The sequence below is a fragment of the Mesorhizobium sp. Pch-S genome (assembly GCF_004136315.1).
Classification (GTDB): domain Bacteria; phylum Pseudomonadota; class Alphaproteobacteria; order Rhizobiales; family Rhizobiaceae; genus Mesorhizobium.
In genome coordinates, this window is the sequence record NZ_CP029562.1 from 287,274 (window position 1) to 343,435 (window position 56,162).

53 protein-coding genes, 1 tRNA gene, 2 pseudogenes and 1 riboswitch (2 of these 57 cut by a window edge) are annotated in these 56,162 nt (G+C 61.9%); of the genes and pseudogenes, 23 read left to right on the forward strand and 33 right to left on the reverse strand.

What is annotated here, in order from left to right; all coding sequences use genetic code 11:
• On the reverse strand, positions 1–2,110 hold the 5' portion of the coding sequence (gene ppdK / locus C1M53_RS01300; protein ID WP_129410583.1) for a pyruvate, phosphate dikinase. It extends 551 nt beyond the left edge of the window; the window shows 2,110 of its 2,661 coding nt (coding positions 1–2,110); its start codon is at positions 2,108–2,110; the stop codon falls past the left edge of the window.
• 350 nt (positions 2,111–2,460) lie between these two features.
• Here ppdK and C1M53_RS01305 point away from each other — a divergent pair, with 350 nt between their 5' ends.
• Both C1M53_RS01305 and C1M53_RS01310 read left to right on the forward strand, forming a co-directional pair.
• Complete coding sequence (locus C1M53_RS01305; protein ID WP_129410584.1) at positions 2,461–2,805, forward strand: VOC family protein; 345 nt, start codon at positions 2,461–2,463, stop codon at positions 2,803–2,805.
• Positions 2,806–2,924: 119 nt separating this feature from the next.
• A tRNA-Gln gene (locus tag C1M53_RS01310) sits at positions 2,925–2,999 on the forward strand.
• Between the two features lie 84 nt (positions 3,000–3,083).
• Here C1M53_RS01310 and C1M53_RS01315 read toward each other — a convergent pair.
• The 5 genes and pseudogenes from C1M53_RS01315 to C1M53_RS01335 all read right to left on the reverse strand — a co-directional run bounded on the left by C1M53_RS01315 (position 3,084) and on the right by C1M53_RS01335 (position 9,873).
• Positions 3,084–3,740 (reverse strand): class I SAM-dependent methyltransferase, encoded by a 657-nt coding sequence (locus tag C1M53_RS01315; protein ID WP_129410585.1) that lies wholly within the window; start codon positions 3,738–3,740, stop codon positions 3,084–3,086.
• Between the two features lie 152 nt (positions 3,741–3,892).
• The gene (locus tag C1M53_RS01320; protein WP_207213064.1) at positions 3,893–4,867 is read right to left on the reverse strand and encodes an NAD-dependent epimerase; all 975 of its coding nucleotides are present in this window, start codon (positions 4,865–4,867) and stop codon (positions 3,893–3,895) included.
• Positions 4,868–4,976: 109 nt separating this feature from the next.
• A pseudogene (gene smc, locus C1M53_RS01325) lies at positions 4,977–8,437 on the reverse strand (chromosome segregation protein SMC).
• Between the two features lie 60 nt (positions 8,438–8,497).
• Positions 8,498–9,232, reverse strand: a complete 735-nt coding sequence (locus C1M53_RS01330) for a DsbA family protein (protein WP_129410586.1) — start codon at positions 9,230–9,232, stop codon at positions 8,498–8,500.
• Between the two features lie 143 nt (positions 9,233–9,375).
• A complete protein-coding gene (locus C1M53_RS01335) occupies positions 9,376–9,873 on the reverse strand; it encodes a DUF721 domain-containing protein (RefSeq protein WP_129410587.1) in 498 nt (165 codons plus the stop codon).
• A 50-nt stretch (positions 9,874–9,923) separates the two neighbouring features.
• Between C1M53_RS01335 and mutY the strand changes: the two genes are divergently transcribed.
• From mutY to C1M53_RS01350, 3 genes are read left to right on the forward strand one after another with little or no spacing between them, the layout of a single operon-like run.
• A complete protein-coding gene (gene mutY, locus C1M53_RS01340; protein WP_129410588.1) occupies positions 9,924–11,048 on the forward strand; it encodes an A/G-specific adenine glycosylase in 1,125 nt (374 codons plus the stop codon).
• The gene (locus tag C1M53_RS01345) at positions 11,045–11,656 is read left to right on the forward strand and encodes an HAD family phosphatase (protein WP_129410589.1); all 612 of its coding nucleotides are present in this window, start codon (positions 11,045–11,047) and stop codon (positions 11,654–11,656) included. The genes mutY and C1M53_RS01345 overlap by 4 nt, the downstream gene beginning before the upstream one ends.
• Positions 11,653–12,015 carry a nuclear transport factor 2 family protein gene (locus tag C1M53_RS01350; RefSeq protein ID WP_129410590.1) on the forward strand — a complete coding sequence of 121 codons (363 nt, stop codon included), beginning with the start codon at positions 11,653–11,655 and terminating at the stop codon, positions 12,013–12,015. The genes C1M53_RS01345 and C1M53_RS01350 overlap by 4 nt, the downstream gene beginning before the upstream one ends.
• A 69-nt stretch (positions 12,016–12,084) precedes the next feature.
• Here the strand turns inward: C1M53_RS01350 and C1M53_RS01355 are convergent, their stop codons facing one another.
• Complete coding sequence (locus tag C1M53_RS01355; RefSeq protein WP_129410591.1) at positions 12,085–13,218, reverse strand: site-specific DNA-methyltransferase; 1,134 nt, start codon at positions 13,216–13,218, stop codon at positions 12,085–12,087.
• 248 nt (positions 13,219–13,466) lie between these two features.
• On the opposite strand from C1M53_RS01355, the gene C1M53_RS01360 reads away from it, so the two are divergent.
• The gene (locus C1M53_RS01360) at positions 13,467–14,153 is read left to right on the forward strand and encodes an HAD family hydrolase (RefSeq protein WP_129410592.1); all 687 of its coding nucleotides are present in this window, start codon (positions 13,467–13,469) and stop codon (positions 14,151–14,153) included.
• 80 nt (positions 14,154–14,233) lie between these two features.
• Here C1M53_RS01360 and C1M53_RS01365 read toward each other — a convergent pair whose 3' ends face one another.
• Entirely contained in the window at positions 14,234–15,013 is a 780-nt protein-coding gene (locus C1M53_RS01365; RefSeq protein ID WP_129410593.1) for a hypothetical protein, read from the reverse strand.
• A 141-nt stretch (positions 15,014–15,154) separates the two neighbouring features.
• On the opposite strand from C1M53_RS01365, the gene thrC reads away from it, so the two are divergent.
• The 4 genes from thrC (at position 15,155) to C1M53_RS01385 (ending at position 21,465) form a co-directional block, all read left to right on the forward strand.
• Positions 15,155–16,552 carry a threonine synthase gene (gene thrC, locus C1M53_RS01370; protein ID WP_129410594.1) on the forward strand — a complete coding sequence of 466 codons (1,398 nt, stop codon included), beginning with the start codon at positions 15,155–15,157 and terminating at the stop codon, positions 16,550–16,552.
• A gap of 14 nt (positions 16,553–16,566) precedes the next feature.
• On the forward strand, positions 16,567–17,859 hold the full coding sequence (locus C1M53_RS01375; RefSeq protein WP_129410595.1) for a pitrilysin family protein: 1,293 nt from the start codon (positions 16,567–16,569) through the stop codon (positions 17,857–17,859).
• A 15-nt stretch (positions 17,860–17,874) separates the two neighbouring features.
• Positions 17,875–18,471: a GNAT family protein gene (locus C1M53_RS01380; protein WP_129410596.1), complete on the forward strand. Its 597-nt coding sequence runs from the start codon at positions 17,875–17,877 to the stop codon at positions 18,469–18,471.
• Between the two features lie 156 nt (positions 18,472–18,627).
• Positions 18,628–21,465, forward strand: a complete 2,838-nt coding sequence (locus C1M53_RS01385) for an EAL domain-containing protein (protein WP_129410597.1) — start codon at positions 18,628–18,630, stop codon at positions 21,463–21,465.
• Positions 21,466–21,627: 162 nt separating this feature from the next.
• Here the strand turns inward: C1M53_RS01385 and C1M53_RS01390 are convergent, their stop codons facing one another.
• Entirely contained in the window at positions 21,628–22,236 is a 609-nt protein-coding gene (locus tag C1M53_RS01390; RefSeq protein WP_129410598.1) for a YqgE/AlgH family protein, read from the reverse strand.
• Between the two features lie 291 nt (positions 22,237–22,527).
• Here C1M53_RS01390 and C1M53_RS01395 point away from each other — a divergent pair, with 291 nt between their 5' ends.
• From C1M53_RS01395 to C1M53_RS01405, 3 genes are all read left to right on the forward strand, one after another.
• The gene (locus C1M53_RS01395; RefSeq protein ID WP_129410599.1) at positions 22,528–23,292 is read left to right on the forward strand and encodes a protein-disulfide reductase DsbD domain-containing protein; all 765 of its coding nucleotides are present in this window, start codon (positions 22,528–22,530) and stop codon (positions 23,290–23,292) included.
• 85 nt (positions 23,293–23,377) lie between these two features.
• Positions 23,378–23,863: a peroxiredoxin gene (locus tag C1M53_RS01400; protein ID WP_129410600.1), complete on the forward strand. Its 486-nt coding sequence runs from the start codon at positions 23,378–23,380 to the stop codon at positions 23,861–23,863.
• Between the two features lie 133 nt (positions 23,864–23,996).
• The gene (locus C1M53_RS01405; RefSeq protein ID WP_129410601.1) at positions 23,997–24,575 is read left to right on the forward strand and encodes a TetR/AcrR family transcriptional regulator; all 579 of its coding nucleotides are present in this window, start codon (positions 23,997–23,999) and stop codon (positions 24,573–24,575) included.
• Here the strand turns inward: C1M53_RS01405 and C1M53_RS01410 are convergent.
• On the reverse strand, positions 24,560–25,864 hold the full coding sequence (locus C1M53_RS01410) for an MFS transporter (protein WP_129410602.1): 1,305 nt from the start codon (positions 25,862–25,864) through the stop codon (positions 24,560–24,562). The genes C1M53_RS01405 and C1M53_RS01410 overlap by 16 nt on opposite strands.
• A 173-nt stretch (positions 25,865–26,037) precedes the next feature.
• Here C1M53_RS01410 and C1M53_RS01415 point away from each other — a divergent pair, with 173 nt between their 5' ends.
• Together C1M53_RS01415 and C1M53_RS01420 are read left to right on the forward strand one after the other, a co-directional pair.
• The gene (locus C1M53_RS01415) at positions 26,038–27,636 is read left to right on the forward strand and encodes an amidohydrolase (RefSeq protein WP_165358014.1); all 1,599 of its coding nucleotides are present in this window, start codon (positions 26,038–26,040) and stop codon (positions 27,634–27,636) included.
• Between the two features lie 65 nt (positions 27,637–27,701).
• On the forward strand, positions 27,702–28,874 hold the full coding sequence (locus C1M53_RS01420; protein ID WP_129410604.1) for an enolase C-terminal domain-like protein: 1,173 nt from the start codon (positions 27,702–27,704) through the stop codon (positions 28,872–28,874).
• Between the two features lie 62 nt (positions 28,875–28,936).
• Here C1M53_RS01420 and rnhA read toward each other — a convergent pair whose 3' ends face one another.
• The 11 genes from rnhA to coxB all read right to left on the reverse strand — a co-directional run bounded on the left by rnhA (position 28,937) and on the right by coxB (position 38,031).
• Positions 28,937–29,470, reverse strand: a complete 534-nt coding sequence (rnhA, locus tag C1M53_RS01425; RefSeq protein ID WP_129410605.1) for a ribonuclease HI — start codon at positions 29,468–29,470, stop codon at positions 28,937–28,939.
• Positions 29,467–30,429, reverse strand: coding sequence for a homoserine kinase (locus C1M53_RS01430; RefSeq protein ID WP_129410606.1), 963 nt, complete (start codon positions 30,427–30,429; stop codon positions 29,467–29,469). Before C1M53_RS01430 ends, rnhA begins: the two co-directional genes overlap by 4 nt.
• Positions 30,429–31,439, reverse strand: coding sequence for a 4-hydroxy-3-methylbut-2-enyl diphosphate reductase (gene ispH, locus C1M53_RS01435; RefSeq protein WP_129410607.1), 1,011 nt, complete (start codon positions 31,437–31,439; stop codon positions 30,429–30,431). The genes C1M53_RS01430 and ispH overlap by 1 nt, the downstream gene beginning before the upstream one ends.
• Positions 31,440–31,522: 83 nt before the next feature.
• On the reverse strand, positions 31,523–32,275 hold the full coding sequence (locus tag C1M53_RS01440; protein ID WP_129410608.1) for an SURF1 family protein: 753 nt from the start codon (positions 32,273–32,275) through the stop codon (positions 31,523–31,525).
• Complete coding sequence (locus C1M53_RS01445) at positions 32,272–32,658, reverse strand: DUF983 domain-containing protein (protein ID WP_129410609.1); 387 nt, start codon at positions 32,656–32,658, stop codon at positions 32,272–32,274. Before C1M53_RS01445 ends, C1M53_RS01440 begins: the two co-directional genes overlap by 4 nt.
• 106 nt (positions 32,659–32,764) lie before the next feature.
• Positions 32,765–33,652: a cytochrome c oxidase subunit 3 gene (locus C1M53_RS01450; protein WP_129410610.1), complete on the reverse strand. Its 888-nt coding sequence runs from the start codon at positions 33,650–33,652 to the stop codon at positions 32,765–32,767.
• Position 33,653: 1 nt separating this feature from the next.
• Positions 33,654–34,283 (reverse strand): cytochrome c oxidase assembly protein, encoded by a 630-nt coding sequence (locus C1M53_RS01455; protein ID WP_129415971.1) that lies wholly within the window; start codon positions 34,281–34,283, stop codon positions 33,654–33,656.
• Positions 34,284–34,291: 8 nt separating this feature from the next.
• Positions 34,292–34,462: a hypothetical protein gene (locus C1M53_RS01460; protein WP_129410611.1), complete on the reverse strand. Its 171-nt coding sequence runs from the start codon at positions 34,460–34,462 to the stop codon at positions 34,292–34,294.
• A complete protein-coding gene (locus tag C1M53_RS01465) occupies positions 34,459–35,403 on the reverse strand; it encodes a heme o synthase (protein WP_129410612.1) in 945 nt (314 codons plus the stop codon). The genes C1M53_RS01460 and C1M53_RS01465 overlap by 4 nt, the downstream gene beginning before the upstream one ends.
• A gap of 73 nt (positions 35,404–35,476) precedes the next feature.
• Entirely contained in the window at positions 35,477–37,126 is a 1,650-nt protein-coding gene (ctaD, locus tag C1M53_RS01470) for a cytochrome c oxidase subunit I (RefSeq protein WP_129410613.1), read from the reverse strand.
• 38 nt (positions 37,127–37,164) lie between these two features.
• Positions 37,165–38,031, reverse strand: a complete 867-nt coding sequence (coxB, locus tag C1M53_RS01475) for a cytochrome c oxidase subunit II (RefSeq protein ID WP_245488396.1) — start codon at positions 38,029–38,031, stop codon at positions 37,165–37,167.
• A gap of 365 nt (positions 38,032–38,396) precedes the next feature.
• On the opposite strand from coxB, the gene C1M53_RS01480 reads away from it, so the two are divergent.
• From C1M53_RS01480 to C1M53_RS01490, 3 genes and pseudogenes are all read left to right on the forward strand, one after another.
• A complete protein-coding gene (locus C1M53_RS01480; RefSeq protein WP_129410615.1) occupies positions 38,397–38,918 on the forward strand; it encodes an invasion associated locus B family protein in 522 nt (173 codons plus the stop codon).
• A 79-nt stretch (positions 38,919–38,997) separates the two neighbouring features.
• A pseudogene (gene tldD / locus C1M53_RS01485) lies at positions 38,998–40,409 on the forward strand (metalloprotease TldD).
• A gap of 21 nt (positions 40,410–40,430) precedes the next feature.
• Positions 40,431–41,138, forward strand: a complete 708-nt coding sequence (locus tag C1M53_RS01490; RefSeq protein ID WP_129410616.1) for an NAD-dependent deacylase — start codon at positions 40,431–40,433, stop codon at positions 41,136–41,138.
• A 9-nt stretch (positions 41,139–41,147) separates the two neighbouring features.
• Here C1M53_RS01490 and C1M53_RS01495 read toward each other — a convergent pair whose 3' ends face one another.
• From C1M53_RS01495 to C1M53_RS01520, 6 genes are all read right to left on the reverse strand, one after another.
• The gene (locus C1M53_RS01495; RefSeq protein WP_129410617.1) at positions 41,148–42,389 is read right to left on the reverse strand and encodes a class I SAM-dependent RNA methyltransferase; all 1,242 of its coding nucleotides are present in this window, start codon (positions 42,387–42,389) and stop codon (positions 41,148–41,150) included.
• Positions 42,386–43,150 carry a TlyA family RNA methyltransferase gene (locus C1M53_RS01500; protein ID WP_129410618.1) on the reverse strand — a complete coding sequence of 255 codons (765 nt, stop codon included), beginning with the start codon at positions 43,148–43,150 and terminating at the stop codon, positions 42,386–42,388. Before C1M53_RS01500 ends, C1M53_RS01495 begins: the two co-directional genes overlap by 4 nt.
• Before the next feature lie 47 nt (positions 43,151–43,197).
• A complete protein-coding gene (locus tag C1M53_RS01505; protein WP_129410619.1) occupies positions 43,198–43,455 on the reverse strand; it encodes a hypothetical protein in 258 nt (85 codons plus the stop codon).
• A gap of 185 nt (positions 43,456–43,640) precedes the next feature.
• Positions 43,641–45,554, reverse strand: coding sequence for a 1-deoxy-D-xylulose-5-phosphate synthase (dxs, locus tag C1M53_RS01510; protein WP_129410620.1), 1,914 nt, complete (start codon positions 45,552–45,554; stop codon positions 43,641–43,643).
• A gap of 90 nt (positions 45,555–45,644) precedes the next feature.
• Complete coding sequence (locus tag C1M53_RS01515; protein ID WP_129410621.1) at positions 45,645–46,565, reverse strand: pirin family protein; 921 nt, start codon at positions 46,563–46,565, stop codon at positions 45,645–45,647.
• 125 nt (positions 46,566–46,690) lie between these two features.
• On the reverse strand, positions 46,691–47,062 hold the full coding sequence (locus C1M53_RS01520; protein WP_165358015.1) for an MAPEG family protein: 372 nt from the start codon (positions 47,060–47,062) through the stop codon (positions 46,691–46,693).
• A 77-nt stretch (positions 47,063–47,139) separates the two neighbouring features.
• Here C1M53_RS01520 and C1M53_RS01525 point away from each other — a divergent pair, with 77 nt between their 5' ends.
• Positions 47,140–47,514, forward strand: coding sequence for a helix-turn-helix domain-containing protein (locus C1M53_RS01525; RefSeq protein ID WP_129410623.1), 375 nt, complete (start codon positions 47,140–47,142; stop codon positions 47,512–47,514).
• Positions 47,515–47,573: 59 nt separating this feature from the next.
• On the opposite strand, the gene C1M53_RS01530 is transcribed toward C1M53_RS01525, so the two are convergent.
• The 3 genes from C1M53_RS01530 to C1M53_RS01540 form a co-directional block, all read right to left on the reverse strand.
• On the reverse strand, positions 47,574–47,861 hold the full coding sequence (locus C1M53_RS01530; RefSeq protein ID WP_129410624.1) for a DUF2277 domain-containing protein: 288 nt from the start codon (positions 47,859–47,861) through the stop codon (positions 47,574–47,576).
• Positions 47,862–47,935: 74 nt separating this feature from the next.
• A complete protein-coding gene (locus C1M53_RS01535) occupies positions 47,936–48,190 on the reverse strand; it encodes an exodeoxyribonuclease VII small subunit (RefSeq protein WP_129410625.1) in 255 nt (84 codons plus the stop codon).
• 3 nt (positions 48,191–48,193) lie between these two features.
• Positions 48,194–49,120 carry a histone deacetylase family protein gene (locus tag C1M53_RS01540; protein WP_129410626.1) on the reverse strand — a complete coding sequence of 309 codons (927 nt, stop codon included), beginning with the start codon at positions 49,118–49,120 and terminating at the stop codon, positions 48,194–48,196.
• Positions 49,121–49,233: 113 nt separating this feature from the next.
• Positions 49,234–49,422, forward strand: a riboswitch (cobalamin riboswitch).
• Positions 49,423–49,467: 45 nt separating this feature from the next.
• Here C1M53_RS01540 and bluB point away from each other — a divergent pair.
• The gene (gene bluB, locus C1M53_RS01545) at positions 49,468–50,205 is read left to right on the forward strand and encodes a 5,6-dimethylbenzimidazole synthase (protein WP_129410627.1); all 738 of its coding nucleotides are present in this window, start codon (positions 49,468–49,470) and stop codon (positions 50,203–50,205) included.
• A 4-nt stretch (positions 50,206–50,209) separates the two neighbouring features.
• On the opposite strand, the gene C1M53_RS01550 is transcribed toward bluB, so the two are convergent.
• Positions 50,210–50,824 carry a TetR/AcrR family transcriptional regulator gene (locus tag C1M53_RS01550; protein ID WP_165358016.1) on the reverse strand — a complete coding sequence of 205 codons (615 nt, stop codon included), beginning with the start codon at positions 50,822–50,824 and terminating at the stop codon, positions 50,210–50,212.
• Between the two features lie 157 nt (positions 50,825–50,981).
• Here C1M53_RS01550 and C1M53_RS01555 point away from each other — a divergent pair, with 157 nt between their 5' ends.
• Together C1M53_RS01555 and C1M53_RS01560 are read left to right on the forward strand one after the other, a co-directional pair.
• Positions 50,982–52,202, forward strand: a complete 1,221-nt coding sequence (locus tag C1M53_RS01555) for an MFS transporter (RefSeq protein ID WP_129410628.1) — start codon at positions 50,982–50,984, stop codon at positions 52,200–52,202.
• A 208-nt stretch (positions 52,203–52,410) separates the two neighbouring features.
• Complete coding sequence (locus C1M53_RS01560) at positions 52,411–53,619, forward strand: MFS transporter (RefSeq protein ID WP_129410629.1); 1,209 nt, start codon at positions 52,411–52,413, stop codon at positions 53,617–53,619.
• A gap of 24 nt (positions 53,620–53,643) precedes the next feature.
• Here the strand turns inward: C1M53_RS01560 and ribB are convergent, their stop codons facing one another.
• Positions 53,644–54,747, reverse strand: a complete 1,104-nt coding sequence (ribB, locus tag C1M53_RS01565; RefSeq protein WP_129410630.1) for a 3,4-dihydroxy-2-butanone-4-phosphate synthase — start codon at positions 54,745–54,747, stop codon at positions 53,644–53,646.
• A 115-nt stretch (positions 54,748–54,862) separates the two neighbouring features.
• Complete coding sequence (gene aroC / locus C1M53_RS01570; protein ID WP_129410631.1) at positions 54,863–55,966, reverse strand: chorismate synthase; 1,104 nt, start codon at positions 55,964–55,966, stop codon at positions 54,863–54,865.
• Between the two features lie 184 nt (positions 55,967–56,150).
• Here aroC and C1M53_RS01575 point away from each other — a divergent pair, with 184 nt between their 5' ends.
• Positions 56,151–56,162, forward strand: partial view of a MarR family transcriptional regulator gene (locus C1M53_RS01575; RefSeq protein WP_129410632.1) — the 5' end (the start) only. Its footprint extends 483 nt past the window's final position; the window shows 12 of its 495 coding nt (coding positions 1–12); the start codon lies at positions 56,151–56,153; the stop codon falls past the right edge of the window.

Consider the following 56,162-nt stretch of genomic DNA (forward strand, 5'->3'; position numbering starts at 1 on the left):
CCTCGACTGCCGCCTCGAAGATGGCACGTGCCTGCATCTCGGCGATTTCCGGATACGAGACCGCCAGGCGGCAGCCGCGATGTCCAAGCATCGGGTTGAATTCGTGCAGGGCCTCTGTGCGCTGACGCAGTTTGTCGGCCGAGACATTCATGGCAGCGGCGACCTCGGCCACCTCCTCCTCCGTCTTGGGCAGGAATTCATGCAGCGGCGGGTCGAGCAGGCGGATGGTCACCGGCAGACCTGCCATGATCTCGAACAGTTCCAGGAAATCCGAGCGCTGCATCGGCAGAAGCTTGGCAAGCGCTGAGCGACGATCCTTCTCGGTATCGGCCAGGATCATCTCGCGCATGGCAACGATGCGGGCGCCGTCGAAGAACATGTGCTCGGTACGGCAGAGCCCGATGCCTTCGGCACCGAAGGAGCGGGCCATGCGTGCGTCAGCCGGTGTCTCGGCATTGGTGCGCACTTTCATGCGACGCGCACCATCGGCCCATTCCATGATGGCGGCGAAGTCGCCCGACAACTCGGGCTGCAGCATCGGCACGGAACCCTTCAGCACCTGGCCGTTGCCGCCATCGATGGTGATGACGTCGCCCTTCTTGAAAGTGGCGCCGAGCGCAATCAGTACGCCTGCCTTGTGGTCGACTCGCAGCGAACCGGCGCCCGAAACGCATGGCTTGCCCATGCCGCGCGCGACCACTGCGGCGTGGCTGGTCATGCCGCCGCGCGTGGTCAGGATGCCTTCGGAAGCGTGCATGCCGTGAATGTCTTCCGGCGAGGTTTCCACGCGCACCAGTATCGCCTTGCGGCCCTGTGACTTCAGCTCCTCGGCGTCATCCGACGAGAACACGATCTCGCCCGTGGCGGCACCAGGCGATGCCGGCAGGCCGACGCCGATGACGTTGCGCTCGGCGCGCGGATCGATGGTCGGATGCAGGAGTTGGTCGAGCGAGGACGGGTCGATACGAGCCACCGCCTGCTCCTTGGTGACCAGGCCTTCATGGGCCATGTCGACCGCGATCTTCAGCGCAGCCTTGGCCGTGCGCTTTCCGGATCGGGTCTGCAGCATCCACAATTTGCCGCGCTCGATGGTGAATTCGAGGTCCTGCATGTCGCGGTAGTGCTTTTCAAGCTTGTCCGAAATCGCGACAAAGTTGGCGAAGGCCTCTGGCATCAGCTTCTGCAGTGAAGGCTTGTCGGAGCCGGCGGCGATGCGGGCGGCCTCAGTGATGTTCTGCGGCGTGCGGATGCCGGCCACGACGTCCTCGCCCTGCGCGTTCACCAGAAACTCGCCGTAGAGCAGCTTCTCGCCGGTCGAGGGATTTCGGGTGAAGGCGACGCCGGTGGCAGAAGTCTCGCCCATGTTGCCGAACACCATGGCCTGGACGTTGACGGCCGTCCCCCAGGCTTCCGGGATGTCGTGCAGGCGGCGGTAAGTGATGGCGCGCGCGTTCATCCAGCTGGAAAAGACCGCGCCGATGGCACCCCAGAGCTGCTCACGCGGGTCCTGGGGAAATGGCTTGCCCAACTCCTCCTCAACCTTGGCCTTGTAGAGCGCAATGACGCCCTGCCATTCGATGGCAGAAAGCTCCGTATCGAGTTCGTAGCCGAGGCTTGCCTTCTGATCCTCCAGGATTTCCTCGAAGACCTCGTGATCGAGCCCCATCACGACATCGGAGTACATCTGGATGAAACGACGGTAGCTGTCATAGGCAAACCGCGCATCGCCGGAATCGCTCGCCAATGCCTCGACCGTCTCGTCGTTGAGCCCGAGGTTGAGAACTGTGTCCATCATGCCCGGCATCGATGCACGAGCGCCGGAACGCACCGACACAAGAAGCAGTTTTTTGGGATCGCCAAAGCTGCGGCCGGTGATCCGGCCGATGTGCCCAAGCGCCTCGTCGACATCGCCCTCCAGGGTGTCGGGATAGGCACGACCATTGGCATAATAGTGATTGCAGGCTTCGGTGGTGATCGTAAAACCCGGCGGCACCGGCAGGCCCAGGCTGCACATCTCGGCCAGATTGGCTCCCTTGCCGCCCAGCAGATTTTTATCTCCGGCGCGGCCCTCGGCCGCTCCGTCGCCAAAGGTGTAGACCCACTTGGTCATGCTCGCTCCTCAGCCTGGTTTCGCCTCAGGGCTCTTGCCCCGGGGTAAGCCTCGCGGCCTGCCTAGGATGCTGCGCTGCGAAAGGCAAGCACTTGAAACCCTCGCCCGCAGCTACAATCGATTAAGCCATTTTAGGGGTGAGTGATGTGTCGGAAATCGGGCAGTACTCGCCACCCGGAAGGATGGCATGATGCCTTGTTTTGGACGCCGTTCCGGCAGGAAAAGGGGAATCAGTCAATCAGCGGACCACGAAGACGGCAGGCCCGCCATGTCGAACCTTCAATCCCGCAGCCCTTGAGTCTCTGGCGACCATGCAATAAAAGAACATATGAAGAACAAGAGGTGTTGCGATGCGTAAGACAGGCAAACTCGATTACATCGAAATGCCGGCAATCAATGGCAAGCTCGACAACGTCAAGGCATTCTACAGCGCGGCCTTCTCCTGGTCGTTCACGGATTACGGCCCGACCTATTCGGCTTTCGACGAAGGCCTGGATGGCGGTTTTGATGCCGACGCCTCCGCTGCAACGGCTAAACCACTGCCGGTACTCTATTCGGAAAACCTGGAAGAGACGCTCGATGCGGTCACCAACGCCGGCGGTACGATCGTCAAGCCGATCTTTTCTTTTCCTGGCGGCAGGCGTTTTCACTTCGTAGATCCGGCCGGCAATGAACTGGCCGTCTGGAGCGAATAGCCGGTGCACGAGCCCCAGACCTTCAGCGGGGCTCGTGCACCGATTTTGGCATATTATTGGCGATTGTGCTTTTGGCCGGCTCTGCCTATAAGGCCGCTCACATCCGATTCATCGGCTGTTGGGGCGTCGCCAAGCGGTAAGGCATCGGTTTTTGGTACCGACATTCCCAGGTTCGAATCCTGGCGCCCCAGCCACAGACTGACAACAGATTTATTCAGCTTTCACTCAGACTTGCTCCGCCGTGCAGATCTAGGGCAGCGGTAGAATTCTGTGTGATCTCAATATTGCGGGGATTTTGGAAACGCTTTCGACCAATCTTTCTTAACGAAATCGAGACAGATCGACTCGTTTTCATCATAGGTGAAGCTGGTGCCATGTTCTGTGTACCGCCGGCTTATCAGCCGATAGGCCGGATTCCAGGTAAAAAACCTCGAGAAATCCATCTTGTGGGCGAATACGCCGGGCTTGTGAGAGTACGGATTCTTGAAAACGTGCCTGGGGCTGAAGTCCAGGATAGCCACCAGCCCTCCGTCGGCCAGAACACGATCCGCCTCCGCAGCTATCTTAAAATAGTCTCTTGGATCCGTCAGATACAAACAGAACCCAAAGATAAGGGTGTCGACGCTGGAATCAGGAAGGTCGATCCTGTCGGCTGTTCCAATTTCAAATGTAATGTCTGGGTATGTTGCACGGCCGTGCGCAACAGCCTTCGTTGAGGGATCAAAGCCCCAGCATGCTGATCCGAATTTGTCGCGAAGAAGCGATAGACGTTCACCTTCTCCACACCCGATCTCGGCAATCAGCTTTGGCTGAACCTGCAAGCTCAACATTTCGCTGACGACAAGATCCGTTCCCTTGTGTCCAAGCGCTGCAAGGTTACGCTCAAACCAGGCGTCACCTTCTCCAGAGAGAAAAATGGATTTCTGCGAAGTCATCGTAACGAGCTCGATTGAGAGGACGGTGCGGCTTGGTCATGCGAAGAAGCCACACAAAACTCGAGCTGCCAAGCAATCGAAGATCGCGATCCAAAGCTCTTTCAAGCAACATCAGCGCGATTGCAGCAGATTATGTCGCCCGGGACCAATGCCTATCCCCGCCCCTGCCACTCGGCGCGATACCATTCGACGAACTTCCGCAGGCCGTCCTCGATCGACGTGTTCGGCTTGAAGCCGATGGCGTGATCGAGTGCCGTGACATCGGCAAAGGTACGCTCGACATCACCAGGTTGCATCGGCTCGTATTGGCGCTTCGCCTCGATGCCGATCAGACGCTCCAGGGTGTCTATGAACTCGCCCAGCCGCACCGGGTTGTTGTTGCCGATGTTGTAGAGCCGTGCTGGTGGCGTCTCGCGTGCGGGTGGATTGTCCAAGACTTTCACCACAGCTTCGACGATATCATCTATGTAGGTAAAGTCGCGCGACATCTCGCCTTTGTTGAAAACGCGGATCGGCTTGCCGGCAAGGATGGCTTTTGTGAAAAGCCAATAAGCCATGTCCGGCCTGCCCCACGGTCCGTAGACCGTGAAGAAGCGCAGGCCTGTAAGTGGAATGGAATAGAGATGAGCGTAGGTATGGCTCATCAGCTCGTCGGCCTTCTTGGTAGCCGCGTAAAGGGAAACCGGCGTGTCGACCTTGTCGGTCTCCGAAAACGGCACCTTCCGGTTGCCGCCATAGACCGAGCTCGACGAGGCATAGACCAGGTGCTCGAAACCGGGTTGCGCCCGGCAAAATTCCAGCACTTCCAGGTGACCGGCAATGTTGGAGCGAATGTAGGCGCGCGGATTGTCGAGCGAATAACGCACGCCGGCCTGCGCGGCGAGATGCACGACGCGTCTGATGCCAAGGCTCGAGAGCGATGCGAGGGCCGCCTCGTCCGCAATATCCAGCTTGTGGAATGAGAAATGGTTGCGTGGGGAAAGTCGCTCCAGGCGCGCCTGCTTCAGCGCCGGATCGTAATAATCGTTCAGATTATCGACGCCGATGACCTCTTCCCCCCTGTCGAGCAGGCGATGGCAGACATGGCTGCCGATGAAGCCGGCCGCGCCGGTGACGAGTATGGGCAAAATGCGTTCTCCGTGACCGCTGGTTGCGACACTGCAAGCCAGCCGACGGTTCAGTGCTACCACCGAGATTGTCGAACGTTCAACCGCACAAATGGCGACGAAATGTCGGTCAGCTTGCTTCGCGCATCGCTTCCGCAGCCTGCAGGTCGACCGAAACCAGCTGACTGACGCCTTGTTCGGCCATTGTGACGCCGAACAGTCGGTCCATGCGCGCCATGGTGATCGGATTGTGGGTGATGACGACGAAACGTGTCTCGGTCGATGCCGACATTTCGTCCATCAGATTGCAGAAACGTTCGACATTGTGATCGTCGAGCGGCGCGTCGACCTCATCCAGCACACAGATCGGTGCCGGGTTGGTGAGGAAGACGGCGAAGATCAGCGACATCGCCGTCAATGCCTGTTCACCGCCGGACAGCAGCGTCATGGTCTGCGGCTTCTTGCCAGGCGGACGGGCCAGGATCTCGAGACCTGCCTCGAGCGGATCTTCCGACTCGATCAGCTGCAGTTCGGCAGTGCCGCCACCGAACAGATGCGTGAACAGCCGCTGGAAATGGCCATTGACGAGCTCGAAGGCGGCAAGCAGTCGCTCGCGGCCTTCACGATTGAGGCTCTGGATCGCCTGGCGCAGCTTGCGGATCGCCTCGATGACGTCCTCACGTTCGGAAACGATGGTCTCCAGCCGCTCCGAAAGCTCGCGCTGTTCCTCCTCGGCACGCAGATTGACGGCACCCAGCCGTTCACGCTCGATCTTCAGCCGCTCCAGCTGACGCTCGATCTCACCCATGTCCGGCATCGGGCTGTCAGCCTCCAGCCCGGTGTGGCGAATGACCAGATGCGGCGGTGTGTTCAGTGCTTCCTGGATACGCGCTTCCACCTCTTGCCGACGCTCGTCGGCGGCGGTCAGCCGTTCCTCGGCACGCACGCGTGCCTCGCGTGCTTCAGCGAGCGTGGTAATGGCCGCCGTCGCTGCCTTGTCGAGCTCCGCCTGTCGGTTCTCGGCCTCCTGCAGACGGTCGGCGGCGTTCTTGCGCAGCGCCTCGGCTTCGGAGAGTTGCGACAGCAAAGCGCGGCGACGCTGGTCGAGTTCGTCGGGCGCATCGGCCAGTTGCTCGCGCTCGGCCGCAGCTTCCGCCTTGCGTTCACCAAGCGAGGCGATCTGGGCAGAGGCATTCTCTGCCCGCGACAGCCAGTTGTTGCGCTCTCCCTGAATGGCTTCCAGGCGTCGTCCCCGCGTCTCCGCTTCACGCTTGAGCCCCTCATGGACGGCGCGCGCATCGGCGAGCGTCGCCCGGTCGTGCGAGACATGAGCGGCCGCCTGCTCGAGCCGCGACTGCAGGTCGGCAAGATCGGGAGCATCTTTCAACTGCTCTTCCGCCTCGACATGGATGGCGGAGGCTTCTTCATGGGCTTCGACCACCCGCGCACGGGATTCGGTCAGGGCAGCCCGCCGCGTCGTGAACTCACCGGCCGCTCTTTCCGCCTGAACCAGCGCATTGTGCGCCGCGTCGAGCGCGTGCTGCGCTTCGCGCCAGGCCTGACGTGCCTGCTTCTCGGCCTCGATGGCGGTGCGCAGGCCAGCTTCCGCTTTGGCAAGGGCCTCCTCGGCCGCGCGCACGACACGCGTGGCGGCTATCGCCTCGGCGTCGAGTTCAGCCAACCGGTTCTTCTGCGCCAGGCGTTGCGCGGCTGGCGTCGGTGCGTCCGCGCTCGCCGTGAAACCATCCCAGCGCCACAATGCCCCTTCACGGCTCACCAGCCGCTGGCCGGGCACCAGCAACGCTTGCAGACGCTTGCCCTCACCGGCTTCAACGATACCGATCTGCGCAAGGCGACGTGCAAGCTGCCCGGGCGCCTTGACGACACTGGCCAGGCTGCGAACCCCCTCCGGCAGGGCCGGGTCGCCACGCTGCACATCGCCATCGCCCCAGTGTACGGGTGCGCTACGGTCCAGCGGCACATCGAGATCTTCGCCAAGCGCCGCGCCAAGTGCTGTCTCGAAACCGCGTTCGACGCTGATCTGTTCCAGCACGGCAGGAAAGAGGTCCCCACCACCAACCGAATTCAGGATCTTGGCCAGCGTGCGCGCTTCGGTCTCGATGCGGGCAAGTTCCGCCTTGGCCTCCTGCAAAGGAGCGCGTGATGCGGCTTCAGCAGCACGAGCCTCGACCACCTGCTGTTCACTCTCGAGGGCTGCGGCCTCCGTGGCGGCAAGCGCTTCGGTCGCTTCTTCGACCAGGATCTTTTTCTCCGCCGGATCGGCAAGAGCAGCGATGCGCTGGCCGATTTCGGCAAGTTCACGATCGGCATCGGCAAGCTGCCGGGCGAAACGATCGCGGCGTTCAGCGGCTTCCCGCAAGGTACGTTCGATCTGGTTGCGTCCGGCCGCAGCCTCAGCCCGTTCGGCGGTCAGCTTCGCCAGTTTTTCTTCACTGGCCGCCAGCGTGGCTGTCGCCTGCTCGAAAGCGGCACGCGTGTTGGCCTCCCGCTCTGCTGCGCCGGCATTTTCAGCATTCAGCGTCTCTTCTTCCGCTGCCAGGCGCTCCAGCACGGCAGCATTGTCACGCACCATGCGCTCTTCGCGCTCGATGTCGGCGTCCAGCTGCTGCAGGCGCCGGTCGAGTTCGGTTTGGCGGGCACTGATGCGGCCTGCTTCTTCCTCGATCTGCGACTTGGCGATCGACAGCCGCTGAAAGCAGCCGCAGCTTTGGCTTCCGCATCACGCAGATCCGGCAGGCGGTGCGCGCTGATTGCCTGTTCCTTGGCGGCATTCATCTGCGAAGCGGCGCGGTCGCCGACCAGTGCGGTCGCGGTCGCCAGTGCGGAGCGCGCTTCAGCTTCCTGCGCCTTGGCAAGGGTCCAGCGCAGATGCAGCAGGGTGGCTTCCGCCTTGCGGATGTCGGCCGAGAGGTTCTTGAACCGCGACGCCTGGCGTGCCTGACGCTTCAGGCTTTCGATCTGGCTTTCCAGTTCGCCGACGACATCGTCCAGACGTTCGAGATTCTGCTCGGCGCCCTTCAACCGCAATTCCGCTTCATGGCGGCGGGTATGCAGGCCGGAGATGCCGGCTGCTTCTTCCAGCAGCGCGCGGCGCGCCTGGGGTTTGGCTTGGATCAGCTCGCCGATACGCCCCTGCCCGACCATCGAAGGCGAACGGGCGCCCGTCGACTGGTCGGCGAAGAGAAGCTGCACATCCTTGGCGCGCGCCTCCTTGCCATTGATGCGGTAGACAGAACCGGCCTCACGCTCGATGCGGCGGGAAACCTGCAGCTCATCGGCGTCATTGAAAGCGGACGGCGCGGTGCGATCGAGATTGTCGAGGAAAAGCGTGACTTCGGCCGTGTTGCGGGCCGGCCGTGTGTTGGAACCCGAGAAGATGACGTCGTCCATGCCGGACGCGCGCATGTTCTTGTAGGAGCTTTCGCCCATCACCCAGCGGAGGGCTTCCACCAGGTTCGACTTGCCGCAGCCATTCGGTCCGACGATACCGGTGAGACCGCGTTCGATAACGAACTCACCGGGTTCGACGAAGGATTTGAAACCGAGCAGGCGCAGCCGCGAGAATTTCATTCGCGCAGCCCCGTACGGGCGCTCGCGCCGAGCCGCTGCCGCCCCGGCGCCGCCGGAACGTCAGAGCAGAGGGTCGATGATGGCCGACATTTCCTCAATCGACAACGCACCCTTGTAGGTCTGACCGTTGATGAAGAAGGTCGGCGTTGAGTCGACCTTGAATTCGTCCGCGCCGCGCTTCTGCACTGATCTGACTTGGTCCAGAAGTTTCTGGTCCGTCAAGCAGGCATTGAAGCTCTCCTGTGTAAAACCGGCCAGCTTGGACAATTGGAACATGGCATCCTTGACATTTTCAGCCACGGCCCAGTTCTGCTGCTGCTTGAAGAGGACATCCACCATCGGGAAATAATTGTCGCCGGCGCAGCGCGCCAGCATGAACCCGGCCTCGGCGCGCGGATCGAACGGGAATTCGCGGAAGATCAAGCGCGCCTTGCCGGTATCGATATACTTGGTCTTCAGCTCGGGCAGCGTGGTCTCGTGGAAATGCGCGCAATGCGGGCAGGTCATCGAAGCATATTCGACGATGGTGACCTTGGCGTCGTCCTTGCCGAGCTGCCTTTCCGGCAGCGCGCCAGGCTTCAGGAGCTCGGCCATGTCGACAGAACCCGACGACTGCGGAGCAGCCGCTGCCGGCTTTGCTGCCGGCTTCATCGCGTCCGCCGGTTTGGTGGTCTCGGCTGGCTTGGCCGTTTCGGCTTCCGCCTCGCCTGCTTTGTTGCAGGCCGCGAGCGCCAGCGCGGCCGGTGCAACGGCCAGCGTGGTCAGAATGTGTCTGCGAGACAGAAGACGGTTCATCGAATCACCTGATCAGGATTGGGATTTTGCAATGGATAGCCAAGGAAAAGCGAGAGTTCGCGGGAATTAAGGCATAGCGGTTCCCGAGTCCAATCGCGAAAACCTGTTGAAACGATCACGAAAGCGCGAGAGCGTGGTGAAGTCTACTTGCGCCGGCCGATGATGCTGGCACCCAACCTTTCCAGCGAAGCCCGCAGGGCCTCGTCTTCCACGCCACCGACAACACGTTCGAGGCGGGTCTTCTCCAGCGGCGTCAGAGGCCTCGCCGGCTGGACGGTGCGGCGTTTGGCCTCCGTCAGCGGTTTCTGCACGATGCGGATACGCCCGATGGCCTGAAAGCCCAGAAAAGCGTTGACGCGACCGATGATCTCATCGGCCTGATGCTGGAGATGCAGTGCAGCGACACCCTGACACGCAACCACAAGGGCAGCGGGCTCGAACGGATCCTCTTCGCGCATGCGGCGCGGCCACTGGATCCGCTCCGGCCGTGACGTGCCGGCAAGGCGCGGTCCGACGATCTCTTCCCAGGACTGGACCAGACCGATCGAGATGCCGGCGCGCTTGCGCAATACCGGTTCCAGGATGCCGGTTGCGAGATCGCTAACCGGTACAGGATTGCCGTAAGGGGGTTTCCCTGTCATGCGTTCTCCGTCAGACAGCAGGACCGGCTGAACCGCATCCCGAACGATCAATGACACTGCCCGACCAGACCCGCAAGCCCGCATATGAAAGCGGGACCGATATCGCCGCCCGCCTGCTTGGCTGGTATGACGCGCATCATCGCGATCTGCCCTGGCGCGTTGCGCCCCGCGATCTGGCCAGAGGCGTAAAGCCGGACCCATATCGGGTCTGGCTTTCCGAGGTGATGCTGCAACAGACCACCGTGGAGGCGGTAAAAGCCTATTTCCAGGCTTTCCTGGAACGCTGGCCCACCATACAGGCCCTCGGCGCGGCAAGTTCCGATGACGTGATGAAGGCCTGGGCGGGGCTGGGCTACTATTCGCGGGCGCGCAATCTGAAAGCCTGCGCGGACCAGATAGCGGCACGGGGCGGCCGCTTTCCAGATACAGAAAGCGGGTTGCGCGCACTTCCCGGCATCGGCGCCTACACCGCAGCGGCAATTGCCGCCATCGCCTTCAATCGCCCGGCAGCAGTGGTCGACGGCAATGTCGAACGCGTCGTTTCGCGGCTGTTTTCGATCGATACTCCGCTGCCGCTGGCCAAGCCGGAAATCCGAGCCCGTGTCGAGGAGATGCTGTCACAGGACAGGCCCGGCGACTTTGCCCAGGCGATGATGGACCTCGGCGCGACCATCTGCAGTCCGCGCAAGCCACGCTGCATGTTGTGTCCGCTGCGGCAGGATTGCAGCGTCATCCTTTCCGGCGATCCGGAATTCTATCCGGTAAAACTCGCCAAGCCGGAAAAGCCGTCCAGGCAGGGAGCTGCCTTCGTCGCAATCCGGGGCGATGGCGCCATCCTTCTGCGCAAGCGCCCCGAAAAAGGCCTTCTCGGCGGCATGAGCGAAGTACCGACCACCGGCTGGACGGCTCGGATCGACGGCGCTACGGGAGCGGACGCCGCGCCGTTTCCGGCGGGCTGGCGCCCTTGCGGCGCCATCAGCCATGTCTTCACGCATTTTTCGCTGGAGCTCAGCGTCTATGCCGCGAACGTCGACTTCGTGGCAGCCCCACAGGGTTTCTTCTGGTCGCGCCCCGGCTGGATCAACGACGAAGCCTTGCCCACTGTCATGAAAAAGGCAATCGAAGCGGCTATGCCCGGCTCGACCCAGAAGGGTCCGCACAAGAGGAAAGCATGACCGAGATCCGCCACATCGTCTTCGACATCGGCAAGGTGCTGCTGCACTACGATCCCAGCCTGCCATTCAACCGGCTGATCCCGGATGCCGCGGAACGGCAATGGTTCTTCGACAATGTCTGCACGAGCGACTGGAATATCGAACAGGACCGCGGCCGCACCTGGGAAGAGGCGGAAAGCCTGCTGCTCGATCGACACCCGGACCATGCCGAGAACATCCGTAACTTCCGCCTGTACTGGCACGAAATGGTGCCACACGCCTATGATGACAGCGTCGCCCTGATGGAAGGCCTGATCGATAAAGGCCGTGACGTCACCATGCTGACCAACTTCGCTTCCGATACGTTCCGGGAAGCGCAGGAACGCTTTCCCTTCCTGAAGCTGCCACGCGGCGTGACTGTTTCGGGCGACATCAAACTCATCAAGCCCGACCGCGCCATCTACGACCACCACATCCAATCCTTCGATCTTGAGCCGGCGGCGACGCTGTTCATCGACGACAGTCCAAAAAATGTCGAGGGCGCCAGGGAGGCTGGCTGGCAGGCGGTGCTGTTCACGGATGCCGCAACGCTGAAGCGCGACCTGACCGAGCGAGGAATAGCAGCATGAGCAGCAGGCACGATCCGGCCAAGACGCTTGCCCGTTTTCATGAGGTGACCAACGCGCAGGATTTCGTCGCCATCGAGGCGATGTTCGCGCCAGACGTTGTCTATGTTTCGCAAGGGGTCGGCGGACGCATCGAAGGCCGGGATGCCGTCATGACAGCCTTCCGCAGCTATTTCGAGGAATATCCGGACCAGGAAGCGGAAGACAAGAAGCTGGAAGCACTGTCGCCCAACAGCGCACGCTCCGAATGGTCGCTGACCGGAACCAGCACCAAGACCGGTGTGTGGCGGGAGCGGCATGGCGCCGAGACCATCACGCTTGACGGTGATGGCCTGATCGTCCGCGTGGACGTGGAGGGTTAGGCTCTCTTTTGTTTCGTTGCACGGTACTTGCCCGAAAGTCTGCAGCTGTCGCAGATCTTCGGGTCAGGATCACGCTCCGGCCCGCTCCATGCCGAGTCGTGCGATCTTGCGCAGTTCGTCGATAGGAGTAAGACCGCCGGCGCGTTCATAGTGCCAGAAGGTCCAGCCGTTACAGGCGTCGAGCCCCTGCACTTCGGCGCCTATCTTGTGAATGGAACCAGCACTGTCGCCGATGGCCAGAGTACCGTCCGCGCGCACCTTCGCCGACCAGCGGCGTTTTGCGTCGTACAGCGTTGCGCCGGCCTTGACCAGGCCGTTGTCGATCAGGCTGATGAAGGCGACCCGCGGCTCGGCGCGCTTGCCCGAAAGAACCGTCAGATCGGCGCCTTCAAGCGGTTTTACTGCAGCAATGCGCTCGTACGCCGCGTCGATATACGACTGCTCGCGCTCGATGCCGACGAAATGGCGGCCAAGGCGCTTGGCGACAGCACCGGTCGTGCCGGAGCCGAAGAACGGGTCGAGCACGACATCGCCCGGCTTGGTCGAGGCGAGCATGATGCGAGCCAGCAGTGCTTCGGGCTTCTGCGTCGGGTGCAGCTTGTCGCCGTTGTCGTCCTTCAGCCGTTCACCACCGGTGCAGATCGGGAAGAGCCAGTCGGAGCGCATCTGTACATCGTCGTTGGCGGCCTTCAGCGCCTCGTAGTTGAAAGTGTAACCCTTGGCCTTCTGATCGCGCGATGCCCAGATCATCGTCTCATGGGCATTCTGGAAGCGACGGCCGCGGAAGTTCGGCATCGGATTGGTCTTGCGCCAGACGACATCGTTGAGGATCCAGAAGCCGAGATCCTGCATCTTAGCGCCGACGCGGAAGATGTTGTGATAGGAGCCAATCACCCAGATGGTGCCGTTCGGCTTCAGAACGCGGCGCGCCGCGAGCAGCCATGCGCGGGTGAAGGCATCGTAAGCCTCGAAACTCTCGAACTGGTCCCAATGGTCATCGACCGCGTCGACCTTGGACTGGTCAGGCCGATGCAGTGTGCCTTCCAGCTGCAGATTGTAGGGCGGATCGGCAAAGATCACGTCCACCGATTTTTCCGGCAGCCGGTCGAGCGCAGCGACGCAATCCCCTTTCAGGATCGTGTCCAGCCATTCGGACTGCTGAGGAGTGTGGGAAAGATCGTCGAGAAGACGCACGGCAGACATGCTGATTACCCAGGACACGCGTTACATTTACCAGCCGTTATGGTTACCGTTCTCAGTAAATATTTGATGAAGTTCAGGCGTGATTTGCCGCTTGCCGGTGCTTGGTGTATGCCGCGCCGGCCTTCCCTGTAGCGTTTCCGTTTTAACGGAAGCGCGGAAACGCTCTAACTCTTTAGTTTTTTGCGCAATTCCGGACGGAAAACCGCTACGCATTTTTCCTGGGATTGCTCCAGCCGAGATGGACTGAAATGCCCCAGCCAGACCTTGTCATTTTCGATTGCGACGGCGTGCTCGTCGATTCCGAAATCATCGCCGCGCGTGTCGAGGCCGAGCTGATCACCGAAGCAGGCTTCGAGATCAGCGCAGAAGAGATCGCCGAAAGCTATGCCGGCCTCACGTTCAAAGACATCATGATGGCGATCGAGCACAAGGCGAACATCCCTTTCCAGGCATCGCTGATCACGCGCGCCGAAGAACTGGTCGACCGCAAGCTGCGGTCGGACGTTCGTGCCATCGATGGTGTACACCAGGCCGTCGCATCTGTGACGGCACCGCGCTGCATCTGCTCGAATTCGAGCTCGGAGCGCATCGCCTTCATGCTGGAGAAAGTCCGGCTTCTACCGCTGTTCGAAGGCCGCATCTTCTCGGCGCTTGAAACACCCACGAAAAAGCCCAAGCCGGCACCGGACGTCTTCCTGCATGCAGCACAGGTGCTGAAAGCAAAACCGGCGAACACCTTCGTGATCGAGGATTCCGCCCATGGCATCCATGGCGCCCGCGCTGCAGGGATGCGCGTGATCGGCTTCACCGGCGCGTCACACAGCTATCCCGGCCACGCCGACATCCTGACCGAGGCAGGTGCAGAAACAGTGATCAGCCGCTGGTCCGACCTGAAAGGTGTGCTTGCGGCGCTGTCGGAATGGTCTGACGCTTGAGGCAAACTACCGAACAGAAAAAGGGGGCTGATGCCCCCTTCTATGTCTCGCCTTTAAAGAGCTCTTCCGTTTTCCCGGCGCTAGCGCGGGATATCCGAGATGGTGGTCTGGCTTCCCTGCTGTGCGGGTGCGGCCGGCGCATTCGCCACCGGAGCAGCCTTCGGCTTCGGCCGGCGCACACGACGCTTCACCGGTTCATCTTCGGCAGACTTCTGCACCTTCTTCGGCCCCTCGTCGAAACCTGCAAAGGCCTGATAAGTGGCGGCAGCCGGCTCAGGGACCGAGATGTTGGAATCGTTCAGCACGAATTGGGTCGCGGTGGAGGTGTCAGACACCTGCACCTTGTGCTGGTAGATCTGCGAATAGAGCACCTTGTCGCCTTCGACCACAGCAATGCGGATCGGCAGGGTGACGGTGCCCGGCACAGCCGTGGGACCTGGCACGATGCGGCCGGCCACGGCAATCTTCATGTTGAGCATGCCGTTGTCGCGCGTGCAGTCGCGGGTCACGTCGCCGATCGAGGCCTGATAGGAAAGCCGGGCTGAATCATCCTGCGTCGCATCGGTCGCTGGCACAGCATCCTGGCCTTTCGGTGCCTTCGGTTTCGCGCCGGCCTTGCCGTAGGTGTTGAAGACAGCAGTGCCTTCGCGCAGCGTAACCTTCGGGCAATAGGCCCTGAGGTCGGAAGCCTTGGCCTTGGCAACGTCGGCATTGATCGCCGCCTCGTCCTTCTTGCCCACTCCCAGGAAACCGCCACCCGAGCCACCGCCGTCGCTTGATTGGCAGCCTGCGACGATCAGCATAAAGCCCATGGACACGAAACCCGCGACAAGGCGGCTGTTGGACGAACGAAATACCATAAAAAGCAGTTCCCTCACGCGAAGCAGGCGACCTATAGCAACGAGACGGCAAAAATGCGACTGAGGGCGCGCACAAAATCCACGCCTTGGCCCAAAGCAAGGGCAATCGGCCGGAACGGCAGTTGAAATGGAAAGTCGACAATGCGCTATGTGAGTACCCGCGGAGAGGCCCCCGCACTCGGATTTTCAGACACGGTGCTGGCCGGCCTGGCGCGCGACGGCGGACTTTATGTGCCCGAAACCTGGCCGCATTTCTCGCCCGCCGAGATCAAAACCATGCGCGGGCTTTCTTATGCCGATCTCGCCATTCGCGTGCTGACGCCCTTTCTCGGCGGCGAAATCGCGCCTGCAGTGTTCGCGAAACTGGTGCGCGAGGCTTATGCAACCTTCCGACACGACGCGGTGTGCCCGCTGGTCCAGACCGGCCACAACACCTTCGTACTCGAACTCTTCCACGGCCCGACGCTCGCGTTCAAGGACGTCGCCATGCAACTGCTTGGTCGACTGATGGACCATGTGCTTGCTGAACGCGGCGAACGCGCAACCATCGTCGGCGCCACATCCGGCGATACCGGCGGTGCGGCCATCGAAGCCTTTGCCGGCCGCGAGCGTACCGATATCGTCATCCTGTTCCCCAATGGACGTGTCTCGCCGGTTCAGCAGCGGCAGATGACCACCTCGACCGCCGCCAATGTCCATGCGCTGGCGATCGACGGCAATTTCGATGATTGCCAGGGCCTGCTCAAGGACATGTTCAATGACCACGCCTTCCGCGACGCGGTCTCGCTGTCTGGCGTCAACTCGATCAACTGGGCGCGCATCATGGCCCAGATCGTCTATTACTTCTCCTCCGCCCTGTCGCTCGGCGCACCTGACCGGCCCGTATCCTTCACCGTGCCAACCGGCAATTTCGGCGACATCTTCGCCGGATATGCAGCCAAGCGCATGGGGCTTCCGATCGAGCGCCTGGTGATCGCCACCAATGACAATGACATTCTGGCCCGGACGCTTGCCAGCGGCGAATACCGCATGAAGGGGGTCGTCGCGACGACCTCGCCTTCGATGGACATCCAGGTATCCTCCAATTTCGAGCGCCTGCTGTTCGAGGTTTCGCAGCGTGATGCCGGGACAGTGCGCCGCTACATGAATTCGCTGAAGCAGTCCGGCGCCTTCACCATCGAGGCAGAAGGGCTTGCCCGCATCCGCGCCGAATTCGATGCCGGGCGCGCGACTCAGGCCGAAGTCGCCGGGACGATCCGCTCCACCCTCGCCCGCTCGAACTACCTGCTGGATCCCCACACGGCGTCAGGCGTTCATGTCGCGGCCTTGCAATCGGCCAGCAACACTCCGATGATCGTTCTGGGTACCGCGCATCCCTCGAAATTCCCGGCTGCAGTCGAAGAGGCAAGCGGAATCTACCCTGCCTTGCCTTCATGGCTTGCCGACTTAATGAATTCGGAGGAAAAATATGCGGTACTTCCATCGGACCTGAAAATGGTGGAAGATTATGTCCGTCGCCGCTCCCGGGCGGCGCGTTAGGGAGTTTTAGCTATATGGGTGTTGAGGTAAGCCGTCTGTCGAACGGCCTGACAGTCGCCACCGAAACCCTTCCAAGCATCGAATCCGTTGCTCTCGGCGCCTGGGTCAAATCCGGGGCCAGGAACGAGCGCGACGATGAGCATGGAATGGCTCACCTGCTCGAACACATGGCATTCAAGGGCACGAAGAGGCGTTCAGCCTTTGAGATCGCCTCGGAAATCGAGAATGTCGGCGGCGAGATCAATGCCGCGACCAGTGTCGAGACGACATCCTTCTATGCCCGCGTGCTGTCTGACGACGTGCCGCTTGCAGTCGACATACTGGCTGACATCCTGCAGGAATCCGAATTCGATCCTGAGGAACTGGAGCGCGAACAGAACGTCATCCTGCAGGAAATCGGCGCTGCGCATGATACGCCCGACGACGTCGTCTTTGACCGTTTCACCGAAACCGCCTTTCGCCACCAGACCATCGGTCGCTCGATCCTGGGCACGCCCGAAACGGTAAAATCATTCACATCCAAGCAGTTGCACAATTTCATGGAGCGCCAGTACGGCGCCGAGCGCATGGTCATGGTCGCAGCGGGCGACGTGAAACATGATGATTTCGTTCGCGAAGTGGAAAACAAGCTCGGCTCCTTCCGCACGAAGGCCGAGAGCATCGCACCGCAATACGCTCAATATGTCGGCGGTGACTTCCGCGAGGATCGCGACCTGATGGACGCACAGATCGTCCTCGGCTTCGAGGGCCGCGCCTATCACGTCCGGGACTTCTACGCCTCGCAGGTGCTGTCGATGATCCTCGGCGGCGGCATGTCATCGCGGCTGTTCCAAGAGGTGCGCGAAAAGCGCGGCCTGTGTTATTCGGTCTATGCTTTCCATTGGGGCTTCTCGGACACTGGCGTGTTCGGTGTCCATGCCGCAACCGGCCAGAACGATATCGCTGAGCTGGTCCCGGTCATCGTGCGTGAACTGCAGCGCGCGGGCGAGAACATTTCCCAGGAGGAACTCGACCGGGCCCGCGCGCAGTATCGCGCCGGGTTGATCATGTCAGCCGAAAGCCCGGCCAGCCGCGCATCCCAGATCGCGCGCCAGTTGCTTCTGTTCGGCAGGCCGATTCCGAAGGAGGAGCTGATGGAACGGCTCGGGGCCCTGACAACGGAGCGCCTTACGGATTTGTCCTCGCGGCTGTTCTCGACGCGGCCGACACTGGCCGCCGTTGGTCCCGTCGGCACGCTGGCGCCCTACGAAGCGGTTCTCGACCAGCTCCCGGGCCTAGAGGTCGCCGCCCGGAAGCTCGCCGTCTGATCCAGGCCGACAGCCGTGTTCGCACTCCCTTTCTTTCGCCGAGACTTGCCGGCGCTGAAGGGCGAGAAGGTCCTGTTGCGTGTACCCATGGCGAATGATCATCGTGAGTGGGCGGCATTGCGCGGGGAAAGCCGCGCATTCCTGGAACGCTGGGAACCACGCTGGGCACCCGACGAGCTCGACCGCTCCGCATGGCGCCATCGCATCGGGCGATACCGCGAGGACTATGCGCAAGGCACGGCGATCGCCTTCTTCATCTTCGACCGGAACTCCGGCAAGCTCGCGGGGGGTATCACGCTCGGCAACATCCGCCACGGCGTCGCGCAAAGTGGCCACATCGGTTACTGGATCGGCGAACGCTATGCCGGCCGCGGCATGATGACCGACGCCGTCAAGCTGGTGGCGCGTTTCGCCTTCGATACACTCAAGTTGCACCGGATCGAAGCAGCCTGTATTCCCGACAACGTTCGTTCGATCCGTGTGCTTGAAAAAGCCGGATTCCAGCGTGAAGGACTGGCGCGCTCCTATCTTCGCATCAATGGAGCGTGGCAAGACCACTATCTCTATGCCCGGATCGCAGACGATCTGCCGGCATCCGCTACGAAGGGCTGATTGTTGACGAAATTCCTGCGAAACGGATCGGTGTTAGAGCGTTTCCGTTTTTCACGGAAACGCGGAAACGCTCTAACTCTTTGTTTTTACGCAATTCCGGACAGAAAACCGTTACACACTTTTCCTGGAATTGCTCTCGCTTTCGTCCTCGCGACGATGGTGACCCTTTTCGCCGCCGCTTCCGCCCATGCCGTGGAGCCGATCAAGATTTCCCGCGACGACGTCGCTCTCGACCTTTCGGGCGCGGTCGAAATCTATCGCAACCAGGGGGAGAACTTTCAGGTATCGACAGCCCCTGGCTCCGACGGCATCGTGCGGCGCATCGAGGTCGAGGCCAACGATGCCCGTTCGACCGGCGACTGGGCCGTGTTTGCACTCGCCAACACCACCGACGACGTCATCGACCGCCTGATCGTCGCACCGCATTTCAGGCTGGTGAAATCGGGCATATTCTGGCCCGATCTCGGCTCGACGCGCTTCACCGCGATCACGCCGTCCGAGGGTTTCGCGCTCGACAAGCAGGCAAGCCCTGATGCCGATGTCTTTCGCGTGACGCTGAACCCCGGCTCGGTCGTTACCTTCATCGCCGAACTTGCCTCGCCGAAGCTGCCGCAGGTCTATCTGTGGGAGCCGGAGGCCTACAAGGACACAGTCAATTCCTACACGCTCTATCGCGGCATCGTCATCGGCATCGCCGGCCTTCTGGCGCTGTTCCTGACGATCCTGTTCGTGGTCAAGGGAACTTCGCTGTTCCCGGCAACCGCGGCACTGGCCTGGGCGGTACTTGCCTATATCTGCATCGACTTCGGCTTCCTGGCCAAGATCATCCAGGTCGCGCCCGGTTCCGAGCAGGTCTGGCGCGCCGGCGCAGAAGTGGCCCTCGCCACCACCTTCGTGGTTTTCCTGTTCACCTATCTGAACCTCAACCGATGGCATGGCCATTTCAGCTACGGCGCGCTGGTGTGGATCCTGGGTCTGGCGGCGATCGCCGGTATCGCCATCATCGATCCGGCGATCGCCGCCGGTATCGCCCGCATATCGTTTGCCGCCACAGCCGTGACCGGCCTCGGCCTCATCATATTCCTTGGCATACGCGGCTACGACCGCGCCATCATGCTCATTCCAAGCTGGGTGATGGTGCTGTTGTGGGCGACGGGCTCATGGATGGCGATCACCGGCCTGCTCGACAACGACATCGTGCAGCCGGCTCTCGGCGGCGGGCTGATCCTGGTGATCCTGCTGATCGGCTTTACCGTCATGCAGCACGCCTTCGCCGGCGGCGCGCTGCATCAGGGCCTGTTCTCGGATCTCGAGCGCCAGGCCCTGGCGGTCGCCGGTTCGGGCGACACCGTATGGGACTGGGATGTCCTGCGCGATCGAATCGTCACCCGTCCCGACGTCAGCCTGCAACTCGGCCTCGCGCCGGGCAGCCTCGGTGGCGCGGCCCGCAACTGGCTGCCGGTTCTTCATTCGGATGACCGCGACACGTTCCGCACCACGCTCGACGTCGTGCTGGAGCATCGGCGCGGCCGCGTGGCGCAGAACTTCCGCCTGCGCGGCGCCGACGGCCATTATCACTGGTTCGCACTGAGAGCGCGGCCGGTGATCGGTTCCGACGGCGAAGTCATCCGCTGCGTCGGCACGATGGTCGATGTCACCGAGCAGAAGAAGTCGGAAGAGCGCCTTCTGCACGATGCCGTGCACGACAATCTGACCGGCCTGCCGAACCGCGAACTGTTCATGAACCGGCTGGAAGCGATCATCTCGATCGCCCGAACCGAGGACAAGGTACGGCCAACGGTATTCGTCATCGACATCGACCGCTTCAAGCAGGTCAATGACGGCCTGGGCATCTCCGCCGGCGACACCATCCTGCTCACGGTGGCGCGGCGCCTGCACCGGCTGCTCAAGCCGAAGGACTCGCTGTCTCGTTTCGCCGGCGACCAGTTCGCATTGATGCTGCTGTCCGAGCAGGATCCAGCCCGGATCGCCGCCATGGCGGACGCCATCAAACATGCGATCAGCTCGCCGATCACCTTCGCCAAGCGCGAAATCGTGCTGACCGCCTCCGTCGGCCTGATCACCTGGACATCCGACCAGACCTCCGCGGAGGACCTGGTCAAGGATGCCGAACTCGCCATGCACCAGGCCAAGCGTTTCGGCGGCGATCGCATCGAACCGTTCCGGCCTGCCTTCCGCACCGTCGGCACCGACCGGCTGCAGTTCGAATCCGACCTGCGCCGTGCCATCGAGCGACGCGAGTTCACCCTCGCCTATCAGCCGATCGTCCGGTTGGAAGACTACAGCGTCGCCGGTTTTGAAGCCCTGCTGCGCTGGGATCATCCTCGCCGTGGCATGATCCCGCCAGCCGATTTCATTCCGGTGGCCGAGAGCTGCGGTCTTATCGTGCAGCTCGGTCTCTTCGCGATGCAGAAGGCGGCGGAAGACCTAGCAGGCTGGCAGAAACACATCGGCGACACGCCGCTGTCGGTCTCGGTCAACCTCTCCAGTCGCCAGCTCATCCGCCGTGACCTCGTCACCGACGTCCGCTCGGTGATCGCACGCGCAGGCCTGAAGCCGCGCTGCCTGAGGCTCGAACTCACCGAATCGCTGGTCATGGACAACCCCGAACAGGCTGCCCATGTGCTCACCAAGCTGAAGCAACTGGGCATTGGATTGTCACTGGACGATTTCGGCACCGGCTATTCGTCCCTGTCGTATCTGACCCGTTTTCCCTTCGACACGATCAAGATCGACAAGAGCTTCATCGATGACACGTCGCCCAAACGCGCCGTGTTGCTGCGCTCCATGGTCAACATGGCGCATGAACTGGGCCTCGCCGTGGTCGCGGAAGGCATCTCCGACCAGAGTGACGCACTGGAATTGCGCCAGATGGGCTGCGAATATGTTCAGAGCTTCATGTTCGGTGCACCGATGAACGGCGATGCCGTGATCAAGCTGCTGCGCGAACAATATCCACTGACGCAGGCCTAGTTGGAAAGGTCCTGGATGGTGCACATCTAGGATGCCTCAAACGCCGGCGCGGCCCATCCACTGGCGCGCGCTCCAACAGTCAGTTGGAATGACCGCAGGTCCTTCCCCCTGGCGCGAGGAAGAATCCAAAAGGCAGAGGCTCGAAGTTCCGGTCGTAAAAGCTCAGGCGTGACCGGCGGCCTGGCTGAAGCGCGCGAGGTCTATGCCGATCGAGGCAAGCGCCCGATCGTATTTGCCATCGATATCGGGATCGAACAGCAGTTCCGGTGTCGCTGGACAGGTAAGCCAGCCATTTTCAGCGATTTCGCCTTCGAGCTGTCCCGCACCCCAACCTGAATAACCAAGTGTCATAAGCGCCTGGCGTGGTCCGCGCCCGGCGGAAATGGCGCGCAGGATATCGACCGTGGCGGTCAGGCAGATGTCGTCGGAGACCGGCAACGAGGATTCGACGCGATAGTCGCCGGTGTGCAGGACAAAACCGCGGCTGCGGTCCACCGGGCCGCCATTGCGCACGATGAAGTCGCGGGTCTGCCTTGGCAGGCGGATCGCCTCCTGCTCGTTCATGATACCGAGCTGAACCAGAAGATCGGGAAACAGCATCTGCTGGGTCTGGTTGATGATCAGTCCCATTGCGCCTTCGTCCGAGTGCGCGCAGATGTAGATGACGGAACGCGCGAACCGCTCGTCCTTCATGCCGGGCATGGCAACAAGGAACTGGTCGTCGAGAAAGCCGCTTTTACCGGCCGCATTCTTGTGGCGTAAAAGGTCCATAGCGGAAAGGTAACGCGTTTCCGGTACGCTTGAAAGATGCCATCGGTGCAATTCGCCAGGAGCCTTAATGTGCTGGGCTCACGCAAAAATGATGGTCGGCATCAGACGAAAGCGGTTGCGCCGCCACGTTTGCCGTTTCAAATCAGCGCCATGGATCGCTTGAGATTTTCGCTAGAGCAATTCCAGGAAAAGTGCATAGCGGTTTTCCGTCCGGAGTTGCGTAAAAACAAAGAACCAGAGCGTTTCCGCGTTTCCCAGAAGATCGGAAACGCCCTAGGCGTCGCCGCTTTGATGGCCACCAGCCTGCCGGCTGCAGCTTCCTCGTCCGCCTGGGCAGACAGCGAGGGTGGGCGCATCCGGCTGGTGACCACCGGCGCCCCCGATGCCTCCGGCCAACTCATCGGGGCACTTCATATCGAATTGAAACCAGGCTGGAAGACCTACTGGCGTGACCCCGGCGCCAGCGGCGTGCCGCCACAGATCGACGTCGCCAAGGCGAACAACATCGCCAAGGCGGAACTGTCCTACCCGGCTCCCGGCCGTCACGATGATGGTTACGGCGGATGGGCGGGCTATGACCGTACGGTTGCGCTGCCGGTGAAATTCACATTGGCGAGACCCCAGGAAAACGCCCTCATCGATGCCGGCGTCTTTCTCGGCATCTGCCAGACGATCTGCATTCCGCTGCAGGCGCAGCTGAAGGTCGATCCGGCCGAAGATGCGGGCAATCCCGAAGATGCCGAACTGGTGAAAGCGGCATTGGCCGCATTGCCGCAGAAATCCAGTGATGGCTTCGGCGCGAAGACACTGCCGGGGGAGAAGGACAAGCTTCTCGTCGAGGCGACCGCACCTGGCGGAACCAAAAGTGTCGACCTCTTCGTCGCCGGCGAGCAGGGCTATCTGTTCGGCGCGCCGACGCGTGCGGAAAAGGACGGCAAGCTCCTCTTTGCATTCCCCATCCTGGCGCGTCCCGGCAAAGCTGCGCAAGGCGATGGCCTCCCCTACACGCTGACCACTCCGTCCGGAGCGGTTGAAGGTCTATTGCCCTATCCATGACAATGGCCTGCCGTGGCCGCATTGCGAGGCGACACGGAAGGCGCTATCGCTTTGCACTCTTCTCTCCCAGACATAGAGGACTGCCATGACCATTGCCGTTGGCGAAAAGCTGCCCGAGGCCACCTTCAAGACCATGACCGACGATGGCGCCAAGGCGCTGACCGGCGCTGAGGTGTTTGCCGGCAAGAAGGTGGTGCTGTTCGGCGTTCCGGGCGCCTTCACACCGACCTGCAACAACAACCACCTGCCAGGCTACCTCGAAAACCGCGATGCCATCCTGTCGCGCGGTGTCGACCAGATCGCGGTGGTGGCGGTCAACGACCCGTTCGTGATGGGTGCCTGGGCCCGCTTCACCGGCGGCGAAGGCAAGATCCTGTTCCTCGCGGATGGCAGCGGCGATTTCGCCAAGGCTGCCGGCCTTGATATCGACCTCAGCGCCAACGGGCTCGGCCTGCGTTCCAAGCGCTTTTCGATGATCGTCGACAACGGCACGGTGACAGCACTCAACATCGAGGGCAATCCCGGCCAGGCTGTCGATTCCAGCGCCGCGAAACTGCTCGAGCAACTCTAGTCGCTCGCGCCGATAGCTGGCCTTCGCACTTGCGTGGAGCCGTAGCCAGATCCCACGGCACGGCTTCGCACAGTTCCTTGAATTGCTTCAGGCTCCCCTTTCGCAGAGCGAAACTTTGGGGCAGAGGAGGCAGATGGCCAGAAAAACAAATGCCAGGGAACGCCTGATCGGCGCAGCACAGGATATTCTGGCTGAGGAAGGGCTGGCGGCGTTCACCTCGAATGCCGTGGTCGAACGCGCCGGGGTGACGCCACCGACCTTCTACCATTATTTCGTGAACAAGCAGGCGCTGCTTCGCGAACTGGGCGAACGGATGATGCTGGCGCAGCATGATGTCATCCGGCGCGACACCGGGCTGGTGATCCGTGGGCCAGAAGATTTCCGCAAGGCCTGTGAACGAACCGTGCATGAAGCCTTCGCGAGCACACGAGCCTTCCGTGGCGGCTATGCCTTGCTGGTATCGCTGCGCGCCTTGCCCGATCTGCGTGACGTCAGGCTGCGCGCGCATGCCGACATAGCGCGGCTGATCTCCACCTATCTTCACGAGCAGGGATTGAGCAAAGGGCCGGACGACCTCATCGTGCCGGCCCGGGTGGCGCTCGAATATCTCTACGCCGCGATCGAGATGCTGTTCGAGACGGACTTCGCAAACCAGGAAGAGGTGCTGCGCCTGACGGTGGAGACTCATGTCCGGCTTTATGAGCTGTTCTGATCTGCCACCGGCGTCGTCACGCCGACACGCAGCATCAGGGCGCAGCCGACCACGAACAGCACAATAAGGCTGCCGAACCCGATCCGCTGGCTGCCGCTCAGCGCGGTCATCAGCGCGACCAGCGCCGGCCCCAGCCAGACGGTGATTGTGCTCGTCATCGCATAGATGCCGAAGAACTGGCCAAGCCGGTCCGGCGGGCTCAGCATCACCAGCAGCGACCGGCAGGACGCATAGGCAGCCACGATCATAGCGCCCATCGGAATGGCGCTGATGAGGAAGATGACGTCGGTGGTCTCAGCGAACATCGATCTCTCCGAGGCCTGCGCGGCGATTGGCACCAGCCCGAACAGGATCGCATCGCGGCTGATCGAAATCTGGAACAGGAACAGCACGGTGATCGCCAGCAATTCGGTCATGATCGCATTGCGAGGCCCCAATTGCCGATCGAGCCAGCCGGCTGCCAATCCGCCGCCCACCGCCGCAATCGTCACGATGATGCCCATCGCAGCGTTTTCCGCACGCGTCCATCCCAATGTTCCCGACGTGTAGACGGCCGTAATCGCGAACAGCGCGATCAGCCCGTCCATGAAGACCATGCGCGCGATCAGGAACCGCATGATCTGCGGCCATTCGGCAAACAGCGCGCGAACGGTGGCGATGAGGCGGATATCGCGGGGAAAAGGGCTGACCCCGCGCCAGCGTCCCGCCGCCCCAGGGCGGTCCGGCATGAAGCAAAGGAACGGCCAGACGAAGACAGCGATCCAGATCGCACAGACGATGCCCGACAGGCGCGCGACGTCGACTTCCGCCAGCCCGGCGGGCGGATAACGCGTGAAGTAGAGTACCCCAAGCAACAACAGCACCGACGCAGCGCTGCTCAATGCCAGCCCGAGTCCCGAAATGAGCGACACTTCACTTTTCGTCCCGGCGACACCAAGCAGCGCATTCTGGAAGAGCTCGGATACCGAAAAGCAGCAACCGGCCAGCGCCAGCAGCGTCATGACCAGTGGAATTGCGTATGGCGTTTCCGGGTGAATGAAACTCAGCCCCACGCATGACAGCGCCAACGCCAGCATCAGCGCGGCCAGCACCGGCTTCTTTCTGCCCCCGCGATCCATGTAACTGCCGAGGAAAGGCGCGATCATCGCCATTGCAAAGCCGGCGATCATCTGCGTGGTGCTGAACAATGCCTGGCCGCGCACCGGATCGCCGACCACGGACTGCGCGAAATATGTAGAATACACATATATTACAATAAGATAGTAAAATGGCCCGCGTGCCCAATCCAAGCTGGCCCACCACCAGCCCGCAGGCGGAACACCGTGCCATAATCGTTTCGCCACCGCCCCCACGCTCCCCTCCCTGAGATATGTATACTAATAACTATAGACAGATTCTGCCTCCTGCGCCATTCTGTTTTCAACTGACGGAATCGAGATTGGGTAGGAACGTGGGAGAGTTCTTGTTTCACGGCGGAGCGATCTTGCCCGCGCATGGTGACCACGCTCCCGAGAGCCTGCTCGTCATCGGCGACCGGATCGATTTTGTCGGATCGCTGGCCGATGCGCGACGCTGCGCGAAGGACGCAGGCCGGGTACCGCAGGAGATCGATCTAGCCGGGCGTGCCATCGTCCCAGGTTTCATCGACGGGCACCTGCACCCGATGCCGATGATTTTCTTCGCCATGTCGGCCGATCTCAACGGCGCACACGACATGGCTGCGGTCGGTGCCCGGCTGCATGCGCAGCAAGCGCGGCTCGCCGTGGACGAATGGTTGATCGGCGTCCAGTTCGAGAGCAACCGCCTGCCTGCGGGCGAAGTGCTGGATGCGGTGCTTCTGGACCAGTGGTTTCCCGATCGGCCGGTGCTTATCTATGGCCGCGACGGTCACGGCGTCATTGTCAATTCAGTCGTGCTGTCAATGTTGTCCGGCGAACTGGCATCGGATCCGGCGGGCGGCACAATCGGCCGTGACGCGTCCGGTCACCCGGACGGCCGTTTCTTCGAAAAAGCCGTGGGTCTGGTTCAGGCAAAGACGCCAATACCTGCCCCCGGCCGCATGTTGGTCGCCATGGGAGAGGTGTTCGCGCGGCTGGCGCGGTCCGGCATCACCTCGATCGGGGCGATGCTGCAGAGCGACGACGAAGGACCGGCGGGAGAGGCCGGGCGACTGGAGAGCTTCATCGCGCTCGCCTTGCCGGAACTCGTAGCACAGTCGATCTACACCATCGTCATCGGTCGCACTCTGGCAGGTGTCGAAGCGCTGGCTGGTTCGGCACTCGATGATCCCCGCCGCAGCACCAAAACGCGCGCGATCAAGATCTTCGCCGATGGAACCTTCGGCTCGTGCACCGCTTGCATGAACCAACCATACAGCGATAGCGGCTGCACCCATGGCTATATGACCTTGCCGGAAGATGAGATCTACCGGCGGATGGAAGCCGCGCATCTTGCAGGGTATCAGATCTGCATTCATGCAATCGGTGACCGTGGCATCGCCAATTGTGTGCGGCTGTTCGAACGCCTGCTGGCAGAGCATCCGTGCGAGGATCATCGCCACCGTATCGAACACGCCTCGATCGCCGATCACGAACTGATCGCGCGGATCGCGCGTATCGGGCTGCACGTCTGCTCCCAGCCGCTGTTCATCCGGTCCGAAATGGCGTGGCTACCCGCGCGGCTGGGCGAGGAACGCACGGGCCACGTCTATCCGTTCCGTGACTTCCTCGACGCCGGCATCGCGCTGGCCGGGTCCTCGGACGCGCCGATCGAAGATCCCGACGTGATCGCCGCAATCGACTTTGCGGTAAACCGCGGCGGTTTCCACCCCGAACAGGGCGTATCGGTTCGCGAAGCGCTGGACATGTACACGGCGAACGCGGCCCGCCTGCAGTTCGAGGAGAACGACAAGGGCTCGCTCAACGCGGGGAAGCTCGCCGATCTCGTCATTCTCGACCGCGATCCCCTGTCGGTCCCCGCGCAGGATATCGGGACGCTGTCGGTCATGGCGACGATGATCCGGGGCCGGTTCGTCCATGACCTGATTGGTGTCCAGGGCTGACGCAGGGCCAAAACGCTCGCTGAACGTCAGCAGCGCGAAGCTCGATCTCGAAAAAGGAAATCCACATGCAACATGATCCGATCGTGAAGATCGAACTGCGCCCGGTCTTCGTGCCGTTCACGGAAATGGTGCGTACGCATCTGCAAGGCGGCAGCGGCAAGGTGGCGATGGGCCTGAAGGTGGAGGACCACTGGCTCGGCGGCGACTTCCTGATCTGCCGCATGACGACGGAAAATGGCGTCGTCGGCCTGGGCGAAAGCTATGTCTGGCTGGTCGAGAGCGGCGTGTCGCCGCAACTGATGGCTGACGTGATCGAACGGCATCTTGCCCGCTTCGTTCTGGGACGTTCCGCTTTCGACATCGGCGCCATCCACGGCAAGTTCGACAACAACGTCGCCCGCAACGAAATGGCGAAGGGCTTGCTGGACATGGCGCTGCACGACGTAGCGGCGCGCAGCGTTGGCCGGCCTGTCCACGACCTTTGCGGCGGACGCCAGATCGATCGCGTTCCGCTCAGCCTGGTGATGCCCCTCACCGACGTGCCGACGATCCTGGAAATCACGCGCATGGCGCTTGGGGCGGGTATCCGTTCCTTCCGCTGCAAACTGGGGGACGGACGCACGCGTGACGTGGCGATCATATCAGCCGTGCGCGACCTGATCGGACCGGATGCCGGTTTGCGCGTCGACTACAACCAGGCCTACACGCCCAATGAGGCACTTGCGGCGATCGAGGCGATCGCGCCCTACGGCATCGATTTCGCCGAGCAGCCGGTGCGCGCGGACGATTTCGCCGGCATGGCCTGGGTGCAGTCCCGCACCAGCGTGCCGCTGATGGCACATGAGGGCGCCTTCGGCCTGAGGGACATCGTGACGCTCGCGGAAATGGGTGGCATCCGCTGCTTTGGACTGAATGCCGAACGGCCCGGTGGCATGACGGGCGCATTGCGCGCGATCGACTATGCCACCGCGCGTGGACTGGATGTGGTGCTGCACAACCAATGTGGTGGCATCGGCAGTGCGATGCTGCTGCACCTGCACGCCGCGCGCGCGGCCAACATACGCCACGCCACCGAATTGCAGGGCCATCTCATGCTCGAGCACAGCCTGATCCAGGAAAGCATCGACTATGATGGCGGATCAGCTGCGGTACCGGACGGCCCAGGCTGGGGCGTGACGCTGGACGAAGCGGCTGTGGATCGTTTCGCCAGGGCGGACTGGATCACACTGAAGGCCTGATGAGCCCTGGACACGGGAAGCAACAAGCCGAGGGCCTTCCATCGTGGAAGGGCATCGGCCGTTCAATAGCTCTGCGACGACCGACGGGGCTTCGGAGCGCTGGTCTTCGCCGGCGCATCGACCCTGGGGGGACGAGCGGCGCTCGCCGTTGCGGAACCCGACTTCTTGAAAGGCGCCATGCCCTCGCGAGCCAGTTCGTCAGCGCGCTCGTTTTCCGGATGACCGGCGTGACCCTTGACCCAGTGCCAGGTCACATCGTGACGCCGGTTGGCCTCGTCCAGGGCCTGCCAGAGTTCGCCATTCTTGACCGGCTTCTTGTCAGCGGTCTTCCAGCCGTTGCGCTTCCAGCCATGGATCCACTTGGAGATGCCGTCCATGACATATTTGCTGTCGGTGTGAAGATCGACCTTGCAGGCTTCCTTCAACGCATTCAGCCCGGAGATTGCCGCCAGCAGCTCCATGCGGTTGTTGGTGGTATCCGCTTCGCCGCCCGACAGCTCCTTGGTCTTGCCGTTGAAGCGCAGGATGGCGCCCCAGCCGCCCGGTCCCGGATTGCCGGAACAGGCTCCGTCGGTGAAAACCTCGACATGCTTCATTTCAGGCCATACTCGGATGCTGAGCCGATCGCGCGGTGGAAGCGCATGCGGCGGATGTATTCAGTCGGATCACGCTTGATGACAAGGCCGCCGTCAGGAACGGTCAGCCAGTCATAGAGACGCGTCAGCATGAAGCGCAGCGCAGAGCCGCGCGCCAGCATTGGCAGCGCCTCCCGCTCTGCCGCATCGAGCGGCCGCACGCTCTGGTAGCCGGCCAGCAGCGCAGTTCCCTTGGTCAAGTTGAAGGAAAAGTCCTTCTCGAAGCACCAGGCATTGAGGCAGGTGGCGAGATCGTAAGCGTAGAAATCGTCGCAGGCGAAATAGAAGTCGATCAGGCCTGACAGCTTCTCGCCAAGGAAGAAGACGTTGTCCGGGAAGAGATCGGCATGGATGATGCCTGTCGGCAGACCTTCCGGCCAGTTGCGGCCGAAGTCGGCGAAATCCGCGTCGACCTCGGCCGCGAGACCAGGTTCGACCTCGTCGGCGCGCGCGCGTGACGCCTCCCAGAGCTTGCGCCAGCCATCGATCGCAAGCGCATTGTCGCGGTGCATGGCGAAATCGGCACTGGCCAGATGCATTGCGGCCAGGGCCTTGCCGACTTCCCGGCAGTGCGCGACGCCGGGTTTGCGCAACCACATGCCTTCCAGGAAGGTGATGATGACTGCCGGCCGACCGGCCAGTGTGCCGATCATGGAACCGTCGTGGCGCTGCACCGGCAGCGGGCATGAGATGCCCTTCTTGGCGAGATGATCCATCAGCCCGAGGAAGAAAGGCAGGTCAGCCTTTTCCACGCGCTTTTCGTAAAGTGTCAGGATGAAGGAGCCTGTCGTGGTGTGCAGCAGGAAGTTGGAATTTTCCGTACCCTCGGCGATGCCCTTGTAGGAAAGCAGCTCACCGACCGAATACTCCCTCAGGAAAGCCGCAAGCTCGCCCTCACCCACATCGGTATAGACCGCCATCACACGGTCCCGTTTACGAAGGCCATGTCGGCCGGTGTCAGTTCGACATCGCGCAGCACCCGCATCACCGGGAAGTCCTCCGTTTCCGTAGCCGTCACCGCCAGTTCGACTGAAACGTCGAAACGCTGGCGGAAGGCATTGATGATCTCATCGACGATGATCTCCGGCGCCGAGGCACCCGCGGAGAGGCCAAGCGTCCGTATCGAGCCGATGTCATTCCACGGAATCTCGGAAGCGCGCTGCACGAGAAGCGACATCGCAGCACCCGCGCGCTCCGCCACTTCGACAAGACGGCGCGAGTTCGAAGAATTCGGCGCGCCGACAACCAGATAGAGATCGCAGCCGGGAGCGGTCTCCTTCACCGCATCCTGCCGATTGGTCGTTGCGTAGCAGATCGATTCCGCCGCCGCCGCCTGCAAGGCAGGGAAACGTTCCTCCAAGGCCCGGATGATGCCAGCGGTGTCTTCCACCGAGAGCGTCGTCTGGGTGACAAAACCAAGCGCCTCGGGATCCGCAGGCTGGAATGAAGCTGCGTCTGCTTCCGTCTCGATCAGCGTCACCGCGCCGTCAGGCAACTGTCCCATCGTGCCGATCACCTCCGGGTGGCCGGCATGGCCGATCAGAAGCACGTGGCGACCGAGGCGCTGGTGGCGCATGGCCTGCTTGTGCACCTTGGAGACAAGCGGACAAGTGGCGTCGAGATAAAAGAGGTTCCGCGCCACGGCGTCCGCCGGCACGGACTTCGGCACGCCATGCGCCGAGAACACCACCGGGGACTGCTTGTGTTCCTCCGGGATCTCGGAAAGTTCCTCGATGAAAACCGCACCGAGGTTTTGCAAGCCCTCGACCACATAGCGGTTGTGGACGATCTCATGGCGGACATAAACCGGTGCGCCGTATTTCTTCAGTGCCAGCACGACGATCTGGATGGCGCGATCGACGCCGGCGCAGAAACCACGTGGCTGGCAGAGCCTGATCGTGAGCGGCGGTTTAACGGCTTTGTTCAACATGCTTTCCCATCGGCTGGACGCGCGGCGCTCCCGTGCGGACATGATGTCCGCCACCCCTGTCTGTCAAGGGCGCGGACGGACTCTCAGGCCGTCCTTCGGTTCTTGCGAAACCAGACTGCGACGACACCGACGAGCGCTGCCGCGAGACCGTACCAGGTCAGCGCATATTGCAGATGGTTGTTGGGCAGGTCGACCATGGTGGTGCCGCCAACCGGCAAACCGCCCGGATTGGGTGCCTTTCCGGCATCGACGAAGAAGGGCAGCACCACGGCCCCGGCAGGCAGGCCTGCTGTGGCAGCCATGGCATCGCGATCCTTCCAATAGAAGATGTTCTTGGCGAGGTCGTTATCCGGCACCATCATCGACGGCTTGCCGCTCAGCGGATTGCGGGCCAGGCCAGCGACAGTGACCTCACCAGGAATTTCGCCCTCGGCGCGCTTGGTCGGATCCTTCATTTCATAGGGCACGAAACCGCGGTTGACGAAGACAAAACGTCCGTCGGTCAATCTCAAGGGCGTGTAGACGCTGTAACCTGTCTGGCCGTCCCAGGTGGTGAAGAAATAACGCTCGCCCTCATGCAGGAACGTGCCGCTCAGCGTGACAGCGACATAATCGACATCGCCGGAGGCAGCGTACTGCCTCTCGGCGTCAGCCAGTGTCACAGGATTGGCATTCATGCGCTGGTCGATCGTCTCGATCAGCTTCTCTTTCCAGGCAAGCCGCTCGACCTGCCAGGTGCCGAGACCAATCAGCACGATGAAAGCAATCAGGCCAAGACCGAGTGCCAGTGCCTTGCGCGGCGCACTTCCCTGGGCCGAATGGGATGCGGCAGTCATCGTGGCTGGTCCAGCCTGCCTTCAGCGGCCTTGTTGCGATACTGCAAGGTGAGCAGCACGCCCTTGATGAGCCGCAGCGCCGCCAGACACAGCACCATTGCCAAAGGGATCCAGAGCAGGAAATGCAGCCAGAGCGGCGGCGCAAAAGTGACCTCGAGCCACAGCGCCAGACCGACAACGATGAAGCCGATGATGAGAATGACGAAAACGGCCGGTCCGTCACCGGCATCAGCGTAAGAGTAGTCAAGGCCGCAATTGTAGCAGCACTTGCCGACTGTCAGGAAACCCGAAAACAGGCGCCCTTCTCCGCAGCGCGGGCAGCGCCCCTTCAGGCCGGCCTGGATCGGATCGATCGGCGGCCATATCGCCTTGTCTTCACTCATGCCGGTCTTTCTAGAACCTTTCGGGGCCGAGTTGAACGCCCGGTCCGAAAGAAAGAGGCGGCCACGTTGCCGCAGCCGCCTCCCCTAAAACCCTTATGCGGATCGATCAGTGGCCTTCGATGACCGCGCCCATCGAACCCCAGACATAGATCGAGGCAAACAGGAACAGCCAGACCACGTCGACGAAGTGCCAGTACCAGGCAGCAGCTTCGAAGCCGAAATGCTGCTTTGGCGTGAAGTCACCCTTCATTGCGCGAACCAGGCAGACCAGCAGGAAGATGGTGCCGATGATGACGTGGAAACCGTGGAAGCCGGTCGCCATGAAGAAGGTGGCACCGTAGATGGAATCCTTGAAGCCGAACGGAGCGTGGATGTACTCATAGGCCTGAACCATGGTGAACAGCATGCCGAGGCCAACCGTCAGCACCAGGCCGTTGATGAGACCCTTGCGGTCGCCGTGGATCAGCGAATGGTGCGCCCAGGTCACCGTCGTGCCCGACAGGAGCAGGATGACGGTGTTGTAGAGCGGCAGATGGAAGGGGTCGAGCACTTCCATGCCCTTGGGCGGCCAGACACCGCCGGTGAAGGTGGTGCGCGCCGCCTGGATGGCTTCGTTCGGGAACAGGCTGGCGTCGAAGTAGGCCCAGAACCAGGCGACGAAGAACATCACCTCGGAGGCGATGAACATGATCATGCCGTAGCGGAGGTGGAGCGAAACCACCTTGGTGTGGTGCCCCTCATGCGCTTCCTTGATCGTGTCCGACCACCAGCCATACATCGTATAGAGCACGATGATCAGGCCGATCAGAAGCACCCAGAAGTGTGCCTTGGCAACGTCTACACCGAAGAGGTGGAACGACGTACCCTTGAGATACTGCATGTAGAAGATGCCACCGAACGCCATGACCAACGCGCCGACGGAACCCAGGAAGGGCCATGGGCTCGGATCAATGATGTGGTAGTCGTGGTTCGGTTTGGCGTGTCCGTCAGCCATGTCATCCCCCGAGATTTGCTTCGGTATTGGAAATTGCCTTGCCGCTTTCCTTGGTCCCCACGGCCGCAACCGGCTTGTTCTTGTCAGCCTGGAACATGGTGTAGGAAAGCGTGATGGTTTTGATGTTCTTCATTTCCGGCACCTTGAGGATGTCCGGATCGACGTAGAAGACGATCGGCATGTCGACCGTTTCGCCCGCCTTCAGCGTCTGGTTGGTGAAACAGAAGCATTCAACCTTGTTGAAATAGGCGCCCGCCAGTTCCGGCGTCACGTTGAAGGTCGCACGGCCGGTCGTCGGCGTGCTGAACTTGTTCGTTGCCTTGTAGGCGACCTGTCTGGTTTCGCCGAGCTTGATGGTGACTTCGCGCTGCACCGGCTCGAATTCCCATGGAACTCCGGCCGTGTTGGCGTCGAAGCGAACGGTGATTTCGCGGTCGAGCACACGGTTGGAATACTGCGTGGCACGCTGCGTCGTGCCGCCATACCCGGTGACCTGACAGAACATGGCGTAGAGCGGCACTGCCGCATAAGCCATGCCGACCATGGCACCAAAGAACGCCACGCAACCACCAGCGACTGCCAGGTTGGTCTTGCGCTTCTTCTGTTCGGCGGCTGTCTTTTCCAGGTCCATCATCAACCTCACATCGGCCGGTTGATGATGGGCGTGCCGAACTTCACGATCGTCGCCACGTAGAAGATGACGACCAGCACGCCAAGCGCCACGGCAATCGCAACCGAGCGGCTGCGGCGCGCCTTTTTCTGGCGTTCGGTCAGCGTGACCAGTTCGAGTTTTTCATCCATTGCACTCATGCCCCACCCAGAACCAGAACGCGGGCGACAACGCTATCGGCAAGATAAGCGGCGAAGATGGCGAACAGATAAAGCAGCGAATAACCAAACAGCGCCTTGGCCGGCTTCATCACACGATCGCTGTCGGGCATGCGCAGCACACCCCAGGAATACCAGACAAAACCAATGCCCAGGAGTACTGCCGGAACGCCGTAGATGGCAGACGTATAGCCGAGCAGCCAGGGCAGCACGCCAATGGGCGCCAGGATGACTGCATAGGCGAAAATCTGGCGGCGGGTCGAAGCCTCGCCAGCGACGTTCGGCATCATCGGGATGCCCGCGCGCCCGTAGTCACCCGACTTGAACAGCGCAAGTGCCCAGAAATGCGGTGGTGTCCACAGGAAGATGATGAGGAAGAGGATAACGCTTTCCAGGCTCACCGCCCCGGTCGCGGCGGCCCAGCCGATGACAGGCGGGAAAGCGCCCGCCGCCCCACCGATGACAATGTTCTGCGGCGTCCAGCGCTTCAGCCACATCGTGTAGATGACGGCGTAGAAGAAGATCGTGAAGGCGAGAAGCGCAGCTGACAGCCAGTTCACGAGCACGCCTAGCGTCATCACCGACAGCGCCGACAACACCAGGCCGAAGCTCAGCGCCTCGCCGGGCAAGACGCGTCCGGATGGGATCGGGCGGCTGGCGGTACGGGTCATGACGGCATCGATGTCGGCATCGTACCACATGTTGAGCGCGCCCGATGCACCAGCACCGATGGCGATCGCCAGAATGGCGATGACGGCGATCAACGGGTTCATGGTGACCGGAGCCGCCACCAGGCCGACAAAGGCGGTGAAGACCACCAGCGACATCACACGCGGCTTGAGCAGCGCAAAATAGTCGCCCGCTGTCGCCTCCGACATGCGGGAGCCCACTTGCTCCATGTGTGAATTGTCAACCAGGGCCATTGCGTACTTGAAGTCCATTCCGTTTGGCCAAAACCGCCGGCCGGGCCGGCGGTCTCGATCGTTCAATGCTGCCTTACTTGACCTTGGGCAGCTGTTCCCACTGATGGTAAGGCGGCGGCGAAGGCAGCTGCCATTCCAGCGTGGTCGCACCCTCACCCCAGGGATTGGCACCGGCGATGCGCTTCTTCCGGAATGCCTCGAAGACACCGTAGAGGAAGATCAGGACGCTGACGCCGGAAATGTAGGAGCCAACCGACGAAACGTAGTTCCAGCCGGCAAACGCATCCGGATAGTCGATGTAGCGACGCGGCATGCCCGACAGACCAAGGAAGTGCTGTGGGAAAAACACCAGGTTCACGCCGATGAACATGATCCAGAAATGCGAACGCGCGATGAACGGCGAGTACATGTAGCCGGTCATCTTCGGGAACCAGTAGTACCAGCCGGCGAAGATCGCGAAGACGGCGCCGAGCGACAGCACGTAGTGGAAGTGCGCGACAACGTAGTAGGTATCCTGCAGCGAGCGGTCGAGGCCAGCGTTGGCGAGCTGGACGCCGGTGACGCCACCGACCGTGAACAGGAAGATGAAGCCTACTGCCCACAGCATCGGCGTACGGAAAGAGATCGAGCCGCCCCACATGGTTGCGATCCACGAGAAGATCTTGATGCCGGTCGGCACCGCGATGACCATCGTGGCGAACACGAAGTAGCGCTGCGTGTTGAGCGAAATACCGGTGGTGTACATGTGGTGCGCCCACACGACGAAGCCGACGGCGCCGATCGCAACCATGGCATAGGCCATGCCGAGATAGCCGAACACCGGCTTGCGCGAGAAGGTCGCGATGATGTGGCTGACGATGCCGAAGCCAGGCAGGATCAGGATGTACACTTCAGGATGACCGAAGAACCAGAACAGGTGCTGGAACAGGATCGGGTCGCCGCCATTCTCGGGCACGAAGAAGGAGGTGCCGAAGTTGCGGTCGGTGAGCAGCATGGTGATGGCGCCAGCCAGGACCGGCAGCGACAGCAGCAGCAGGAAGGCGGTGACCAGAACCGACCAGGCAAATAGCGGCATCTTGTGCAGCGTCATGCCCGGAGCGCGCATGTTGAAGATGGTGGTGATGAAGTTGATGGCACCGAGGATCGACGAAGCACCGGCGATGTGGATCGACAGGATCGCCAGGTCCATGGCCGGCCCAGGCTGACCGGAGGTCGACATCGGCGGATAGATCGTCCAGCCACCGCCGACACCGTAGGCGCCGGGCGCGCTCGGCACGAACATCGAGGTGAGCAGCAGGATGAAGGCCGGCGGCAGCAACCAGAAGGAGATGTTGTTCATGCGCGGGAACGCCATATCCGGCGCACCGATCATGATCGGCACCATCCAGTTGGCGAAACCGCCGATCAGGGCCGGCATGACCATGAAGAAGATCATGATCAGCGCGTGCGCGGTGGTGAAGGCATTGAACATCGACTTGCCGGCGTCGATTGCGGCATCGCCGTTGACGCCGTAGACCATGGAGGCAAGACCCGGGAAAATCTGGATGCCCGGCTCCGCGAGCTCCCAGCGCATCATGATCGACAGGAAGCCGCCGATGATGCCGGCCATGATCGCGAAGATCAGGTACAGCGTGCCGATATCCTTGTGGTTGGTCGAATTGACCCAGCGGACCCAGCCTTTAGGCTTGTGGTCGTGATCGTCGTGAGCCGCTGCCTGCGCCATGTTCCGCTCCGTTCCCTATCCTTGTTTCGACCGCGGCATCAGTTGCCGGCGGACGCAACCTTGTTGGTACCATCGACCTCGGCCATCAGTGCCTTGTTGGCACCCGGGAGGTCGGTCTTGGCCGCAGCCAGCCAAGTATCATATTGCTTTTCCGATACGACGCGCACGGCGATCGGCATGAAGGCATGGTCCTTGCCGCACAGTTCCGAGCACTGACCGTAATAGAGGCCTTCCTTCTCGGCCTTGAACCAGGTCTCGTTGATGCGCCCCGGAACGGCGTCGACCTTGATGCCGAAGGCCGGCACGGCATAGGCATGGATCACGTCGGCACCGGTCACGAGAACGCGCACGACGACACCGACCGGAACGACCAGTTCGTTGTCGACCGCCAGGAGACGCGGATATTTGCCCTTGTCTTCCTTGCCGAGACCCGCGCGATCAGCATCGGCCAGGATTGCCGAGTTGAAGGAGAACGGCTGCTCGAACTGATACTCGTAGTCCCAGTTCCACTGGTTGCCAGTGGCCTTGACCGTGAGCTTCGGCTCTTCCGGCGGGCTGTACTGCGCGGTCAGGAGCTGAAAGGACGGAATGGCGATGGCCAGCAGCACCAGGACCGGCCCCAGCGTCCAGGCCACCTCGATCATCGTGTTGTGACTGGTCTTCGACGGCGTCGGATTGACGCTCGCGCGGAACTTCAGGATGCACCACGCCAGCAGGAAGAGCACGAACAGCGTGATCGGCACGATGAACCAGAGCGTATAACGCTCGAACCAGACGATCTGGCTCATGATGTTTGTCGCCGCTGGCTGGAAGGTCATCTCCCAATCACGCGGCTGATCGGCCTGGGCAGCAGACCCGGCGAAAAACATGAATGCGGCACCAGCGCCAGCAAGGAACTTCTTCATCGCCCTCTTCATCTCCCAGTCCCCGTCCTGCGATCAGGTGGCAGGAATACGATATAACGCCGGGACAGGGAATCCCGGACGGTCCAGATTGGTTCAAACCATACTCTCTTTCCCGCCGCAAGAAAGGAGCGGGTAAAACCATGCGGCATTTTTGCGCGCGCCTTGATTGATCGCGCTTGCATGCATAGGCGCCACGACAATCAAGCTGCTGTCGCATGACCATGGCAGAGACAATCGCGGCAAATTGAGCTATTTGCGCTGGAAAATCGTATTGTTGCCGCAGTTGAAAGGGATTGCGCGTCGCCCTCACGCTTTTCCTTAGCGGTGCCGGGGCTTAAAGTGGCGTGATTCGGAATGGAGCCGACATGAACTCTTGGGTTTCGAGAACCTTGGCGAAGGTCATCTTTCTCGCCGCCCTTGCCGGAGCCGGACAGGCGATGGCTGCAGCACAGCAGCCGAGCGGCAATGTGAAGTCCACGCACGGCGCCTGGTCGATCATCTGCGACACGCCTGCCGGCGCGACGTCCGAACAATGCGTGATGATGCAGAACGTGGTGGCCGAGGATCGGCCCGAGATGGGCCTTTCGGTCGTCGTGCTGCGCACAGCCGACAACAAGGCCGAAATCCTGCGCGTGCTGGCGCCGCTCGGCGTCCTGCTCCCCAACGGCCTTGGTCTCAACGTCGACGGCAAGGATATCGGCCGCGCTTACTTCGTGCGCTGCTTCCAGGACGGCTGTTATGCCGAGGTGATCCTGGAAAAGCCGTTACTTGAAACGCTGAAGAGCGGCAAGGCCGCCACCTTCATCGTCTTCCAGACGCCGGAAGAAGGCATCGGCATTCCCGTCGACCTCAAGGGTTTCGCCGACGGCTTCAACGCCCTGCCCTGACGATCATCACGGCCGCGCATTGCCGAACGGCGCCCCGGCGCCTACATCGGGACCAACAGTTCTTTCAAGGATGCGCGCCATGAGCAGCCTCATCAGCCGATTCGACATTTCCGAAGAGCGGATCAAGAAGATCGTCGCGGATACCATCAAGGGTGCCGATGACGGCGAACTCTTCCTCGAATACAGCGAAAGCGAAGCGCTGATGTTCGACAATGGCCGGCTGAAGACAGCCAATTTCAACACCGACCAGGGTTTCGGACTGCGCGTCGTCGCCGGCGAAGCCAGTGGCTACGCTCATGCCGGCGATCTTTCGGAAGCTGCACTGCAACGCGCCGCCGGCGCGGTTGCCACGGTGAAGGCCGGTTATTCGGGCACCCTGGCCGATGCACCGCCGCGCACCAACCGCCGTCTCTACGGCGACGAGAACCCGATCCCCTCGCCCGGCTTCGAAGCCAAGGCGAAGCTGCTGCAGGAGATCGATGCCTGGACGCGCGCCGAGGATCCGCGCGTGCGGCAGGTGACCGCGGCGCTCGCGGCGTCCTGGCAGCAGGTCGAGATCCTGCGCGCCGACGGGCAGCTGGTGCGCGATATCCGGCCGCTCGTACGCCTCAACATCTCGGTCATGGTCGGTGACGGCGACCGGCAGGAGACAGGCTCTTACGGCATGGGCGGCCGCACCGGTTTCGGCGAGTTCCTCGTGGAGCACAGCTGGAAACACGCCGCCAAGGAGGCGCTGCGCCAGGCATTGGTCAATCTCGAGGCAATTCCGGCGCCGGCCGGAACGTTCGACATCGTCCTGTCGAGCGGCTGGCCGGGTGTCATGCTGCACGAAGCGGTCGGGCATGGACTGGAAGGCGACTTCAACCGCAAGAAGACGTCGGCTTTCGCAGGCCTTCTCGGCCAGCAGGTCGCCGCCAAAGGCGTGACCGTCGTCGATGATGGCACCATCGCCGAGCGACGCGGCTCGCTGACCGTGGACGACGAAGGCACTCCGACGAACCGTACCGTGCTGATCGAAGACGGCAAGCTGGTGGGTTACATGCAGGATCGCCAGAACGCACGACTGATGGGCATGGCCGCCACCGGCAATGGCAGGCGCGAATCCTACGCCCACCAGCCAATGCCGCGCATGACCAACACCTACATGACCGCCGGCGACCACACGCCGGAAGAGATCATCGCTTCAGTGAAGAAAGGCATCTATGCCGTTTCCTTCGGCGGCGGCCAGGTCGACATCACCTCGGGCAAGTTCGTGTTCGGCTGCACCGAGGCCTATATGATCGAGGACGGCAAGGTCACGCAGCCGATCAAGGGCGCGATGCTGATCGGCAACGGTCCGGATGCGATGCATCGCGTCACCATGGTCGGCAACGACATGAAGCTGGATACCGGCATCGGCTGTGCGGCAAGGCCGGCCAGGGCGTGCCGGTCGGTGTCGGCCAGCCACACCTGCGCATGAACCAGATGACGGTCGGCGGCACGCAGGTCTAGCCACCGGCCAATCAGTCGATCATGCCCGCATACAAATCCATCGTCATCCTCACCGGCGCCGGGATCTCGGCGGAATCGGGCGTCGATACTTTTCGCGACAAGGATGGCATCTGGTCCAGGGTCGACTATCGCGACGTGGCAACGCCGGAAGGCTTCATTCGTGATGCCGCCAGGGTGCATGAATTCTACAATCAGCGCCGGCGCGGCATGGCCACGGTGAACCCGAATGCCGCCCATGCCGCGCTGGCACGGCTGGAGCGCGAGTTTTCAGGTTCCGTCCTGCTGGTCACGCAGAACATCGATGACCTGCATGAACGAGCAGGCTCGACCAATCTGATCCACATGCATGGCGAACTCGGCAAGGCGCTGTGCCAGGCCTGCGAGCAGCGCTCGGCCTGGTCGAAGGACATGTCCGCGCTGTCGCAATGCCCCGCCTGTGGCGCTGTCGGCTATCTGCGTCCCGACGTCGTCTGGTTCGGCGAGATGCCCTACCAGATGGAACGCATCTATGCCGCGCTGGCAGGCTGCGACCTGTTCCTCTCGATCGGCACCAGCGGCAATGTCTATCCGGCGGCTGGCTTCGTCGAGGAGGCACGGCTCCATGGCGCGCACACGGTCGAGCTGAACCTCGAACCGTCGGATGGCCACAGCAGCTTCAATGAGGCCGTTCTCGGCAAGGCGACCGAAATCGTTCCAGCCTTTGTCGATGGAATGCTTTCTGCTCGCTGACGAACGCTTTCAGCGCCGCTTCCTCGGCTTCTCCAGCAGCGCCACCGCCTCGACATGCGGAGACCACAGGAACTGGTCGATCGGGGTCACGCTCTTCAATTGATAGCCACCGTCGATGAGAATGCGCAGGTCGCGCGCCAGCGTGACGGGGTTGCAGGAAACAGCAGCGACGAAAGGCACGTCCGAGCGGGCGATCTGCCTGGACTGATCTTCGGCACCGGCGCGCGGCGGGTCGAATACGACGGCGTCAAAGGCTGCCAGTTCCTTGAATGTCAGCGGCCGACGATCGAGATCGCGACGTTCGACAGTCACGCGCTTCAATCCGCCGGCAAAACGAAAGCCGCGATCGAGCGCGGCGAGCGCCGGCCCGTCGTTTTCAACCGCAAGAACCTCGGCGTTGGCTGCAAGCCTCAGCGCAAAGGTTCCACATCCTGAAAACAGATCAGCGACCCTTTTCGCCTTGCGCACATGCGCAGTCACGAGGGCCGCCATCGCATTCTCAGCCTCGGCCACAGCCTGCACGAAAGCGCCCGGCGGCGGCGTGACAGTCGCCGAGCCGAAGACGAGTGTCGGCTTGACCGCTTCGACGATGATCTCGCCATCGATGGAGAGCCTGGCGAGACCGGATTTTATGACGAAATCCGTGGCGGCGCGGCGGATCGCTTCGGTGGGCTTGCCGCAATCGGCAGCCGCGACGTCCAGTCCCGACGCCGTGGCGGTGACCAGGAAGCGGAATGGCTTCGATGTGTTGGCGACGATGCTGGCAAGGTGCCGCAAGACGCTTGCTGACCCGACGATGGTCGGCAGCAGCACCGGGCATTCTTCGATATCGACAAGGATGTTGGAGAAAGCCTGATTGTAGCCCAGATGCAACCCGGTATCGGTGTTGCGTGCGGTGAAAGCGGCGCGGCGACGGCTGTGCGGCGTGCAGGCAACGAGGTCGGCCACTCCGGCTTCGACGCCCCTCGCCTTCAGCGCATGGACGACAAGGCCGCGCTTCCAGGCGCGATAAGCCCCGTCTTCGAGATGCTGGATGGCGCAACCGCCGCATTCGGTGAAATGCCTGCAAGCCGGCTTGATCCGCTCGGGCGAAGGCTCCAGCACGGCGAGCAGTTGCGCGCGATCCCGCTCACGTGCAGCGGTCACCACCTCGCCCGGCAGCGCAAAAGGGACAAAGACGTGGCCGCCATCGGCATCGACGACGCCGTCGCCCTGCGCGCCGAGCCTTGCGATCTGATAACGCGTGCTCATCGGTCTTTCACTCCGGCCAGCAGGAATTCACGGTTGCCGTCGCTGCCCTCGATCGGTGAAGGATGCAGGCCCAGCGCACGCCAGCCGGCGAACGCGTCGAGCCATCGCTGCAGATCGACGGCGACAGCTTCGGCCTCGGCAGGGTTCTTGAGCAAGCCGCCCTTGCCGATCGCTTCGCGTCCGGCTTCGAATTGCGGCTTGACCAGCAGCAAGGCACATGCGCCGGCTCTTGCCAGCTCGAGTGCTGGCGGCAATGCCAGTTTCAGCGAGATGAAGGACACGTCGGAGACGATGAAATCCGGTGCGTGGCCGTCAAGGTCGGCAATCGAAAGCGCGCGGGCGTTGAGCCCCTCGATGGATGTCACGCGAGGATCGGCTGCGATCGAGGCATGCATCTGGCCATGGCCGACATCGACGGCGGTTACATGGGCAGCACCACGCTCAAGCAGCACCTGCGTGAAACCGCCTGTCGAAGCGCCGATGTCCAGAGCTTGCGCACCCGAGGGATCAAGCTGGAAACGATCGAGCCCGGCGATCAGCTTCAGCGCGGCTCGGGAGACGTAATTGCGTGCGGGGTCATCCACCGCCAGATCGACATCGGACGACACATTCTGGCCGGGTTTGGTCACCACCGTTCCGCCGACCGAGACGGTGCCGCGCTCGACCGCATCGCGGGCGCGTGAGCGGCTGGCGAACAGACCGCGTGCAACGAGCAGGTCGTCGAGCCGCTGGCGCTGGCTGGCTGGCTGATGGGAACACATTCGCCTTCATTGGCGAAAGCAGCGCGCGAAGGCAAGTCGGGACTGATCTAGAAAAGCTGGCTGGCCGAAGGACGCTCGACTGCGGGCACGAGACCATCAGCAGGCGCCCGACGAGGCTGAGGCGTCTCCTGCACGACGATCATCTGCGGTACCTGATTGTAAGCGAAACCGCCGCGCAGCGTTCCAATGTTGGCCGCCACGATGTCGATGGCGGCCTGTTCGAGAACGCGATCATATTGCGGTTCTGCCCACACCGGCCCAACCAGCAATAGCATGCCGGTCGCGCCAGCCGTAAACGCTCTCATAATGTCTCTCCCTGCCTTGGGTCTTCCTAGCAGGGGCGTTGTTGAAAAACGGGCAAGAGAGAAGGTAAGCGAAGCACCAAAAAGCAACCTGAACAACAGGTTAATCAGGATTGCCGAGAAAGAGATTCTCGCACGTTGAGACGGTGATTCAAGCCGTTCACAAACAGAATCAAGTTGTTGGCGCTCTAGGCGCGCTGCGCGCTCGCGACATGGCCAAGTGCTGCGAATACCGTGCGTACGATGCCGGTCGCATCGAGCCCGGCATCGGCGTACATCTTCTCCGGCTTGGCATGGTCGGTGAAAGCATCCGGCAGGACCAGCGGGCGCACCTTGAGACCGCTCTCGAGCAGACCTTCATGGGCAAGGAAATGCAGCACCTGTGCGGCAAAACCACCGATGGCACCTTCTTCAACCGTCACCAGGATTTCGTGCGAACGAGCCAGGCGACGGATCAGGTCGTGATCGAGCGGCTTGGCGAAACGCGCATCCGCCACGGTCGTCGACAAGCCTGCCGCGCTGAGTTCGTCGGCCGCTGCGAGACAGTCCTGCAAGCGCGTGCCGAAGGAGAGCAGCGCCACCTTGGAGCCTTCGCGAACGATGCGGCCTTTGCCGATCTCCAGCGGCGAGCCACGCTCGGGCATGTCGATACCAATGCCGTTGCCGCGTGGATAACGGAACGAGATCGGACCCTCATCATACTCGGCGGCGGTGCGCACCATGTGGCGCAATTCCACCTCGTCGCTGGCCGCCATGACGACGAAGTCTGGCAGCGAGGCAAGGAAGGTGGTGTCGAACGCACCGCAATGGGTGGCGCCATCAGCGCCGACATAGCCGGCACGGTCGATCGGAAAACGCACGGGCAGCTTCTGGATCGCGACGTCGTGCACGACCTGATCGTAGGCGCGCTGCAGGAAGGTCGAGTAGATCGCGGCGAACGGCTTGTAGCCTTCGGTGGCAAGGCCGGCTGCAAAGGTCACTGCGTGCTGCTCGGCGATACCGACATCGAAAGTGCGGTTCGGGAAGACTTCTCCGAACAGATCGAGGCCGGTGCCTGTCGGCATGGCCGCTGTAACGGCAACGATCTTGTCGTCCTCGCAGGCTTCGCGGATCAGGCTTTCGGCAAAGACATTGGTGTAGGTCGGCGCATTGGCCGGGGCTTTCGCCTGCGCACCCGTGATGACGTCGAAGCGGTTGACGCCGTGGTATTTGTCGGCTGCCGCTTCGGCGGGCGCGTAACCCTTGCCCTTCTGCGTCACGACATGGATCAGGACGGGACCTTTGCCATTGTCGCGCACATTCTTCAGAACCGGAATGAGATGCTCGAGATTGTGGCCGTCGATCGGACCGATGTGGAAGAAGCCAAGTTCCTCGAACAAGGTACCGCCGGTGACATAGCCTCGCGCATGCTCGACGGCGCGGGTGATTGCGCGGTCGGCGCGCTTGCCGAGATAGGATGTCAGCTTCTTGCCGAAATCGCGCAGGCCAAGATAGGTCTTGCCCGATCCAAGTCGCGCCAGATAGGCGCTCATGGCCCCGGTCGGCGGGGCGATCGACATGTCGTTGTCGTTCAGGATGACGATGAGGCGCGCATCGAGCGCGCCGGCGTTGTTCAGCGCCTCGAAGGCCATGCCGGCCGACATCGCACCGTCACCGATGACAGCGATGACATTGTTCTTGCCGCCCGCAAGATCGCGCGCCACGGCCATGCCGAGACCGGCCGAGATCGATGTGGAGGAATGGGCGGCACCGAATGGATCGTATTCGCTTTCCGCACGCCTGGTAAAACCGGAAAGCCCGTTCTCCTGGCGCAAGGTGCGGATGCGGTCGCGCCTGCCTGTCAGTATCTTGTGTGGATAGGCCTGGTGACCGACATCCCAAATGATCCTGTCATCCGGCGTGTCGAAGACATAGTGCAGCGCGACGGTGAGTTCGACGACGCCGAGACCTGCCCCGAGATGTCCGCCGGTCTGCGAAACGGCATCGACCAGTTCCGTGCGCAGCTCTTCCGCGAGCTGTGGCAGGTCACTTTCGGAAAGCTTCTTCATATCCGCGGGAATGCGGACCTTGTCGAGAAGCGGCGTTTGGGGTCTGGCGATCAATGGCTGGCCCGTTCGAGCTCACGTTCAAGAATATTCAAAAAATCGAATAGGCCTCCGACCGACGAAAGTAAATGTGCCGCAATGACACGCTCACCTGTCAGGCAGCGGAATGAACTCCTTTTCATCGCCCGGAACGATATCGAACCGGCCAGTCTTCCATTCCTGCTTGGCCTGTTCGATGCGTTCCTTCGATGAGGAAACAAAATTCCACCAGATGTAGCGTGGAGACCCCAGTGAAGCGCCACCGAACAACATGAAATGTGCACCCAATTCCGACGAAACGATGATCTCGTCGCCCGGGCGAAACACCAGAAGCCGGTTTTCTGGGAAACTGTCGCCGGAGATGGAGACAACCCCCTCGAGCACATAGATGGCACGCTCCTCGGCGTCGGCGGCGATACGGTACCTTGCGCCGGGCTCGAGCCGGATATCGGCGTACAGCGTGTCGTGGTAGGTGGTCACCGGTGCGCGGCGCCCCTCCAACTCGCCGATGATGAGGCGACCCGATACGCCCCCGGCGTTGAACTCCGGCAATTCGGCGCCGGCAGTGTTTTCGAAAACGGGCGCCATTTCTTCGTGCCTGTCAGGCAGCGCGATCCATGTCTGCAGCCCGGACATCGACATCGGCGCACCACGCATTTCCTCCGGCGTGCGCTCGGAATGGACAATGCCCCGACCTGCCGTCATCAGGTTCACGTCACCGGGCGAGATGACCATCTCGGTGCCCAGCGAATCGCGATGCCTGATCTTGCCGTCGAACAGATAGGTAACGGTGGAGAGCCCGATATGCGGATGCGGGCGCACGTCCAGCGCCTTGCCGGCGCGGAGGATGGCGGGGCCCATGCGATCGAAGAAGATGAAAGGACCGACCAGCCGGCGCCTGGCTGTCGGCAAGGCGCGGCGCACCTCGAAACCACCGATGTCCTTGGCGTTGGGCACCACCATCAGCTCGATGGCGTCGCAGGAAAAGGCATCGCCGGGTTCGGGGTCGTTTCCGGGAAAGAAGCTCATCGGGCGGGCTCCATCTGTTGATGACTTGCAGACAGAACCTATACCTCCGGCTCCCCAGGGCAAACCGCGGGATGTGGCGACGATGCGTTCACCGATCCGCTGAATTCGGTGGTTACGAATGCCGTTCAGATGGAAAGCAGCGTAATCGCGCCGATGATCAGGGCACTGTAGGTGCCGGCCATTCCCGGCGCGCTCAGTGGTGTCCTGGCCGTCATGATGCCGGCAAAGTGCAAGCAACGGCCGGCGATGAGCAGTCCGCCGATCGTCCACAGCAGGACCGCCGGTGCCTGCCGGTATTCGGCGATCGCCAGCACGATCAGAGCCAGAGGCACATATTCAGTGAAATTGCCCTGCGCCCGAATGCGCCGCATCAGCGTCGGGTCTTCACCGAAGCCAAGACGCACGCCGACCTTCTTGCGGCGCAAGCTGACCGCAATGCTCAGGGCGACCAGCGAAAGAGCCGCCAATGCAGCAACGATGGACGTAACCGGAAGCATTTCCCCCTCCAATGAGCGTTTTCGCAAGCTAACCATTTTTTACTTGCAAAATGCAAGTTAGAAAATCATGCTGCGTCATGACCAAGTTCCGCACCGGCTGTCCCATTGCCTCGGCGCTCGACATCGTCGGCGACAAGTGGTCGCTCGTGATCATCCGCTCGATGGTGGTGGGAGCGACCAGCTATTCCGACTTCCTGGCGATGGCCGAGAAGATCGCCACGAACATACTGGCCGAGCGGTTGAGCCGTCTGGAGGGTGCCGGCCTGATCCGACAGACAAAGGCGCGACAAGGTGCGACCCGTGGCGCCTACGCGCTGACTGCCAAAGGTGCGGCACTCATTCCAGCCCTTCAGGCGCTCGCACGGTGGGGTCAAGAAGAATTGTCCGAGCGCTGGACACCGCCGGAACGGTTCTACGCTGCCCGGCCCGGGGATTTCGACAAGCCGAAGTAGATCACATCGGTGTCGTGATGCGCACTGCGGCAGCCTGTCCGATGGGCGCGATCATGGCATTACTGGGCAGGTACCGGCTTGGGCCCAAACCGCTCGGCCGACTTGGCGCGGGCTTTTGCCGCCACTTCCTCGCGATTGCGCGGTGGCTGTGTGGTCTCAAGGACGACAAGCAGGTCGTGCGCTGCATTGGCAATGCTCCGCACCGCGTGGTCGAAGGCTTCCTTGTTGCGCATGGAAGGCTTGTTGGAGCCGCTGATCTTGCGCACGAACTGCAGCGCCGCCTCGTGAATTTCGGTATCCGTCGCCGGCGGTTCGAAGTTGAAGAGCGGCTTGATGTTACGACACATGGATATCTCCCTTTGATATGCCCGGTGTTGTCCCTGCCCCGTTTGAGCGGAATGCGCTCGGTATTCCGCCCTAACTATTGTTCCCCGTCCAGTGGTTCGGTGCCGACAGGCTTGCCGTCGCGGGCGAGCCTGATCTTCTCCACCTTGTCCTCGGCAGCCTTGAGCAGGCGATCGCAATGCGCCTTGAGCGCCTCGCCCCGTTCATAGATACGGATAGACTGGTCGAGCGGCACGTCGCCGCGTTCGAGATCGTCGACGATCTTCTCCAGCGCATCCAGCGCCTGCTCGAAGCTCATCGCCTTGACGTCCTGGTTCGCTTCCTCAGCCATGGCTCATCCTTTCATCAGGCGGCCGACATGCGCTGCGACCGAAAATGCCAATCCGTGCAGGTCGTAGCCGCCTTCCAGCAAGCTGACCAGCCTGTTTGAACTATGACGGCGGGCGCGATCCATCAACTGCCCGGTCGCCCAGTCGAAATCATCCTCGACAAGGTTGATCTCGGCCAACGGGTCGCGATGGTGCGCATCGAAACCGGCCGAGATGATGACGAGGTCCGGGGCGAAGGAATCGATCGCCGGCAGGACACGCGTGTTGAATGCCTCACGAAAGATATCGCTGCCCGTCGCCGGCGCCAGCGGCGCGTTGACGATGTTGCCGGCACCGGTCTCGTTTCTGGCACCGGTGCCCGGATAAAGCGGCATCTGATGCGTCGAGCAATACAGCACTGACGGGTCGTCCCAGAAGATGTCCTGCGTGCCGTTGCCGTGATGCACGTCCCAGTCGACGATGGCGACACGCTCGACGCCGTGTTTTTCCTGCGCGTAGCGAGCGGCGATCGCGGCCGTGTTGAACAGGCAGAAACCCATGGCGGTGGTTTTCTCGGCATGGTGGCCCGGCGGACGCGCGGCCACGAAGACATTGTCCGCTTTGCCGGTGAAAACGTCGTCCACGGCGGCATTGGCGGCGCCAATGGCGGTCAGCGCCGCCTGCCAGGTTTTCGGACTCGCCACCGTGTCGGAATCGATGACGGCGATGCCGTCTGACGGGATCGCCTTGCGCACGCGCTCGACGAAATCCTTCGGATGACAATAGAGGACAGTCGACTCGTCGCCCATCGGCGCTTCTTGCCGGTCGAGCGCGGCAAAGGCCTCGTCATCCAATATCCGTTCGATGGCGCGCAGCCGGTCCGGCCGCTCCGGATGACCGGTGGGCGTGATGTGTTCCAGGAAAATCGGATGGGTGTAGAGACGGGTCGTCATGGGGGCACCTTATCAGCAATGGAGATGATGGCCACGCGACAGGTGACAGCCTGTTGGGGAAAAGGCGTCATCCGACGTCGAGATCAGGGCTGTCTTTGCTCGCAAACTCAGCTAGTTTCGCCGCACTGTCAGGTGCCTGCCGCGAGGCGGGAGAATCGGGAACACGGTGAAAATCCGTGGCGTGCCCAACGCTGTAAGGGGGACCGCTCGGCAAAAGCCACTGTCCGTGAAAACGGACGGGAAGGCGCCGACAAGCGGGACGAACCCGAGCCAGAAGACCGGCCAGGCAGGAATGGTCATCCGCATGGACGGGCTGATGACGTTGTTTCGATCGCAAGGGAAACGCGATGAACGCCGTCCGCAATCACACATGTCGTTCCTTCGGAGATTTTGGCTTCGGAGATATTGAGCGAGAAGCCATCTATCGCGCCATCTTCACACGCCGCGACGTGCGCAGCCATTTCCGGCCCGATCCGATCGACGACGCGGTGCTTTCCCGCCTGCTCATGGCCGCGCACCACGCGCCGTCCGTAGGCTTCATGCAACCCTGGAACTTCATTGTCATCCGCGACCAGAAACGGCGCGCGGCGGTGCGCGATCTTTTCCTGACAGCCCGATCCCAAGAACTGCCGCATATTGCGGAGGATCGGCAGGCGCTCTACCGCAAGCTCAAGCTCGAAGGCATCTGCGAAAGCCCACTCAATCTCTGCATCACCTGCGATCGCTCGCGCAGCGAGAACTCGCCGCTCGGGCGCTGGCACAATTCGCAAATGGATCTCTTCAGCACGGTATGCGCGGTACAGAATTTCTGGCTGGCAGCACGGGCCGAAGGGATCGGCGTCGGCTGGGTGAGCATCCTGAACGCCGATGCGCTCAAAGACCTGCTCGACATCCCCGATCATGTCGTGCCGGTCGCCTATCTTTGTGTCGGGCACGTCTCCGAATTCGCCAGCCAACCTGACCTCGAACGCAATGGCTGGGGCTCGCGCCTGCCGCTCTCCGACCTCGTCATGAGCGAGACCTATGCCGGCGTCGGCGAGGATGCGCTGAAAGCCGCGGCCAACGCGATCGCAAACAGAGGGTGAGAAGTCAGACGGCAGTCTTGCCGTCCACCAGCAAACCTTCCATGAGCGCGCGAAACGCGTTGACCGCCTTTGTCGAGATGGCGGCAGGATCATCGGAGTTTGCAATCCACTGCGCAGCATAGAGCGAGGCGCCGCTGATCAGCCGTGCCATCGCTTCGGGATCGATGTCGCGGCGGATAACCCCCTCTTCCTTCAGCGCTGCAAGGTTCCTGGTTATCGACAGGATACAGGCATTGGCGTTTGGCCATTGCGCCGGATCACCAAGGACAGCGGGCCCATCACATAGCACGATGCGCTGGACTTCCGGATCCAGCGCCATTTCGACATAGCCGATGTTCTCGTCCATGAAGCCCTGCCAACGCGTCTCGGCCTTGGCAGAGACAGCATTGAGACGCGCCGCCATTTCGCAATCGATCTGGGCGATCACGGCTTCGAACAACCCCTTCTTGTCACCGAAATGATGATACAGCGCGCCGCGCGTCAGCCCCGCGTCCGCGGTGAAATCATCCATCGACGCATTCGCATAGCCAACTGTCGCAAAGGCCCGTCGCGCGGAAGAAATCAGCTTCGCACGCGTCTCGGCGATCATCTCGCTGCGGGGTTTATGGGCTGTCCTCATTGGTTCTTTCCCTTGCCGCTTCTGCTTTTTACATACGCCGCGTATATTTTTCACATACTCGGCGTATATTAATTGACATACGTGGCGTATGCAATTATCTCATTCGCATACGCCACGTATGTAAGTGGCGCACCCTCAAATTTCCAGGAGTGCTCCCATGCGCAATCCTTATGGTGAAATCTTCAGAGTCCCCGGAGCCAAGGGCTTCGCAGCCGCCGCCTTCTTTGCACGGTTGCCTATCGCCATGGCTCCCATCGGTATTGTCGCGATGCTGTCCCAGGCGCGCGGCGAGTACTGGCTGGCCGGCGCCGTATCGGCCACCTTCGCCTTGACCAACGCGTTTGCCGCCCCGCAGATCTCGCGATGGATCGACCGGCTCGGCCAGACCGCCGTGGCCGCCCCGACCACGATCATCTCGGTCATCGCCTTCCTCACACTGCTCGCGGCCACCCATTATGACTGGCCAAGCTGGACCCTGTTCGTCTCGGCGTTCCTGGCCGCGGCGATGCCCAGCGTGCCGGCCATGGTGCGTGCGCGCTGGACGGAAAAATTCCGCGATCGTCCTGAGCTCAACACGGCCTTTGCCTTCGAGTCGGTCGCCGATGAACTGGTCTATATTGCCGGCGCCTCGCTTTCGGTGGGCCTCAGCGTGGCGCTGTTCCCGGAAGCCGGCATGCTGGCGAGCACGCTTCTGCTGGCTTTCGGCATGGCTGCCTTCATCCTGCAACGGTCGAGCGAGCCCAAGGTCCGGCAGCCGGAGCATGGCAGCAGCGGTTCTGCTATCATGCTGCGTCCCGTTCAGATCATCACGCTGGCCCTCATTTTCGTCGGCGCGATCTTCGCCACGGCCGAGGTCAGCTCGGTGGCCATCACCAAGGAGCTCGGCCAGCCCACCGCCGCCAGCCTGGTCATCGGCGTCTATGCCGCGGGTTCCTTCGTCGTCGGCCTTGTCGTCGGTGCGCTGAACCTCCAGGCTCCGAAACAGCGCCTGCTCGCTCTTTCGATTGCCGTCGTCGCCTTGACCACCTTGCCATTGCTCGTCGCCAACACGGTTCCCTTGCTGGCGCTCGCAGTCTTCGTCAGCGGCGTGGCGATCTCGCCGACCTTCATCATGGCCTTTGGCCTGATCGAACGGCGCGTGCCTGAAGCCATGCTGACCGAGGGCATCACCTGGGTGATGACCGGCATCGGCATCGGCATGGCACTGGGGGCGTTCGTGGCCGGCTGGGTGGTCGACAACTACGGAGCACAGAACGGTTTCTGGGTTTCCGTGGCGGCCGGAACGATCTCCTTCGTGATCGTCCTTCTCGGTCAGAAGACACTCGCCGGCGAGGCGGACAGCGAATTATCGCAGGTTGCCCCGCAAGCAGCGAAATGATGTTCGCGTTTCCCGAAACACGATCCCCACAGGACCAACGAGCCGCCTTCCCAGGCGGCTCGACTGTCTTTGAAATCTCAACTAGAGCGTTTCCGGTTTTTACGGAAACGCGGAGACGCTCTAAGTTTTTGTTTTCGCCGCATTTTTGTAACGCCAAGTGATTCCACTTGGCTACAAAATGCTCTATCTCCGAGCCCCGGGGACTTTGATGCGCAATCCATACAGTGAAATTTTCCAGGCGCCCGGCGCCAAGGCGTTTTCCGCGGCGGGCTTCCTGGCCCGCATGCCGCTTTCGATGATCACGCTCGGCATCGTGACGATGTTGTCAGAAACCCATGGCGAATACTGGCTTGCGGGCGCGGTCTCGGCCACCTTTGCGCTGGCGAGCGGCCTGATCGCACCTCAAGTGTCGCGCCTCGTCGACCGACACGGCCAGCGTCGCGTTCTTGTGCCCGCAACGCTGATCGCCGTGTCGGCCCTTATCAGCCTGATGGTGGCGACGCATCTGAAGGCGCCTAACTGGACTCTGTTCCTGTTTGCCATTCTCAGTGGCGCCATGCCGAGCTTCAGTTCTTTCGTGCGGGCGCGCTGGACCGAACTCTATCGCGGCACCGCGAAACTGCACACGGCTTTTGCTTTCGAATCCGTGGTCGATGAAGCCGTCTTCATGGTTGGCCCGATTCTCGCCGTGGGACTGAGCGTCACCGTGTTCCCGGAAGCCGGGCCGCTGGCAGCCACCATCTTTCTCATCATCGGCAGCCTGCTGTTTGCCGCACAGCGATCAACTGAGCCGCCGATCCATGTACAGGAGCACAGCGGCGGTCACTCCGTCATCCGCCTCGGCTCGCTACAGGTCATCGTCGTGACGCTGGCGTCGATCGGCGCGATCTTCGGCACGGCGGAAGTGGCTGCCGTCGCCTTCGCGGAGGCGCAAGGCAACAAGGCGGCCGCCAGCCTTGCACTTTCGGCCTACGCGGCAGGGTCGCTTATCGCCGGCCTCGCCTTCGGCATGCTGAAACTCAAGCTGCCGCTCGCGCGGCAGCTGCTGATCATGATCGCGCTGGCGGCCCTGACCACCTGGCCGCTGCTGATCGTCGGCAGCATCCCGATGCTTTGTCTGGTGCTGTTCGTCGCAGGCGTCGCGGTTTCGCCAACCATCATCACCGCGATGGCGCTGGTCGAAAAACTCGTACCCTCTTCCAAGCTCACCGAAGGCATGACCTGGGCGATCACCAGCATCGGCATCGGCCTGGCCGCGGGCTCGTCGGCTGCCGGCTGGGTGATCGACAACTACGGTGCGACCAGCGGCTTCCTGGTTTCGATTACGGCCGGTGTCGTCGCCTTCATTGTCGCGCTGGCCGGGCAAGGCATTCTGCAACGATCCGTGCGCGGCACGAATGCGCCGGCAATGGCCTGAACGGTTTCGTTTCCTGGAATTGCTCTAGAGAATTTCGGTCTTGGCGATACGGATGCCGAAACCTTCAAGGCCGACATAGTGCCGCTCGCGCGAGGCGATCAGGTTGATCGAAGAGATGCCGAGATCCTTGAGGATCTGCGCGCCAAGTCCGATTTCGCGCCATTCGTTCTCGCGCCGGCGCGCTTCCTCATGATCCTCGCGGTCGCTGCCGCCCTGCCGGTTGCGGCCGCCATGGCTGCCGACGCCGGTGGACCCTTCGCGCAGATAGACGATGACGCCGCGCTTGCGCTCTCCAAGCGTCTTCATGATGTCATCGAGCACGGTACGGGTGCCGAACACGTCCGTCGTGACGTCTTCCAGATGCAGCCGCACCGGCACTTCCTCGCCGTCGCGGATATCGCCGTAGACGATCGCCAGATGATGCATCGCTTCCCAAGGCAGCGAATAAGCGATTGCCGTCGCCTTGCCGCCGGGCGTGTCGATGTCGGAGCAGGCAACACGCTCGACCAGCGTTTCCTTGCGCTGGCGGTAGGCGATGAGGTCCGCCACCGAAACCTGCTTGAGCCCGTGCTCCTCGGCGAAGGCCGCCACTTCGGGGCCCCGCTTGACGGTGCCGTCGTCGTTGACCAGTTCGGAAATGACGCCGACCGGTGGCAGGCCGGCCAGCCTGCAGAGATCGACGGCGGCCTCCGTATGGCCGGAGCGCATCAGCACGCCGCCTTCGCGCGCGATGAGCGGAAAGATGTGGCCAGGGCGCACGAAATCGCTGCCGGCGACATTGCCGTTGGCAAGATTGCGCACGGTCAAGGTGCGGTCCTCGGCGGAAATGCCGGTAGTCGTGCCGTGCTTGAAGTCGACGCTGACCGTGAAGGCAGTGGTGTGGGCGGAATCATTGTCCGCCACCATCGGCGCCAGGTTCAGCCGCTTCGCCTCTTCGCGCGGCATCGGCGTGCAGACGATGCCGGAGGTGTGGCGCACGATGAAAGCCATCTTCTCCGGCGTGCAATGAACGGCCGCGACGATCAGGTCGCCCTCGTTCTCGCGCCCGTCATCGTCCATGACGACAACGATCTCGCCGCGCTCGAAAGCGCGCAGGGCTTCGACAATTTTCTTCTGATCGTAAGGCATGGGGCTCACTTCGTTCGCGGCAGTAGGCAGTAGGCAGTAGGCAGTAGGCGAAGATGGTTCGAAACGGAGACAACGGCAAGTCGGGTGCCGACGGCATTTCCCGATTGCCGATTGCCTACTGCCGACTGCCGACTTGTCCCCGATGGCGCAGATAATGGTCGGCAATGGCGCAGGCGACCATTGCTTCGCCGATCGGCACGGCACGGATACCGACGCAAGGGTCATGGCGCCCCTTGGTGACGACATCGACGTCTTTGCCGTCCCGGTCGATGGACTTGCGCGGATTGAGGATCGAGGAGGTCGGCTTGACGGCGAAACGGGCGACGATCGGCTGGCCTGTCGAAATGCCGCCGAGAATGCCACCGGCATTGTTGGAGAGGAACACCGGCTTGCCGTCATTGCCCATGCGCATCTCGTCGGCGTTCTGTTCGCCGGTGATCCTGGCGGCTTCGAAACCGTTGCCGATCTCGACGCCCTTGACGGCATTGATCGACATCAGGTTCGAGGCGATATCCTGATCGAGCTTGGCATAGATCGGCGCGCCCAGCCCGGCCGGCACGCCGTCGGCAACGATCTCGATCACCGCACCGACCGACGAACCCGCCTTGCGGATGCCGTCGAGATAGGTCGTGAAGACCGGTACCGACTGTGGATCCGGCGTGAAGAACGGGTTTTCGCCATCGTCGACGAAATTCCAGTTCCAGTTGGCGCGATCGATTGCCTTCTCGCCCATGGCGATCAGTGCTCCGCGCACGACCAGGCCCGGAACGACCTTGCGGGCGAGCGCGCCGGCTGCGACGCGCGCCGCAGTCTCGCGCGCCGAGGAACGGCCGCCACCGCGATGATCGCGAATGCCGTATTTGACCTCATAGGCATAATCGGCATGTCCCGGCCGATACTGGCGGGCGATTTCACCATAGTCCTTCGAACGCTGGTCGACATTCTCGATCAGCATCGACACCGGTGTGCCGGTGGTGATCATCGTGACCCCGTCCTCGTCGAGGACGAAGCCGGACAGCACCTTGACCTCATCCGGCTCGCGGCGTTGGGTGACGAAGCGTGACTGGCCTGGGCGGCGGCGGTCGAGCTCGGCCTGGATGTCCTCGCGGGTGAAGCGGATGCCGGGCGGACAGCCATCAACGACACAGCCCAGCGCGGTACCGTGGCTTTCGCCCCAGGTGGTCACCCGGAAAAGATGGCCGAAGGTATTATGCGACATCGGTAGCAGCCCTCGCGCGGGCCAGATCCCGGCATGGCCAGCCTTCTAGTAGCGTTTTCCACGGTGGTCAAACCGGGTTTGCCGAAGCCAATTTGCTCAACGCGCCACGAACAGTAGCACCGGCTGGACAAATAAACATAATCAGTTATATAACATGTTATGTAACTTAGAATGAGACTTTGCGATGGTTGACGAT

Bases quoted from the DNA above. Each gene is read 5' to 3' on its own strand.
- C1M53_RS01305 (WP_129410584.1), top strand. From the start codon at position 2,461: ATGCGTAAGACAGGCAAACTCGATTACATCGAAATGCCGGCAATCAAT.
- C1M53_RS01315 (WP_129410585.1), bottom strand. From the start codon at position 3,740: ATGACTTCGCAGAAATCCATTTTTCTCTCTGGAGAAGGTGACGCCTGG.
- C1M53_RS01330 (WP_129410586.1), bottom strand. From the start codon at position 9,232: ATGAACCGTCTTCTGTCTCGCAGACACATTCTGACCACGCTGGCCGTT.
- C1M53_RS01335 (WP_129410587.1), bottom strand. From the start codon at position 9,873: ATGACAGGGAAACCCCCTTACGGCAATCCTGTACCGGTTAGCGATCTC.
- mutY (WP_129410588.1), top strand. From the start codon at position 9,924: ATGACACTGCCCGACCAGACCCGCAAGCCCGCATATGAAAGCGGGACC.
- C1M53_RS01345 (WP_129410589.1), top strand. From the start codon at position 11,045: ATGACCGAGATCCGCCACATCGTCTTCGACATCGGCAAGGTGCTGCTG.
- C1M53_RS01350 (WP_129410590.1), top strand. From the start codon at position 11,653: ATGAGCAGCAGGCACGATCCGGCCAAGACGCTTGCCCGTTTTCATGAG.
- C1M53_RS01355 (WP_129410591.1), bottom strand. From the start codon at position 13,218: ATGTCTGCCGTGCGTCTTCTCGACGATCTTTCCCACACTCCTCAGCAG.
- C1M53_RS01360 (WP_129410592.1), top strand. From the start codon at position 13,467: ATGCCCCAGCCAGACCTTGTCATTTTCGATTGCGACGGCGTGCTCGTC.
- C1M53_RS01365 (WP_129410593.1), bottom strand. From the start codon at position 15,013: ATGGTATTTCGTTCGTCCAACAGCCGCCTTGTCGCGGGTTTCGTGTCC.
- thrC (WP_129410594.1), top strand. From the start codon at position 15,155: ATGCGCTATGTGAGTACCCGCGGAGAGGCCCCCGCACTCGGATTTTCA.
- C1M53_RS01375 (WP_129410595.1), top strand. From the start codon at position 16,567: ATGGGTGTTGAGGTAAGCCGTCTGTCGAACGGCCTGACAGTCGCCACC.
- C1M53_RS01385 (WP_129410597.1), top strand. From the start codon at position 18,628: ATGGTGACCCTTTTCGCCGCCGCTTCCGCCCATGCCGTGGAGCCGATC.
- C1M53_RS01390 (WP_129410598.1), bottom strand. From the start codon at position 22,236: ATGGACCTTTTACGCCACAAGAATGCGGCCGGTAAAAGCGGCTTTCTC.
- C1M53_RS01395 (WP_129410599.1), top strand. From the start codon at position 22,528: ATGGCCACCAGCCTGCCGGCTGCAGCTTCCTCGTCCGCCTGGGCAGAC.
- C1M53_RS01400 (WP_129410600.1), top strand. From the start codon at position 23,378: ATGACCATTGCCGTTGGCGAAAAGCTGCCCGAGGCCACCTTCAAGACC.
- C1M53_RS01405 (WP_129410601.1), top strand. From the start codon at position 23,997: ATGGCCAGAAAAACAAATGCCAGGGAACGCCTGATCGGCGCAGCACAG.
- C1M53_RS01420 (WP_129410604.1), top strand. From the start codon at position 27,702: ATGCAACATGATCCGATCGTGAAGATCGAACTGCGCCCGGTCTTCGTG.
- rnhA (WP_129410605.1), bottom strand. From the start codon at position 29,470: ATGAAGCATGTCGAGGTTTTCACCGACGGAGCCTGTTCCGGCAATCCG.
- C1M53_RS01430 (WP_129410606.1), bottom strand. From the start codon at position 30,429: ATGGCGGTCTATACCGATGTGGGTGAGGGCGAGCTTGCGGCTTTCCTG.
- ispH (WP_129410607.1), bottom strand. From the start codon at position 31,439: ATGTTGAACAAAGCCGTTAAACCGCCGCTCACGATCAGGCTCTGCCAG.
- C1M53_RS01440 (WP_129410608.1), bottom strand. From the start codon at position 32,275: ATGACTGCCGCATCCCATTCGGCCCAGGGAAGTGCGCCGCGCAAGGCA.
- C1M53_RS01445 (WP_129410609.1), bottom strand. From the start codon at position 32,658: ATGAGTGAAGACAAGGCGATATGGCCGCCGATCGATCCGATCCAGGCC.
- C1M53_RS01450 (WP_129410610.1), bottom strand. From the start codon at position 33,652: ATGGCTGACGGACACGCCAAACCGAACCACGACTACCACATCATTGAT.
- C1M53_RS01455 (WP_129415971.1), bottom strand. From the start codon at position 34,283: ATGGACCTGGAAAAGACAGCCGCCGAACAGAAGAAGCGCAAGACCAAC.
- C1M53_RS01460 (WP_129410611.1), bottom strand. From the start codon at position 34,462: ATGAGTGCAATGGATGAAAAACTCGAACTGGTCACGCTGACCGAACGC.
- C1M53_RS01465 (WP_129410612.1), bottom strand. From the start codon at position 35,403: ATGGCCCTGGTTGACAATTCACACATGGAGCAAGTGGGCTCCCGCATG.
- ctaD (WP_129410613.1), bottom strand. From the start codon at position 37,126: ATGGCGCAGGCAGCGGCTCACGACGATCACGACCACAAGCCTAAAGGC.
- coxB (WP_245488396.1), bottom strand. From the start codon at position 38,031: ATGAAGAAGTTCCTTGCTGGCGCTGGTGCCGCATTCATGTTTTTCGCC.
- C1M53_RS01480 (WP_129410615.1), top strand. From the start codon at position 38,397: ATGAACTCTTGGGTTTCGAGAACCTTGGCGAAGGTCATCTTTCTCGCC.
- C1M53_RS01490 (WP_129410616.1), top strand. From the start codon at position 40,431: ATGCCCGCATACAAATCCATCGTCATCCTCACCGGCGCCGGGATCTCG.
- C1M53_RS01495 (WP_129410617.1), bottom strand. From the start codon at position 42,389: ATGAGCACGCGTTATCAGATCGCAAGGCTCGGCGCGCAGGGCGACGGC.
- C1M53_RS01500 (WP_129410618.1), bottom strand. From the start codon at position 43,150: ATGTGTTCCCATCAGCCAGCCAGCCAGCGCCAGCGGCTCGACGACCTG.
- C1M53_RS01505 (WP_129410619.1), bottom strand. From the start codon at position 43,455: ATGAGAGCGTTTACGGCTGGCGCGACCGGCATGCTATTGCTGGTTGGG.
- C1M53_RS01515 (WP_129410621.1), bottom strand. From the start codon at position 46,565: ATGAGCTTCTTTCCCGGAAACGACCCCGAACCCGGCGATGCCTTTTCC.
- C1M53_RS01520 (WP_165358015.1), bottom strand. From the start codon at position 47,062: ATGCTTCCGGTTACGTCCATCGTTGCTGCATTGGCGGCTCTTTCGCTG.
- C1M53_RS01525 (WP_129410623.1), top strand. From the start codon at position 47,140: ATGACCAAGTTCCGCACCGGCTGTCCCATTGCCTCGGCGCTCGACATC.
- C1M53_RS01530 (WP_129410624.1), bottom strand. From the start codon at position 47,861: ATGTGTCGTAACATCAAGCCGCTCTTCAACTTCGAACCGCCGGCGACG.
- C1M53_RS01535 (WP_129410625.1), bottom strand. From the start codon at position 48,190: ATGGCTGAGGAAGCGAACCAGGACGTCAAGGCGATGAGCTTCGAGCAG.
- C1M53_RS01540 (WP_129410626.1), bottom strand. From the start codon at position 49,120: ATGACGACCCGTCTCTACACCCATCCGATTTTCCTGGAACACATCACG.
- bluB (WP_129410627.1), top strand. From the start codon at position 49,468: ATGAACGCCGTCCGCAATCACACATGTCGTTCCTTCGGAGATTTTGGC.
- C1M53_RS01550 (WP_165358016.1), bottom strand. From the start codon at position 50,824: ATGAGGACAGCCCATAAACCCCGCAGCGAGATGATCGCCGAGACGCGT.
- C1M53_RS01555 (WP_129410628.1), top strand. From the start codon at position 50,982: ATGCGCAATCCTTATGGTGAAATCTTCAGAGTCCCCGGAGCCAAGGGC.
- C1M53_RS01560 (WP_129410629.1), top strand. From the start codon at position 52,411: ATGCGCAATCCATACAGTGAAATTTTCCAGGCGCCCGGCGCCAAGGCG.
- ribB (WP_129410630.1), bottom strand. From the start codon at position 54,747: ATGCCTTACGATCAGAAGAAAATTGTCGAAGCCCTGCGCGCTTTCGAG.
- aroC (WP_129410631.1), bottom strand. From the start codon at position 55,966: ATGTCGCATAATACCTTCGGCCATCTTTTCCGGGTGACCACCTGGGGC.